Origin of the sequence: Weizmannia sp. WK01 (genome assembly GCF_025905465.1) — a bacterium.
Taxonomy (GTDB): Bacteria; Bacillota; Bacilli; order Bacillales; family Bacillaceae_C; genus Weizmannia; species Weizmannia faecalis.
Genome location: NZ_CP109616.1, coordinates 57672 through 115342 on the forward strand (window position 1 = coordinate 57672; position 57671 = coordinate 115342).

General features: G+C 48.2%; 41 protein-coding genes, 3 tRNA genes, 6 rRNA genes, 1 other RNA gene, 1 pseudogene and 2 other annotated features (1 of these 54 only partly in view). Of the genes and pseudogenes, 48 read left to right on the forward strand and 4 right to left on the reverse strand.

The window, feature by feature from the left end; genetic code table 11:
* The 13 genes from tilS to rrf (OF158_RS00350) all read left to right on the forward strand — a co-directional run.
* Positions 1–584: the end of a tRNA lysidine(34) synthetase TilS gene (gene tilS / locus OF158_RS00290; RefSeq protein WP_035183011.1), read on the forward strand. 853 nt of this gene lie to the left of the window's left edge; 584 of the gene's 1437 nt are visible here — the last part of the coding sequence; its start codon lies beyond the left edge, outside the window; it ends in the stop codon at positions 582–584.
* Positions 568–1116: a hypoxanthine phosphoribosyltransferase gene (hpt, locus tag OF158_RS00295; protein ID WP_014096553.1), complete on the forward strand. Its 549-nt coding sequence runs from the start codon at positions 568–570 to the stop codon at positions 1114–1116. Before tilS ends, hpt begins: the two co-directional genes overlap by 17 nt.
* 166 nt (positions 1117–1282) lie before the next feature.
* The gene (gene ftsH, locus OF158_RS00300; RefSeq protein ID WP_014096552.1) at positions 1283–3295 is read left to right on the forward strand and encodes an ATP-dependent zinc metalloprotease FtsH; all 2013 of its coding nucleotides are present in this window, start codon (positions 1283–1285) and stop codon (positions 3293–3295) included.
* Between the two features lie 151 nt (positions 3296–3446).
* On the forward strand, positions 3447–4217 hold the full coding sequence (locus OF158_RS00305) for a type III pantothenate kinase (RefSeq protein ID WP_017553409.1): 771 nt from the start codon (positions 3447–3449) through the stop codon (positions 4215–4217).
* Between the two features lie 15 nt (positions 4218–4232).
* Positions 4233–5114 (forward strand): Hsp33 family molecular chaperone HslO, encoded by an 882-nt coding sequence (hslO, locus tag OF158_RS00310; protein WP_017550859.1) that lies wholly within the window; start codon positions 4233–4235, stop codon positions 5112–5114.
* Between the two features lie 333 nt (positions 5115–5447).
* Positions 5448–6374, forward strand: a complete 927-nt coding sequence (gene cysK, locus OF158_RS00315; protein ID WP_014096549.1) for a cysteine synthase A — start codon at positions 5448–5450, stop codon at positions 6372–6374.
* A gap of 227 nt (positions 6375–6601) precedes the next feature.
* Positions 6602–7438: a dihydropteroate synthase gene (gene folP, locus OF158_RS00320; protein WP_014096548.1), complete on the forward strand. Its 837-nt coding sequence runs from the start codon at positions 6602–6604 to the stop codon at positions 7436–7438.
* Positions 7416–7784, forward strand: coding sequence for a dihydroneopterin aldolase (gene folB / locus OF158_RS00325; protein ID WP_014096547.1), 369 nt, complete (start codon positions 7416–7418; stop codon positions 7782–7784). Before folP ends, folB begins: the two co-directional genes overlap by 23 nt.
* Entirely contained in the window at positions 7777–8295 is a 519-nt protein-coding gene (gene folK / locus OF158_RS00330) for a 2-amino-4-hydroxy-6-hydroxymethyldihydropteridine diphosphokinase (RefSeq protein ID WP_017550858.1), read from the forward strand. Before folB ends, folK begins: the two co-directional genes overlap by 8 nt.
* Positions 8296–8625: 330 nt before the next feature.
* Positions 8626–10113 carry a lysine--tRNA ligase gene (lysS, locus tag OF158_RS00335; RefSeq protein WP_014096545.1) on the forward strand — a complete coding sequence of 496 codons (1488 nt, stop codon included), beginning with the start codon at positions 8626–8628 and terminating at the stop codon, positions 10111–10113.
* A gap of 395 nt (positions 10114–10508) precedes the next feature.
* Positions 10509–12062: ribosomal RNA gene (locus OF158_RS00340) — 16S ribosomal RNA — on the forward strand.
* A gap of 318 nt (positions 12063–12380) precedes the next feature.
* Positions 12381–15313: ribosomal RNA gene (locus OF158_RS00345) — 23S ribosomal RNA — on the forward strand.
* Positions 15314–15721: 408 nt separating this feature from the next.
* Positions 15722–15837: ribosomal RNA gene (gene rrf, locus OF158_RS00350) — 5S ribosomal RNA — on the forward strand.
* The 16S, 23S and 5S rRNA genes sit together here, the layout of an rRNA operon.
* Before the next feature lie 247 nt (positions 15838–16084).
* On the opposite strand, the gene OF158_RS00355 is transcribed toward rrf (OF158_RS00350), so the two are convergent.
* A complete protein-coding gene (locus tag OF158_RS00355; protein ID WP_035183007.1) occupies positions 16085–17011 on the reverse strand; it encodes a YaaC family protein in 927 nt (308 codons plus the stop codon).
* A gap of 122 nt (positions 17012–17133) precedes the next feature.
* Between OF158_RS00355 and guaB the strand changes: the two genes are divergently transcribed.
* The 6 genes from guaB (at position 17134) to OF158_RS00385 (ending at position 24112) form a co-directional block, all read left to right on the forward strand.
* The gene (guaB, locus tag OF158_RS00360) at positions 17134–18600 is read left to right on the forward strand and encodes an IMP dehydrogenase (protein WP_013858032.1); all 1467 of its coding nucleotides are present in this window, start codon (positions 17134–17136) and stop codon (positions 18598–18600) included.
* A gap of 246 nt (positions 18601–18846) precedes the next feature.
* A complete protein-coding gene (locus OF158_RS00365; protein WP_014096543.1) occupies positions 18847–20166 on the forward strand; it encodes a serine hydrolase in 1320 nt (439 codons plus the stop codon).
* 143 nt (positions 20167–20309) lie between these two features.
* On the forward strand, positions 20310–21191 hold the full coding sequence (gene pdxS, locus OF158_RS00370; RefSeq protein WP_013858035.1) for a pyridoxal 5'-phosphate synthase lyase subunit PdxS: 882 nt from the start codon (positions 20310–20312) through the stop codon (positions 21189–21191).
* Between the two features lie 11 nt (positions 21192–21202).
* On the forward strand, positions 21203–21775 hold the full coding sequence (gene pdxT / locus OF158_RS00375) for a pyridoxal 5'-phosphate synthase glutaminase subunit PdxT (RefSeq protein WP_014096542.1): 573 nt from the start codon (positions 21203–21205) through the stop codon (positions 21773–21775).
* Positions 21776–21826: 51 nt separating this feature from the next.
* Positions 21827–22043: a binding site (T-box leader), on the forward strand.
* 50 nt (positions 22044–22093) lie between these two features.
* Positions 22094–23368: a serine--tRNA ligase gene (gene serS / locus OF158_RS00380; RefSeq protein ID WP_035183004.1), complete on the forward strand. Its 1275-nt coding sequence runs from the start codon at positions 22094–22096 to the stop codon at positions 23366–23368.
* 654 nt (positions 23369–24022) lie between these two features.
* Positions 24023–24112 (forward strand) — tRNA-Ser (locus OF158_RS00385).
* 151 nt (positions 24113–24263) lie between these two features.
* Here the strand turns inward: OF158_RS00385 and OF158_RS00390 are convergent.
* The 3 genes from OF158_RS00390 to OF158_RS00400 form a co-directional block, all read right to left on the reverse strand.
* Positions 24264–24932, reverse strand: a complete 669-nt coding sequence (locus tag OF158_RS00390; RefSeq protein WP_035183002.1) for a deoxynucleoside kinase — start codon at positions 24930–24932, stop codon at positions 24264–24266.
* Entirely contained in the window at positions 24919–25557 is a 639-nt protein-coding gene (locus OF158_RS00395; protein WP_014096539.1) for a deoxynucleoside kinase, read from the reverse strand. The genes OF158_RS00390 and OF158_RS00395 overlap by 14 nt, the downstream gene beginning before the upstream one ends.
* 333 nt (positions 25558–25890) lie before the next feature.
* Complete coding sequence (locus OF158_RS00400) at positions 25891–27180, reverse strand: glycoside hydrolase family 18 protein (protein WP_014096538.1); 1290 nt, start codon at positions 27178–27180, stop codon at positions 25891–25893.
* Between the two features lie 809 nt (positions 27181–27989).
* Between OF158_RS00400 and OF158_RS00405 the strand changes: the two genes are divergently transcribed.
* The 29 genes and pseudogenes from OF158_RS00405 (at position 27990) to OF158_RS00545 (ending at position 57607) form a co-directional block, all read left to right on the forward strand.
* Positions 27990–29165, forward strand: coding sequence for an IS256 family transposase (locus OF158_RS00405; protein ID WP_048339790.1), 1176 nt, complete (start codon positions 27990–27992; stop codon positions 29163–29165).
* A gap of 514 nt (positions 29166–29679) precedes the next feature.
* Positions 29680–31155, forward strand: a pseudogene (locus OF158_RS00410) (IS1182 family transposase); the annotation flags it as partial.
* A 710-nt stretch (positions 31156–31865) separates the two neighbouring features.
* Complete coding sequence (gene tadA, locus OF158_RS00415; RefSeq protein ID WP_014096537.1) at positions 31866–32375, forward strand: tRNA adenosine(34) deaminase TadA; 510 nt, start codon at positions 31866–31868, stop codon at positions 32373–32375.
* A gap of 87 nt (positions 32376–32462) precedes the next feature.
* Positions 32463–32727: signal recognition particle sRNA large type (ffs, locus tag OF158_RS00420), an RNA gene on the forward strand.
* A gap of 155 nt (positions 32728–32882) precedes the next feature.
* Entirely contained in the window at positions 32883–34574 is a 1692-nt protein-coding gene (gene dnaX, locus OF158_RS00425; protein ID WP_014096536.1) for a DNA polymerase III subunit gamma/tau, read from the forward strand.
* Positions 34575–34590: 16 nt separating this feature from the next.
* Positions 34591–34917 carry a YbaB/EbfC family nucleoid-associated protein gene (locus OF158_RS00430; RefSeq protein ID WP_014096535.1) on the forward strand — a complete coding sequence of 109 codons (327 nt, stop codon included), beginning with the start codon at positions 34591–34593 and terminating at the stop codon, positions 34915–34917.
* A gap of 14 nt (positions 34918–34931) precedes the next feature.
* Positions 34932–35528 (forward strand): recombination mediator RecR, encoded by a 597-nt coding sequence (gene recR / locus OF158_RS00435; RefSeq protein ID WP_013858045.1) that lies wholly within the window; start codon positions 34932–34934, stop codon positions 35526–35528.
* Positions 35529–35548: 20 nt separating this feature from the next.
* On the forward strand, positions 35549–35761 hold the full coding sequence (locus OF158_RS00440) for a YaaL family protein (RefSeq protein WP_014096534.1): 213 nt from the start codon (positions 35549–35551) through the stop codon (positions 35759–35761).
* Between the two features lie 76 nt (positions 35762–35837).
* Positions 35838–36104: a pro-sigmaK processing inhibitor BofA family protein gene (locus OF158_RS00445; protein WP_014096533.1), complete on the forward strand. Its 267-nt coding sequence runs from the start codon at positions 35838–35840 to the stop codon at positions 36102–36104.
* A 348-nt stretch (positions 36105–36452) separates the two neighbouring features.
* Positions 36453–38006, forward strand: a 16S ribosomal RNA gene (locus tag OF158_RS00450).
* 102 nt (positions 38007–38108) lie between these two features.
* Positions 38109–38185: transfer RNA gene (locus OF158_RS00455), tRNA-Ile, on the forward strand.
* Between the two features lie 13 nt (positions 38186–38198).
* Positions 38199–38271, forward strand: a tRNA-Ala gene (locus OF158_RS00460).
* 88 nt (positions 38272–38359) lie between these two features.
* Positions 38360–41292, forward strand: a 23S ribosomal RNA gene (locus OF158_RS00465).
* A 373-nt stretch (positions 41293–41665) separates the two neighbouring features.
* Positions 41666–41781 (forward strand): 5S ribosomal RNA (rrf, locus tag OF158_RS00470).
* A gap of 299 nt (positions 41782–42080) precedes the next feature.
* Positions 42081–42371 (forward strand): DUF3969 family protein, encoded by a 291-nt coding sequence (locus OF158_RS00475; protein ID WP_014096532.1) that lies wholly within the window; start codon positions 42081–42083, stop codon positions 42369–42371.
* 289 nt (positions 42372–42660) lie between these two features.
* Positions 42661–43122, forward strand: a complete 462-nt coding sequence (locus OF158_RS00480) for a CtsR family transcriptional regulator (protein WP_013858048.1) — start codon at positions 42661–42663, stop codon at positions 43120–43122.
* A 19-nt stretch (positions 43123–43141) separates the two neighbouring features.
* Entirely contained in the window at positions 43142–43687 is a 546-nt protein-coding gene (locus OF158_RS00485) for a protein-arginine kinase activator protein McsA (protein ID WP_014096530.1), read from the forward strand.
* Complete coding sequence (locus OF158_RS00490; protein WP_014096529.1) at positions 43687–44754, forward strand: protein-arginine kinase McsB; 1068 nt, start codon at positions 43687–43689, stop codon at positions 44752–44754. Before OF158_RS00485 ends, OF158_RS00490 begins: the two co-directional genes overlap by 1 nt.
* A 16-nt stretch (positions 44755–44770) precedes the next feature.
* Positions 44771–47221, forward strand: coding sequence for an ATP-dependent protease ATP-binding subunit ClpC (gene clpC, locus OF158_RS00495; protein WP_014096528.1), 2451 nt, complete (start codon positions 44771–44773; stop codon positions 47219–47221).
* A 232-nt stretch (positions 47222–47453) separates the two neighbouring features.
* Positions 47454–48824, forward strand: a complete 1371-nt coding sequence (gene radA / locus OF158_RS00500; protein WP_035182978.1) for a DNA repair protein RadA — start codon at positions 47454–47456, stop codon at positions 48822–48824.
* A 346-nt stretch (positions 48825–49170) separates the two neighbouring features.
* Positions 49171–50256, forward strand: a complete 1086-nt coding sequence (locus tag OF158_RS00505; RefSeq protein ID WP_014096525.1) for a PIN/TRAM domain-containing protein — start codon at positions 49171–49173, stop codon at positions 50254–50256.
* A gap of 66 nt (positions 50257–50322) precedes the next feature.
* The gene (gene ispD / locus OF158_RS00510; protein ID WP_014096524.1) at positions 50323–51003 is read left to right on the forward strand and encodes a 2-C-methyl-D-erythritol 4-phosphate cytidylyltransferase; all 681 of its coding nucleotides are present in this window, start codon (positions 50323–50325) and stop codon (positions 51001–51003) included.
* A gap of 2 nt (positions 51004–51005) precedes the next feature.
* On the forward strand, positions 51006–51482 hold the full coding sequence (ispF, locus tag OF158_RS00515; protein ID WP_014096523.1) for a 2-C-methyl-D-erythritol 2,4-cyclodiphosphate synthase: 477 nt from the start codon (positions 51006–51008) through the stop codon (positions 51480–51482).
* 552 nt (positions 51483–52034) lie between these two features.
* Complete coding sequence (gltX, locus tag OF158_RS00520) at positions 52035–53495, forward strand: glutamate--tRNA ligase (protein WP_035182972.1); 1461 nt, start codon at positions 52035–52037, stop codon at positions 53493–53495.
* A 44-nt stretch (positions 53496–53539) separates the two neighbouring features.
* Positions 53540–53768: a binding site (T-box leader), on the forward strand.
* A 128-nt stretch (positions 53769–53896) separates the two neighbouring features.
* Positions 53897–54565, forward strand: a complete 669-nt coding sequence (gene cysE, locus OF158_RS00525; RefSeq protein ID WP_035182969.1) for a serine O-acetyltransferase — start codon at positions 53897–53899, stop codon at positions 54563–54565.
* The gene (gene cysS, locus OF158_RS00530) at positions 54546–55943 is read left to right on the forward strand and encodes a cysteine--tRNA ligase (protein ID WP_035182967.1); all 1398 of its coding nucleotides are present in this window, start codon (positions 54546–54548) and stop codon (positions 55941–55943) included. Before cysE ends, cysS begins: the two co-directional genes overlap by 20 nt.
* A complete protein-coding gene (locus OF158_RS00535; RefSeq protein WP_026684124.1) occupies positions 55940–56353 on the forward strand; it encodes a Mini-ribonuclease 3 in 414 nt (137 codons plus the stop codon). The genes cysS and OF158_RS00535 overlap by 4 nt, the downstream gene beginning before the upstream one ends.
* Positions 56353–57096, forward strand: a complete 744-nt coding sequence (gene rlmB, locus OF158_RS00540) for a 23S rRNA (guanosine(2251)-2'-O)-methyltransferase RlmB (protein ID WP_035182964.1) — start codon at positions 56353–56355, stop codon at positions 57094–57096. The genes OF158_RS00535 and rlmB overlap by 1 nt, the downstream gene beginning before the upstream one ends.
* A gap of 1 nt (position 57097) precedes the next feature.
* Positions 57098–57607, forward strand: a complete 510-nt coding sequence (locus tag OF158_RS00545) for an NYN domain-containing protein (protein ID WP_026684122.1) — start codon at positions 57098–57100, stop codon at positions 57605–57607.
* The last annotated feature ends 64 nt before the right edge of the window (positions 57608–57671 follow it).

Here is a 57671-nt window from a genome sequence, read left to right on the forward strand (position 1 = left end):
ATGAAGACATAAAAGACGTCACAGCGATACATACAGATGCCGTTTTAAAACTGGCTTCAGGCTCCAATCCGTCCGGGAGCGCCGATCTCCCCGGCGGCTTAAAGGCTGTAAGGGACTACGGGCGCATGGCCTTTTCTTTTGGGCGCCGCCCCGCCCGTTCTGCATATCAATATGTCTTGGATGAAGGGATGAAGATTGATCTGCCGAACGGGTATACGATAAAGCTTGTAAAAAGCAAAATTTCATATTCATCCCTGCCAAAGAATATGCTATTATTACACATAAACGACACTTCTCTCCCCCTTATTGTCCGTACAAGGAAACCGGGGGACAGAATTGAAGCAAAAGGACTAAATGGTTCAAAAAAGGTAAAAGATATATTTATTGATGAGAAAATTTCAAAGCCGGAGCGGGATTTGTGGCCGGTTGTAACCGATTCAAAAGGGAACATCCTGTGGCTTCCGAATCTGAAAAAAGCAAAGTTTGAATCCGGGCTTATTTTACCTGATGAAACCTACTATGTCGTGCACTATTGTAAGCAAACAACTTCTAGGGGGCAATCGCAAGATGAATCAGGATATTGAAAAAATCCTCATTACAGAAGAGGAAGTCCAGCGAAAAGTAAAGGAATTGGGGGAGCAGCTGACGAAAGAGTATGATGGCAGATTTCCGCTTGCGATCGGGGTATTAAAAGGCGCCATGATGTTTATGGCCGATCTTGTCAAGCATATGGATACATATTTGGAAATGGATTTTATGGACGTATCGAGCTACGGGAATTCTACTGTTTCATCCGGAGAAGTCAAAATCTTAAAAGACTTGGATACCTCGGTGGAAGGGCGCGATGTCCTGATTATCGAAGACATTATTGACAGCGGGATGACGCTCAGTTACCTGGTTGAATTGTTCCGCTACCGGAAAGCAAAATCCATTAAAATCGTCACATTGCTCGACAAACCATCGGGTCGGAAAGCGGACATCCAGGCTGACTATGTCGGATTCATTGTCCCGGATGAATTCGTTGTCGGATACGGCCTTGACTATGCGGAAAAATACCGCAACCTTCCGTATATCGGCATCCTGAAGCCAGCTGTTTATACCCATGAGGGGGAGTAAGAATTCCGAAAAAAGAGGACTATCATTGTGAAATTCAGGCTATATGTATGGAAAAGCAAACGGTCTGTGAAAAAAAGATGAAAAACGGGTGCAAAATATTGTTAAATTAAAAACCACTATAGTACTATTGAATATAGTTTTTTAAGACCGTGGGAGGAGGTAAGGAATGAATCGGATCTTCAGAAATACAATTTTCTACGTATTATTATTTGTCGTCCTGATCGGGATCGTAAGTTTTTTTAACCGCAGCAGCGAAACGACGGAAACGATATCCTATGATCAATTTGTTTCTTATTTGGATAATGGCAGTGTAAAGAGTATAACAACGCAGCCTTCAAGGGGCGTTTATGAGATCCGGGGCCTGCTGAAAGACGGCAATAAACAGTTTATTACGTATGTTATGGATGACCAGGCCATGCTGAACCGGATCGATAAAGCGGCGCACGATCAAAAAGTGAAAGTCGATGTCCTCCAGGCAAAAGAAACGAATGGATGGGTTTCTTTCCTGACATCCATTATTCCGTTTGTGATTATTTTCATTCTGTTCTTCTTCCTGATGAACCAGGCACAGGGCGGGGGCGGCCGTGTCATGAATTTCGGGAAGAGCAAAGCAAGGCTTTACAATGACGACAAAAAGAAAGTCCGTTTCCGTGACGTTGCCGGCGCGGATGAAGAGAAACAGGAACTTGTCGAAGTCGTCGAATTCTTAAAAGATCCACGCAAGTTTTCCGAACTGGGTGCCCGTATCCCGAAAGGCGTACTGCTTGTCGGGCCTCCGGGAACCGGTAAAACATTGCTGGCAAGGGCAGTTGCAGGTGAAGCAGGCGTTCCTTTCTTCTCCATCAGCGGTTCTGATTTTGTCGAAATGTTTGTCGGTGTCGGTGCAAGCCGGGTTCGTGATTTATTTGAAAACGCGAAAAAGAACGCGCCTTGTATTATCTTTATTGATGAAATTGACGCAGTCGGGCGCCAGCGTGGTGCAGGGCTCGGCGGCGGCCATGATGAACGTGAACAGACGTTGAACCAGCTGCTCGTTGAAATGGACGGATTTAGCGCCAATGAAGGAATCATTATTATTGCGGCAACAAACCGCCCGGATATTCTTGATCCTGCGCTTCTGCGGCCGGGACGCTTTGACCGTCAGATTACGGTTGACCGACCGGATGTCCACGGGCGTGAAGCTGTGCTGCGTGTCCATGCGCGCAATAAGCCGCTTGACCCGTCCGTCGATTTAAAAGCGATTGCCCAACGGACACCAGGTTTTTCCGGAGCCGATCTGGAAAACCTGCTTAATGAAGCAGCGTTGATTGCGGCAAGGGCTTCCAAGAAAAAAATTGACATGCAGGATATTGATGAAGCGACAGACCGCGTCATTGCCGGACCGGCGAAAAAGAGCCGGGTCATTTCGGAAAAAGAACGCAATATTGTGGCCTTCCATGAATCCGGGCATACCGTTATCGGGCTTGTGCTCGATGAAGCGGAAATTGTCCAGAAAGTGACCATTGTGCCGCGCGGACAGGCCGGCGGGTACGCGATGATGGTACCGAAAGAAGACCGTTATTTCATGACAAAACCAGAATTGCTCGATAAGATTACGGGGCTTCTCGGCGGCCGTGTATCCGAAGAAATTACGTTCGGTGAAGTGTCAACGGGCGCATCCAACGACTTTGAACGCGCAACCGGCATTGCGAGAAGGATGGTAACTGAATTTGGGATGAGCGATAAGCTTGGCCCTCTCCAGTTCGGGTCTTCGCAAGGCCAGGTATTTTTGGGCAGAGATATTAACAATGACCAAAATTATTCCGATAAAATTGCCTACGAAATTGATACAGAGATTCAAAATATCATTAAAACCTGTTATGAACGGGCACGGCAGATCTTGCTTGAACACCGCGATAAGCTGGAACTGATCGCAAAAACGCTGCTTGAAGTGGAAACATTGGATGCAAAACAAATCAAGCATCTGTTTGAACATGGCACGTTGCCTGAACAGCCTGCGAAATCCCAGGATCCGGCTGAAATCGGTGGAACCGAGCCGCGCGTGAACCTGCAGTCGAAGCAGGGCGGCATCAAAGAAGTGGATCCGGGTGCCGGAAATAATTCGGATACCGGGATGCCAGATGAAAAACGGCCGGGGAAACTGGGACCATCAAGACCGGCAGATGATGATCAACTTTGATAGGTTGCAAATCATTTAAAAAAGCACCGTCTGAAAAAAAAGGCGGTGCTTTTTTATGGCTAGGGAACCAAATGAAAGCATTCTCTAAATCACGGAGATTATGGTATGATGGTTGCATAAAAACTAACAGAAAAACAAAGTGGTGAGCATAATGTTATTGGTGATCGATGTGGGGAATACAAACATTGTATTAGGTGTATACGATAAAGATGAACTAAAATATCATTGGCGCATTCAAACCGTCCGGGATAAAACGGAGGATGAATACGGCATGTCTATGAAAGCCTTGTTCCGCCATGTCGGCATTCACTTTAAAGATATTACCGGCATTATTATTTCTTCTGTGGTGCCCCCGATTATGTACGCACTGGAGCGGATGTGCAGCAAATATTTCCATGTTTCGCCGCTGATTGTCGGTCCTGGGGTTAAAACAGGGCTCGACATAAAATACGATAATCCGCGTGAGGTCGGGGCAGATCGGATTGTTAATGCGGTCGCCGGCATCCACGAATACGGCAGCCCGTTAATTATTGTCGACTTCGGGACAGCAACCACTTACTGTTATATTAACGAGGAAAAGCAGTATATGGGGGGAGCGATTGCACCGGGCATCAGCATTTCGGCGGAAGCCCTGTACTCGAGAGCGGCAAAACTGCCCCGGATAGAAATCGCAAGCCCGGATGATATTATTGGCCGGAACACCGTCAGCGCCATGCAGGCAGGCATTGTTTTCGGCTATGTCGGACAGGTTGAAGGTATCGTGTCCCGGATGAAAGCAAAAAGTAAAAAAGACCCGGTCGTCATTGCAACAGGCGGGCATGCACCCCTCATTGCAAAAGAATCAAAAAGCATTGATATCGTCGACCAATTTTTGACTTTAAAGGGGTTGCACTTGATTTATAACCGAAACTTACAGCATTAAAGGAGGATTTTTCTTTTGGCGGATTATTTAATTAAAGCATTAGCGTATGACGGGCAGGTCCGGGCATACGCTGCGGAAACAACGGAAACCGTTGGAGAAGCGCAACGAAGGCACTACACTTGGCCGACAGCTTCCGCCGCGCTGGGCAGAACTTTGACAGCGGGGGCGATGATGGGGGCCATGCTGAAGGGGGATGAAAAAATTACGATTAAAGTGGAAGGCGGCGGCCCGATCGGTGTCATTCTGGTAGACGCGAATGCACACGGGGAAGTCCGGGGCTATGTTACCAATCCGCAAACCCATTTTGATTTAAACAAAAAAGGAAAGCTGGATGTCAGGCGTGCAGTCGGGACAGATGGGACGCTTACCGTTGTAAAAGATCTCGGGCTTCGTGAGAACTTTTCAGGCCAGGTTCCGCTTGTATCCGGCGAGCTCGGCGAAGATTTTACGTATTATTTTGCCGCTTCCGAACAAGTGCCATCTGCAGTCGGTGTCGGTGTGCTGGTTAATCCCGACAACACGATTTTGGCTTCCGGCGGGTTTATCATCCAGTTGATGCCGGGAACAGACGAGAAAGTCATCTCGGAAATTGAAAATAAAATTTCTGATACCGCCCCGATTTCCGACCTTATCCGTCAGGGGCTTTCGCCGGAAGAAATATTGGCAAACCTGCTCGGCGAAGAAAATGTGCAGATATTGGAGAAAATGGCAGTACGGTTTGAATGCACCTGCTCCAAAGAAAAATTTGCTTCTGCTATGATCGGCCTCGGCAAACAGGAGCTCCGGGACATGATCGAGGAAGACGGGCAAGCTGAAGCCGTCTGCCATTTCTGTCGCGAAAAATACCATTTCAGCCGTGAAGATCTGGAACAAATGCTGGAAGAAGCAAAGGGGTAAGGCGAAAGCCGTGAGGGCAGGATGATTTTCGGCAAAACGGCCTTCCTTTTCAGATGAATGCGGGCCCCTTGAGCGCGAATGGGCAACTTTTAACCAAGTTGTCTAATCGGGGCTGGCCTGTTTGATTGACGGAAGCTTGCCCCGTCCCGTTGCAATAGCCGTCGCTTGATCAAGAAGCCCGGCGCCAGTGGCTAAAAAAGCGATATTGCCGGCTTTGTTTCTTAGGCACTTTGTCATAGAATAGCAAGGCATTTTGGTTGACAATTGCGTAAAAAGATGTTAATTTTTAGATATTAAACCAATAAAAATACTCGGAATATGGGGTGGATGATTTTGGCAAAGTATGTGAACTCTGTTGCTGAATTGGTCGGCAACACACCGGTTGTAAAAGTAAACCGTCTGACAAATGAAAATGATGCAGAAGTGTATTTGAAGCTGGAATATTTCAACCCGGCCAGCAGTGTAAAAGACCGGATTGCTCTCGCGATGATTGAAGACGCTGAACAAAAAGGACGCTTAAAACCGGGCGACACCATTGTTGAACCGACAAGCGGCAACACGGGAATCGGGCTTGCCATGATTGCGGCTGCAAAAGGATACAAAGCTGTCATTGTCATGCCGGAAACAATGAGTATGGAACGTCGCAGCCTACTGCGTGCATACGGGGCAAAGCTTGTTTTAACCCCGGGCTCTGAAGGCATTAAAGGCGCAGTAAATAAAGCGGAACAACTCGTGAAAGAAAACGGCTATTTTATGCCACAGCAATTCAAAAACCCGGCCAACCCGGAAATCCACCGTTTGACAACCGGTAAAGAAATCATTGAACAAATGGGAGATCAGCTCGATGCTTTTGTTGCCGGCGTCGGCACCGGCGGAACGATTACAGGGGCTGGCCAGGCGCTGCGCGAAGCTTATCCAGGTATCAAAATTTATGCTGTTGAACCGGATGACTCCCCGCTGTTGTCTGAAGGCAAACCGGGCCCGCACAAAATTCAAGGTATCGGCACCAACTTTGTCCCTGAAACACTTGATAAAGAAATTTACGATGAAATTATCCGTGTCACAACGGATCAGGCTTTCAAAGCGGCAAAAGATACAGCGGCAAAAGAAGGCATTCTCGGCGGGATTTCTTCCGGTGCTGCCGTTTACGCTGCCCTTGAAGTGGCGAAAAAACTCGGCAAAGGCAAAAAAGTGCTTGCCATCATTCCGGATACCGGCGAACGCTATTTGAGCACCCCGCTTTACCAGTTTGAAGATTAAAAACGATAAAACCCGCGGAGAAACGCCCCGCGGGTTTTTCTTTTCACAGCCTATCTATGCTGGTTTGAAACGCCAGCCTCTAGTTGGCATCCGGCAGCTTTTTTAGTAGGGCGCCCGGGGTGATCCCGGATCTGCTCCAGCGACCCACATCTTTGTATTCCGTATTAATCGATGGCCGCGGATGTGATAGACTATAATTATTGAACTGAAAAAGGGGAGAACAGCAGTTGAAGTGTGGTTCGTTTACGTTCGATTTTACCCGTAAAACCTATGTAATGGGCATATTAAATGTAACGCCCGATTCTTTTTCGGACGGAGGGAATTTTTTTCAGCCTGAGAAAGCGGTGGAACATGCGTATCAGATGGTAGAGGACGGTGCCGATCTGCTCGATATTGGCGGAGAGTCGACAAGGCCGGGGCATCAGCCGGTGTCAGCAGAGGAAGAACTGGAGAGAATCTTGCCGGTCATTCACGCGGTGGCAGGAAAAATCCAGGCGCCGCTTTCTGTCGATACGTATAAAGCGAGAACTGCGGAAGAAGCAATAAAAGCAGGCGCACATATCATCAATGATGTATGGGGGGCAAAACGGGATCCGGAAATCGCCGATGTTGCCGCACAGTACAACGTTCCGATTATTTTAATGCATAACCGCGAAAAGCCGCAGTATGAACATTTTATGCGGGACTGTCTGAACGATCTGTATGAAAGCATCACGATTGCAAAAAAAGCAGGCGTCGAGGACCGGCAAATCATCCTCGATCCGGGTATCGGGTTTGCGAAAGGTTTTCAGGAAGACATGGAAATGATGCGAAACCTCGACAAACTTGTTGGACTCGGCTATCCCGTTCTGCTTGCTGCCTCAAGGAAGCGCATGATCGGAAGCGTGCTCGGGCTGCCGACGGGCGAAAGAATGGAAGGCACTGGGGCGGTATGCTGCTTTGGCATCATGAAAGGCTGCCATATGGTCCGTGTCCACGATGTAAAACCTGTAAGCAGAATGGTGAAAATGATGGACGCCCTCGTCGGAAAAGGGGAACAGGATGGACAAAATTTATATTCATGATATGGAATTTTACGGTTACCACGGCGTATTGCCCGAGGAAAATAAACTGGGCCAGCGCTTCCGTGTATCCATCGTGCTTGGTTTGGACTTAAAGCAGGCGGGCGAAACCGACCGGCTGGAAGAAACCGTCAGTTATGCGGATGTCTATGCATGCGTGAAAAAAATTGTTGAAGGGCAGCCTTTCAAGCTCCTTGAAGCTGTCGCAGAAAAACTGGCTGCTTCCATTCTCGCTTTATACGAAAAAGTTGCGGAAGTCACAGTCAAAGTAACCAAACCGGACCCGCCCATTCCCGGCCATTACAAGTCCGTTGCGGTCGAAATTACAAGGAGAAGAAAGAATGGATAATCTCGCTTATTTGGCACTCGGATCCAATATTGAACCGCGATTTGATTATCTTCAGCACGCCATCCGGTTACTTAGAAACAACCCGGACATAAAGGTTTGCAAAGTTTCATCCATTTATGAAACCAATCCTGTCGGTTACACCGAGCAGGGACAGTTTTTAAATATGGCTGTTCAAATTGAAACGCGGTTATCCCCTTTTGACCTGCTCGCTGCCTGCCTTGAGATTGAAAAAAAGTTACGGAGAAAAAGGGAAATTCATTGGGGACCGCGGACAATAGACCTTGACATTTTGTTGTATAATCAGGAAAATATGAAAACAGAGAATCTTACCATTCCGCACCCGCGCATGCATGAACGGGCATTTGTTTTGGTTCCCCTCGCGGAATTGGACCATGCACTTTGCGACCCTGTAACCAAAACCCCGTATGCGGAACTGCTGAAAAAGTGCACAGACAAAGATGGTGTCCGGCTGTGGAAACAGATCACAGGGGATACTGCTTTCTTGCCATAAAGGGTACCCCCGGGCATTTTAAACAACCCGGCGGCGGCTTTATACTGAAATACGGATTGGTGTATAACCGGTACGGAAACAACGACAGGCCATGTAACGGAGTACTGCCGGAGGAATCCCGGCAGTACTTGCTTGTATACATACAAAGAAAAAACCTGGTGAAAGGATGTCTGAACGCGAAAGATTGTGTACAATAATAGAGGTATACGTCTATAATGGCTAATGTTGGGCGGCAGAACCTTTCATACTTGAAGAGGGCGGAAAATAAGGAAAGGCGTCTTTCCTTTTCTATCATATTGGCCGGCATTTTTAACGATTGGAGGAAAAAAGATGAGTGGCGAAAATATAAATGAACAGTATCTGGTCCGGAAAGAAAAAATGGAGGCGCTCCGCGAAAAAGGGGTGGACCCGTTCGGCAAGCGTTTTGAACGGACAACCGACACGGAAGAATTAAAACAAAAATACGGCGAATGCACGGAAGAACAACTGGAAGAAAAAGAGATTCCAGTTGCCATTGCCGGGCGGATCATGACAAAACGGCGGAAAGGAAGGGCCGGGTTTGCCCATATCCAGGACTTGAAAGGGCAAATCCAGTTTTATATTCGCCAGGACGCAGTCGGCGAAGAACAGTACGAGTTATTCAAAAGCACGGACCTTGGCGACATTGTCGGGCTTAAAGGCACGGTTTTCCGGACAAAAGTGGGCGAATTGTCCGTCAAAGTCAAAGAATTTATTCTGTTAACAAAAGCGCTGCGCCCGTTGCCGGATAAATTCCACGGCCTGCGGGACATCGAGCAGCGGTACCGTCAGCGTTATCTCGACCTGATTATGAGTGAAGAAAGTAAAAACACGTTCATTACAAGAAGCCGCATTATCCAGTCCATCCGCAATTATTTGGACAAGAACGGCTATTTGGAAGTCGAAACGCCGATGATGCATGCCATTGCAGGTGGGGCGGCTGCACGGCCGTTTATCACCCATCACAATGCGCTCGATATCGACCTTTATATGCGGATTGCGATTGAACTTCATCTGAAACGGCTGATTGTCGGCGGGTTGGAAAAAGTCTATGAAATCGGCCGCGTCTTCCGCAATGAAGGAATCGATACCCGCCATAACCCGGAATTCACGATGCTTGAGCTGTACGAAGCATATGCGGATTTTAACGATATTATGCAGCTGACTGAAAACATGATTGTCCACACAGCAAAAGAAGTACTTGGCACAACCACCATCCGGTACGGCGAACACGAAGTAAATCTTGAACCGGAGTGGCGCCGCCTGCATATGGTCGATGCGATTAAAGAATATACGGGCGTCGACTTCTGGAATGTGACAAGCACGGAAGAAGCAAGGGCACTTGCAAAAGAACACCATATTGAAATCACGGAACATATGGAATACGGGCATATCGTCAATGAATTTTTCGAGCAAAGGGTAGAAGAAAAACTGATCCAGCCGACTTTCGTTTACGGGCACCCGGTCGAAATCTCGCCGCTTGCTAGAAAAAATGAAAAAGACCCGCGGTTTACAGACCGGTTCGAACTGTTCATTGTCGGCCGTGAACATGCCAATGCCTTCACCGAACTGAATGACCCGATCGACCAGCGCGAACGTTTCGTGAACCAGCTGAAAGAGCGCGAGCAGGGGAATGACGAAGCGCACCAAATGGATGAAGACTTTATTGAAGCATTGGAATACGGCATGCCGCCAACAGGAGGACTCGGCATCGGCGTTGACCGGCTTGTCATGTTGCTGACCAATGCCCCGTCTATCCGGGACGTGCTGCTCTTCCCATTAATGAAAAGCAGGGATTAAGCAAAGCAAAACTTACAAAAAGCAGCGGGGCAGGAACCGCTGCTTTTTGAAAACATTATTTTAATATAATATTAACGTTCAAGTGGCCAGTTTCTTGGGAATGGATGTTTGTTATGGCCAACCGTAAGCTTTTTTCCTGCTTTGGTGAAAGGAAGCAGGCTTCAGCTTGTTTGAAAAATAAATGGCGAAAAACTATTGCATTCGTGCCAAATGCATGGTATAGTAATATTCGTTGGCTAATTAAATGCCTACTGAAATACAGATTTGAAAAAGTTGTTGACAATAGTATTCGTTTGTAGTAGAATATTAAAGTCGCTTAGAAAGCAACACAGATTGTTCCTTGAAAACTGGACAAAACGAAACGTCAAATTCTTTTTGAGCTTTTATCAAACATCTTTACTGAGAGTTTGATCCTGGCTCAGGACGAACGCTGGCGGCGTGCCTAATACATGCAAGTCGTGCGGACCTTTTAAAAGCTTGCTTTTAAAAGGTTAGCGGCGGACGGGTGAGTAACACGTGGGCAACCTGCCTGTAAGATCGGGATAACGCCGGGAAACCGGGGCTAATACCGGATAGTTTTTTCCTCCGCATGGAGGAAAAAGGAAAGACGGCTTCGGCTGTCACTTACAGATGGGCCCGCGGCGCATTAGCTTGTTGGTGGGGTAACGGCTCACCAAGGCAACGATGCGTAGCCGACCTGAGAGGGTGATCGGCCACATTGGGACTGAGACACGGCCCAAACTCCTACGGGAGGCAGCAGTAGGGAATCTTCCGCAATGGACGAAAGTCTGACGGAGCAACGCCGCGTGAGTGAAGAAGGCCTTCGGGTCGTAAAACTCTGTTGCCGGGGAAGAACAAGTGCCGTTCGAACAGGGCGGCGCCTTGACGGTACCCGGCCAGAAAGCCACGGCTAACTACGTGCCAGCAGCCGCGGTAATACGTAGGTGGCAAGCGTTGTCCGGAATTATTGGGCGTAAAGCGCGCGCAGGCGGCTTCTTAAGTCTGATGTGAAATCTTGCGGCTCAACCGCAAGCGGTCATTGGAAACTGGGAGGCTTGAGTGCAGAAGAGGAGAGTGGAATTCCACGTGTAGCGGTGAAATGCGTAGAGATGTGGAGGAACACCAGTGGCGAAGGCGGCTCTCTGGTCTGTAACTGACGCTGAGGCGCGAAAGCGTGGGGAGCAAACAGGATTAGATACCCTGGTAGTCCACGCCGTAAACGATGAGTGCTAAGTGTTAGAGGGTTTCCGCCCTTTAGTGCTGCAGCTAACGCATTAAGCACTCCGCCTGGGGAGTACGGCCGCAAGGCTGAAACTCAAAGGAATTGACGGGGGCCCGCACAAGCGGTGGAGCATGTGGTTTAATTCGAAGCAACGCGAAGAACCTTACCAGGTCTTGACATCCTCTGACCTCCCTGGAGACAGGGCCTTCCCCTTCGGGGGACAGAGTGACAGGTGGTGCATGGTTGTCGTCAGCTCGTGTCGTGAGATGTTGGGTTAAGTCCCGCAACGAGCGCAACCCTTGACCTTAGTTGCCAGCATTCAGTTGGGCACTCTAAGGTGACTGCCGGTGACAAACCGGAGGAAGGTGGGGATGACGTCAAATCATCATGCCCCTTATGACCTGGGCTACACACGTGCTACAATGGATGGTACAAAGGGCTGCGAGACCGCGAGGTTAAGCCAATCCCAGAAAACCATTCCCAGTTCGGATTGCAGGCTGCAACCCGCCTGCATGAAGCCGGAATCGCTAGTAATCGCGGATCAGCATGCCGCGGTGAATACGTTCCCGGGCCTTGTACACACCGCCCGTCACACCACGAGAGTTTGTAACACCCGAAGTCGGTGAGGTAACCTTTACGGAGCCAGCCGCCGAAGGTGGGACAGATGATTGGGGTGAAGTCGTAACAAGGTAGCCGTATCGGAAGGTGCGGCTGGATCACCTCCTTTCTAAGGGGAAAAGCGTAGGGCGCTCGTTCATCGGCGTACGGATTTCGTAGTCTTCGACTGAGATAAAGGAAACACGATGAGCCTTAAAGGCGAATCGATGTTGACTTATCGTAGGGAGAAGACGTAGAAATACGCTAGCCGATAGCGCCCGGAGCTAGACAGAAAAGGAAAACTTCGTTTTCCAAAATCAAGTTTGACGTTTCCGTTTTGTTCAGTTTTGAAGGTTCAATCCTTCAACATGTGTTCTTTGAAAACCGGATAGGAGAAACAAACCAAGTAAACCGAGAATCGCTTATTTTTGGATTTAAACCTTTTTATGGTTAAGTTAGAAAGGGCGCACGGCGGATGCCTTGGCACTAGGAGCCGATGAAGGACGGTACAAACACCGATATGCTCCGGGGAGCTGTACGTAAGCTTTGATCCGGAGATTTCCGAATGGGGAAACCCCCTGTCTTTAATCGGACAGGATTCCTGCCTGAATCCATAGGGCAGGAAGGGCACACCCGGGGAACTGAAACATCTCAGTACCCGGAGGAAGAGAAAGCAATTGCGATTTCCCAAGTAGCGGCGAGCGAACAGGAAACAGCCCAAACCGGAAGGCTTGCCTTCCGGGGTTGTAGGACACTCATATGGGAGTTACAAAAGAACGGGGTAAGTGAAGCGGCCTGGAAAGGCCTGCCGGAGAAGGTAAAAGCCCTGTAACTGAAACTTCGTTCTCTCCCGAGTGGATCCTGAGTACGGCGGGACACGAGGAATCCCGCCGGAATCCGGGAGGACCATCTCCCAAGGCTAAATACTCCCTAGTGACCGATAGTGAACCAGTACCGTGAGGGAAAGGTGAAAAGCACCCCGGGAGGGGAGTGAAAGAGATCCTGAAACCGTGTGCCTACAAGTAGTCAGAGCCCGTTAACGGGTGATGGCGTGCCTTTTGTAGAATGAACCGGCGAGTTACGGTCTCATGCAAGGTTAAGCTGAAGAAGCGGAGCCGCAGCGAAAGCGAGTCTGAACAGGGCGAAAGAGTATGAGGCCGCAGACCCGAAACCAGGTGATCTACCCATGTCCAGGGTGAAGGCAAGGTAACACTTGCTGGAGGCCCGAACCCACGCACGTTGAAAAGTGCGGGGATGAGGTGTGGGTAGCGGAGAAATTCCAATCGAACTTGGAGATAGCTGGTTCTCTCCGAAATAGCTTTAGGGCTAGCCTCAAGCGAAGAGTTTTGGAGGTAGAGCACTGTTTGGACGAGGGGCCCTCATCGGGTTACCGAATTCAGACAAACTCCGAATGCCAAAAACTTATGCTTGGGAGTCAGACTGTGAGTGATAAGATCCATGGTCGAAAGGGAAACAGCCCAGACCGCCAGCTAAGGTCCCAAAGTATACGTTAAGTGGAAAAGGATGTGGCGTTGCTTAGACAACCAGGATGTTGGCTTAGAAGCAGCCATCATTCAAAGAGTGCGTAATAGCTCACTGGTCGAGTGACGCTGCGCCGAAAATGTACCGGGGCTAAACGTATCACCGAAGCTGCGGATGGACACCGTATGGTGTCCGTGGTAGGAGAGCGTTCTAAGGGCGTTGAAGCCGGACCGGAAGGACCGGTGGAGCGCTTAGAAGTGAGAATGCCGGTATGAGTAGCGAAAGAAGGGTGAGAATCCCTTCCACCGAATGCCTAAGGTTTCCTGAGGAAGGCTCGTCCGCTCAGGGTTAGTCGGGGCCTAAGCCGAGGCCGAAAGGCGTAGGCGATGGACAACAGGTTGATATTCCTGTACCGCCTCTTCACCGTTTGAACGATGGGGGGACGCAGGAGGATAGGGCGAGCGCGACACTGGTTGATCGCGTCCAAGCAGTTAGGCCGGTGCGGAGGCAAATCCTTCGCGCCAAGGCGGAGCTGTGATGGCGAGGGAAATTTGAGTACCGAAGTTCCTGATTCCACACTGCCAAGAAAAGCCTCTAGTGAGGTGAAAGGCGCCCGTACCGCAAACCGACACAGGTAGGCGAGGAGAGAATCCTAAGGTGAGCGAGAGAACTCTCGTTAAGGAACTCGGCAAAATGACCCCGTAACTTCGGGAGAAGGGGTGCTTTTTGGGGTGTATGCCCCGGGAAGCCGCAGTGAATAGGCCCAGGCGACTGTTTAGCAAAAACACAGGTCTCTGCGAAGCCGCAAGGCGAAGTATAGGGGCTGACACCTGCCCGGTGCTGGAAGGTTAAGGAGAGGGGTTAGCCGTAAGGCGAAGCTCTGAACTGAAGCCCCAGTAAACGGCGGCCGTAACTATAACGGTCCTAAGGTAGCGAAATTCCTTGTCAGGTAAGTTCTGACCCGCACGAAAGGTGTAACGATCTGGGCACTGTCTCAACGAGAGACTCGGTGAAATTATAGTACCTGTGAAGATGCAGGTTACCCGCGACAGGACGGAAAGACCCCATGGAGCTTTACTGCAGCCTGATATTGAATTTTGGTACAGCTTGTACAGGATAGGTAGGAGCCTTGGAAACCGGAGCGCCAGCTTCGGCGGAGGCATCGGTGGGATACTACCCTGGCTGTATTGAAATTCTAACCCGCACCCCTTACCGGGGTGGGAGACAGTGTCAGGCAGGCAGTTTGACTGGGGCGGTCGCCTCCTAAAAGGTAACGGAGGCGCCCAAAGGTTCCCTCAGAATGGTTGGAAATCATTCGCAGAGTGTAAAGGCATAAGGGAGCTTGACTGCGAGACTTACAAGTCGGGCAGGGACGAAAGTCGGGCTTAGTGATCCGGTGGTTCCGCATGGAAGGGCCATCGCTCAACGGATAAAAGCTACCCTGGGGATAACAGGCTGATCTCCCCCAAGAGTCCACATCGACGGGGAGGTTTGGCACCTCGATGTCGGCTCATCGCATCCTGGGGCTGTAGTCGGTCCCAAGGGTTGGGCTGTTCGCCCATTAAAGCGGTACGCGAGCTGGGTTCAGAACGTCGTGAGACAGTTCGGTCCCTATCCGTCGCGGGCGCAGGAAATTTGAGAGGAGCTGTCCTTAGTACGAGAGGACCGGGATGGACGCACCGCTGGTGTACCAGTTGTCTTGCCAAAGGCATCGCTGGGTAGCTATGTGCGGAAGGGATAAGTGCTGAAAGCATCTAAGCATGAAGCCCCCCTCAAGATGAGATTTCCCACAGTTTATACTGGTAAGATCCCTGAAAGATGATCAGGTTGATAGGTCCGGGGTGGAAGCGCGGCGACGCGTGGAGCTGACGGATACTAATCGATCGAGGACTTAACCACGAAAAGCGGAAGCGCCTTGGTCATCGGCGTACGGATTTCGGAGCTTTCGACTGAGATAAAGGAAACACGGCGAGGTATCGAGCCGATGTTGACTTATCGTAGGGAGAAAGCGTAGAAATACGCTAGCCGATAGGCGCTGGAGCTGGACAACAGAAAAGCGGAGGTGCCTTGTTTAGCCCCGACAAGCGAATGTTCTGACCGGCATGGAGCCGTCTTTTGGCTCCGTGACGGGCAGGTTATTCGACCTCGAGGGGCTAGGCACCGGAGCTGGACAATAGAAAAGCGGAGGTGCCTTGCCAAAGGCGCTGGAGCTAGACAATTCTCAAAGTTAGAAACCAAAGCTATTCTCCGTTTACAGTTTTTTCTCCCATTCGGTTTTCAGGGAACACATCCCAAAAATTATACAGGTCCGGTGATGATGGCGGAAAGGTCACACCCGTTCCCATCCCGAACACGGAAGTTAAGCTTTCCAGCGCCGATGGTAGTTGGGGGTTTCCCCCTGCGAGAGTAGGACGTTGCCGGGCCAAATCAAAACCGCAGACGATTTGTCTGCGGTTTTTGCGTGTTAATGTACTCGGCTCATTGCTTTTTTTCGGAATGCAGGGCCGTTTTGCTTAAAGTTATTATATGAAGCGACAGAAAGGGATTTTTTAACTTTCGTGGTCTTCTTGATGACAGAAATCAGCCGAAAAGCACAGATAGCCGGTGAATCGTTCCATTTTGCTCTTGTCCATAAGCATCGGTTTCACCCTGACATTTGCATAGCTTGTTTTACTGCCTGCCGTTAAGAAACTGTAGGCAGAGGAACGGGCCTTTTTCGATTGCTGTCTGGAGAAAAAGGCGGATGGCCGGAAAGTCAATTGTTTCCCGGTTTTTAAGCAGCTCTGCCCACCATTCTGTTTCGTAGCGGGAAATCATGCTCAAATTATACAAAAGCAGGTAATGGACCAATATATCGGGAAGGTCGTTTTCCGGTTGTAATTTATACGGAAAGTAAATTTGATTTGTAAAGAAATGATAACGGAATGGCGGAGGGAGACAGCCGCGGGCGGAAAACGAGAAGGCGTCTTCTTCCGCTTCCATTTCCAAAAGTCTGTCCTGAAGTTTTTCGGACAAATATTGTGAAAACCTGCCCGCTGTCATATGATAGCCATCAAGGACCGCAAAAGGAAGCCGGTACTTCCCGTTCTTTTCTTCTACCGGCAAAAAATATTTCCGGCGGGGGAAGGCCGTTTCAAGTTCTGGGATTTGCCGAAGCAGGCTCTGCATGGTGTATTTATTGCCTTCGAGCGGGCCGAGTCCGAACATTTTATGGGCGAAATGGCCGCATAAACCGGTTTTTTGAATTTTAACCTCGTCTTCGCCAAACCGGTAGTTTTGTTTTTTCTTTTTTCGCGATGTCACCCCATGGGCAAGGACGGAAGTGGTTTCAGGATATAGCGGGTCGCATGACAGCAGGCAGGCTTTTAATAAATGAATGAAGCCGTAAAAAATCAAAACAGGCTGAATCGAAACGGGCGCCTGCACAGCCTGGCGGTAATAAGCTTCACCGTGTTCGAGATAATACATAAAAGCATAACAGTTCTCATAGCTTTTGGCGGCGCTTTGGCTAAAATCCGAAGCCTCATAGCGGGCTTTCAAATAGCGCTGCGTATATTCTGCGGATTGAAATAAAATCAAGTGATCCCATTGGTCCATAAAAGACAATATTTCGCCCTCCGAATTAACTGAATAGTATTATATGTTTTGGAGACCTTGACAGTATTATGTCCAATTGATAACCTACAAATAATATTTTTATCAATCCAGGAGGGGTTTGCATGTGGGAAACGAAGTTCGTAAAAGAAGGTCTTACGTTTGATGATGTATTACTGATTCCGGCAGAGTCGGAAGTGCTGCCGAAAGATGTCGATACAAGTGTCGCCCTAACGGAAACCTTGAAGTTGAACATTCCGATCATCAGCGCCGGCATGGATACGGTAACCGAAGCGGAAATGGCGATCGCCATGGCAAGGCAGGGCGGCCTCGGGATTATCCACAAAAACATGAGCATTGAACAACAGGCGGAGCAGGTGGATCGTGTCAAACGGTCGGAAAACGGCGTTATCACCAATCCGTTTTTCTTAACACCTGATGAGCAGGTGTTTGCAGCGGAACATTTAATGGGCAAATACCGGATTTCCGGCGTGCCGATCGTGAATAACCGTGACGAGCAGAAACTGGTCGGGATTTTGACCAACCGCGACATGCGTTTTATTGAAGATTACTCCACCCGGATTTCAGATGTGATGACGAAAGAGAATCTTGTGACGGCGCCTGTCGGTACGACGTTGAAAGAGGCGGAACAGCTTTTGCACCGGCATAAAATTGAAAAGCTGCCGCTTGTCGATGAGAACGGCGTATTAAAAGGGCTTATTACGATTAAAGATATCGAAAAGGTTATTGAGTTCCCAAATGCAGCCAAAGATGACCAGGGCCGCCTTCTTGTTGGTGCGGCAGTCGGCGTGACAAGCGACGTAATGAAACGGGTGGAATTGCTCGTTGAAGCGGGAGTGGATGCGGTTGTTATCGATACGGCGCACGGCCACTCAAAAGGGGTGCTGGAAACCGTCGCAAACATCCGCAAATCTTACCCTTCCTTAAATATTATCGCCGGAAATGTTGCGACGGCAGAAGGTACGAAAGCGCTGATAGACGCGGGCGCGGATATTGTAAAAGTCGGTATCGGGCCGGGCTCCATCTGTACGACAAGAGTGGTTGCCGGGGTTGGTGTACCGCAAATTACAGCGGTTTATGATTGTGCGACAGAAGCAAGGAAGTACGGAAAAGCGATTATTGCAGACGGTGGCATTAAATTCTCAGGCGATATTGTAAAGGCGCTGGCTGCCGGTGGACATGCTGTAATGCTCGGCAGCCTGCTTGCAGGGACCTCGGAAAGCCCAGGCGAAATGGAAATCTATCAAGGGCGGCAATATAAAGTTTACCGCGGCATGGGGTCCATCAGCGCAATGGAAAGCGGATCGAGGGATCGTTACTTCCAGGAAGGCGCGAAAAAACTGGTGCCAGAAGGAATCGAAGGACGCGTGCCGTTTAAAGGGAGCCTTCAGGATGTCATCTACCAATTAATCGGCGGGCTCCGGTCCGGCATGGGTTATTGCGGCGCGAAAGATATGATTTCATTGCGTGAAGAAGCGCAGTTTATCCGCATGACAGGGGCAGGCCTGCGGGAGAGCCATCCGCATGATATCCAGATTACAAAAGAAGCTCCGAATTATTCTTTGTCTTAACATCGATTTTGAATGGGAAAAAATGGCAGGCATAGGTTTCCTGCCATTTTTTTCTGCCATTTAATAGATTTGCAACTCTATATCTGGCTTGTCGGACTCGGAAAAATCGCCGCCATTCAGTACCCCCGGCTGCCCTGCATTTTCGGAAAAAGTTGACAAATGCGGCAAACACTATGCATCTACTTTTTCAACCGGAACTATGTTAAAATAGGCAAAGTGTATACATATCTTGATGGAGGGTTGAAAGTGAAAAAAAGCTTGCAAAAAATGGCGTTTGCGTTTCTGGCGCTGCTGCTAACGGCAGGGGTTGTGCAGCAGGTGCCGAAAACAGTCCATGCGCAGGATCAGTTGGATATTCATGCAAAAGCAGCCATCATTGTCGATGCGGATAACGGACAGATTTTGTATGAAAAAAATGCCAATCAGGCACTGGGCATTGCTTCCATGAGCAAAATGATGACGGAGTACTTGTTGCTTAAAGCCATTCATGAGAAAAAGGTTTCGTGGAACCAGAAAGTGACAATCAGCGATTATGCGTATCGCATTTCCCAAAACAGGGCACTTTCAAACGTGCCGTTAAGAAAAGGCGAAAAGTACACGGTTAAAGAGCTCTTCCAAGCGATGGCGATCTATTCGGCAAATGGCGCAACGATTGCGATTGCAGAAACGCTCGGCGGAACGGAAAAAAACTATCTGAACATGATGAACAAACAGGCGAAAGCATTCGGCCTCACCGATTATAAATTTGTGAACGCAACCGGGCTGAACAATGAGGATTTGCAAGGCATGCAGCCGGAAGGAACAGGCAGGACGGAAGAAAACCTTGTCTCAGCAAAATCCGTTGCAAAAATCGCCTACCATTTGATCCACGACTATCCGGAGATTTTACAAACAACAAGCACGGCCAAAATGAAATTCCGGGCCGGGACAGATGATGAAATTGCGATGCAGAACTGGAACTGGATGCTTCCGTCCCTTGTTTACGGGCGGCAGGGCGTTGACGGCTTGAAAACCGGGAACACCGACAATGCGGGATACTGCTTTACAGGCACGGCCAAGCAAAACGGCATGCGCATCATTACCGTTGTTCTTCATGCAGAGGATGCGAACGGGAACAGCACCATCAAGTCCCGGTTTGATGTCACAAACAAATTAATGGACTATGCTTTTAGTAATTTCACGGAAAAAACCCTTTACCCGAAAGGCTATCAGGTGAAAAAGACGGTAACGGTGAAGTCCGGCAAAGAAAAACAGGCTTCCGTTGTCACGAAGGCGCCGCTTAAAGTGGCTGTGAAAAACGGTGAAGGCAAAATGTATACCCCTGTTGTGAAATTTGATTCGAAGCAAATCAAGGCTCCGGTGAAAAAAGGGACAAAGGTTGGCACATTGTATGCCCGGCATAAAGACGGGCAGGAACTTGGCTATTTGTACGGCCCGAATACAGCGCATACCGCCTTGGTCACCAAAACTGATATTGAAAAAGCCAACTGGTTTGTGCGCATGATGCGCGGAATTGGCGGATTTTTCGGGGGCATTTGGGATCATACAGTCGGCAAATTATTTTAAGTAAAACAGGACAAGGGCGCTTGTCCTGTTTTTCACTTTAACGTGGAAAAATTAGTGTCTTGACAAGCATTCGTTTTTGGTGTTAATTTAAATTATTATACATATAATAAGAATTTTTAATTTTATAAAGGGGCGTACAAAAAATGAAAACAGGAACAGATCTAGTGAAACGCGGGATGGCGGAAATGCAAAAGGGCGGCGTCATCATGGACGTGGTCAATGCCGAGCAGGCAAAACTCGCTGAAGAAGCAGGCGCTGTTGCCGTCATGGCATTGGAACGTGTTCCGTCTGATATCCGGAAAGCCGGAGGGGTTGCCCGTATGGCGGATCCTTCCATTGTGGAAGAAGTTATGAACGCCGTCAGCATTCCGGTAATGGCAAAAGCAAGGATCGGCCATATTGTTGAAGCGCGGGTGCTCGAAGCGATGGGCGTCGATTATATTGACGAAAGCGAAGTTTTAACGCCGGCCGACGATGAGTTCCATATCAATAAAAAAGAATTCACAGTGCCGTTTGTGTGCGGCTGCCGTGATTTGGGGGAAGCGGCTCGAAGAATCGGGGAAGGCGCCTCGATGCTCAGGACAAAAGGCGAGCCGGGAACCGGGAATATCGTTGAAGCGGTAAGGCATATGCGGAAAGTGAATGCGCAGGTCCGCAAAGTGGTCAACATGAACGAAGATGAACTGATGACGGAAGCTAAACAGCTCGGTGCCCCGTATGAAGTGCTGTTGCAAATTAAAAAAGAAGGCCGGCTGCCGGTTGTGAACTTTGCTGCAGGCGGTGTTGCAACGCCGGCGGATGCGGCGTTGATGATGCAGCTCGGTGCGGACGGCGTTTTTGTCGGATCGGGGATTTTCAAATCAGAAAACCCGGCGAAATTTGCGAAAGCGATTGTTGAAGCAACGACCCATTACCAAGATTACAAACTGATTGCCGAATTGTCGAAAGACCTTGGGACAGCAATGAAAGGCTTGGAAATTTCAACATTGCCGGCTGAAGCAAGAATGCAGGAGCGCGGCTGGTAAGGAGAATCAGCATGAAAAAAATTGGCGTACTTGGCCTCCAGGGGGCTGTGGAGGAACATATCCGCGCAGTGGAAGCCTGCGGGGCGGAAGGTGTTGTCATTAAGAAAAAAGAGCAGTTGGACGAAATCGGCGGGCTCATCCTGCCGGGCGGAGAAAGCACGGCAATGCGGCGGCTCATTGACCGCTACGGTTTTATGGCGGAACTGAGACAGTTTGCCGAAAGCAAGCCAGTCTTTGGCACATGCGCAGGACTGATCCTGCTTGCAAAGCATATTGAAGGCCAGGAAGATGCGCATATCGGCGCAATGGATATTACGGTGGCGCGCAATTCTTTCGGCCGCCAGCGGGAAAGTTTTGAAGAAACCATCCGTGTGAACGGCATCGCGGAAGATTTTCCAGCTGTTTTTATTCGCGCGCCCCATATCGTTTCCGTTTCAGATCATGTTGAAGTGCTGGCCGAGTGCCGCGGACGGATTGTTGCGGTTCGCCAAGGAAATTTGCTCGGTTGCTCCTTCCATCCGGAGTTAACGGATGACCTGCGTATGACCGAATATTTTTTAAGTATGGCACGGATTCCGGTATAGTCTGTTGCAAAACGGATAAAATTGTAGTACATTAAGGTGTACGTGAAGACTGAAAAAGCAATGACAGGAACCAGTAGCAGAACGCTTTTCCTAAAGAGAGCCGGTGGGTGGTGGAAACCGGCGGAAAGCTTCTGTGAATCCATCCTTGAGCGGGTTGCTGAAAGCCGGGCGAGTAGGCATCCACGGGATAAAAACCCGTTATCCTTACAAAGCGGAAAACTCTTGTTTTCAATTTGGGTGGCAACGCGGGTTCACTCTCGTCCCTGTTTTCGGGGCGGGAGTTTTTTATTTGAATTTCGATAAAAGGAGAAGGATAGCATGTTGGACATCAAATTTTTGCGTGCGCATTTTGATGAAGTCAAAGAACGAATGCAGCACCGCGGAGAAGATTTGACCGATTTTGAGAAGTTCAGCGGGCTGGACCAAAGACGGCGCGAACTGATCATGGAAAGCGAAGCGTTGAAAAACAGACGGAATGAAGTCACGCAGCAAGTTGCGGCACTGAAACGCGAAAAGAAAGATGCAACAAAGCTGATCGAGGAAATGCGCGGCGTCGGTGAAAAAATTAAAGCACTGGATGCCGAGTTGAAACAAGTCGAATCAGAACTTGAAATGCTGATGCTTTCTATCCCGAACATTCCGCATGAAAGTGTGCCGGTGGGAGATAGCGAAGAGGACAATGTCGAAATCCGGAAATGGGGTGAAGTGCCGGCATTTGGATTTGAACCGAAACCGCATTGGGATATTGCCACTGACCTCGGCATCCTTGATTTTGAAAGGGCAGCCAAAGTGACCGGCAGCCGGTTCGTCTTTTACAAAGGGCTCGGCGCCCGCCTTGAACGTGCGCTTTATAATTTTATGCTTGATCTGCACGTCGAAGAACACGGCTATGAAGAGGTATTGCCGCCGTATATGGTGAACCGCGCCAGCATGACAGGAACGGGGCAGCTGCCGAAATTTGAAGAAGACGCTTTTCTTGTCAATGAAAAAGACTATTTTCTGATTCCGACTGCCGAAGTGCCGGTGACAAATTATCACCGTGATGAAATTTTAAACGGTGACGACCTGCCGATCAATTATGTGGCGTTCAGTGCCTGTTTTCGTTCGGAAGCGGGTTCTGCCGGGCGTGATACACGCGGGCTGATCCGCCAGCACCAGTTTAACAAAGTGGAACTTGTGAAATTTGTCAAACCGGAAGATTCCTATAATGAACTCGAAAAACTGACCGGCCATGCGGAAAAAGTGCTGCAGCTTCTGGGCCTGCCTTATCATGTGATGAGCATGTGCACGGCGGACCTCGGGTTTACGGCAGCGAAAAAATATGATATTGAAGTATGGATGCCAAGCCAGCACGTATACCGCGAGATTTCTTCGTGCAGCAACTTCGAAGCCTTCCAGGCAAGGCGTGCGAACATCCGCTTCCGCAGGGAACCCAATGCGAAACCGGAACATGTCCATACACTGAACGGGTCCGGACTTGCCATCGGGCGTACCGTCGCAGCCATCCTCGAAAATTACCAGCAGGCTGACGGCAGTGTGGTGGTGCCTGAAGTGCTCCGCCCGTACATGCGTACTGATATCATCAAACCGTAAAAAAATCCCCGGCTTTTTACATGAAAAGCCGGGGATTTTTTGAAACATGTTTCCCGGAAGCTTCCGCATTTTTTAGGTGCGCAGGATTTCACTCGAAAACACGGCTATATCTAGAGGTTGCTAAATCGGTAAAAATTCTAGATTTGGCAAGCTGCTGACAGCTTTGACAACCATTAAAATGCAAGGATTTTACAACAGATCCAGGGAGATGCTTGCACTCGAAACTCGATTCAACGTATGGAGAAGATAAAATCTTCCATTTCCGCAAAAGGATCTTCTATATTTTGAGACAGAACTTGCAGACAAACTCAGAATCGGATTCGTTCAGCAAATCCTATCTAGCTGAATAAGCGAGATTCTCAGAATTGGCATGGATTCTAAAGAATTTGCCGATCTTTGCGCTCGAAAGCCGTTTCAACGGTGAGAAGAGGACAAAATCACCCCCTTTTTGCAGGTGGTGGCAACCATTAAAGCCGGGCTTGCTGGGAGAATCGGATAAATTGCCAAAATCCGATTTGTTCAGCTTCAGCTAGACCTATCTAAATATGCGCTTAGGCCTTCCCCCTGGCTAAAGTTCAGATGCTTTTCTGCAGTAGAACCTTGGTGTGCTTGACTTGTTTCAATCATGTGGGTTATAATCTTTTTTGTCAAAATGGAGGAATACCCAAGTCTGGCTGAAGGGATCGGTCTTGAAAACCGACAGGCGGGTTACACCGCGCGGGGGTTCGAATCCCTCTTCCTCCGCTTGAAAAATGAAAGCCCGCGGGCCCCTGAGGCGTAAGCTGCGGGCTTTTTTCGTAGAGTAAAAAAGATACAATACTTTTGCATACCCGTGATCTCTCCGTAAATCATGAAAAAGCCCGTTACGCGATTGTAACGGGCTTTTTAGCCGCCATTATTTTTTTACGGATGCTGCCTGTGCGAGCATGTAGCCGATCCGCTCGACAATCGGTTCGACGGCATCTTCATGTTCAAACAGGTCGTATTCGTCAATGTTTAGCCTGAGAACCGGGCAGGCATGGAAAGAGTCGATCCACTGTTCGTACCGTCTCTGCATTTCAATCCAGTATTCAACAGGGGTATCTTGTTCCATCGACCGGCCGCGTTTTTTGATCCGTTCCAAAATGTTTTCCAGTTTACCTTCCAAATAAATCATCAGGTCGGGATGCGGAAAATACGGCGTCATCACCATGGCATCGAACAAGTTTGTATAGGTTTCAAAATCAACGGCAGACATATTGCCTTTTTCGTAATGCATCTGGGCAAAAATGCCGGTATCCTCGTAAATGGAACGGTCCTGGATAAACCCGCCGCCGTATTCAAACATTTTTTTTTGCTCCTTGAACCTTTCCGCCAGAAAATAAATTTGAAGATGGAAACTCCACCGTTTAAAATCGCTATAAAATTTTTCCAAATACGGATTGGTGTCGACTTTTTCAAAGGACGCCCGGAAATGGAGCGCCTTCGCGAGCGCACGGGTTAAAGTCGATTTTCCGACGCCGACGGTACCTGCAATGGTGATCACAGCGTGGTTCGGAATTTGATATTTCTCACGAAGTTCCATGGGTATGTACTCCTTTTTGTAAGGTTAGCGCGATTTCTTGAAGCATGGATTTCAGGTCATGTTCATGCCGGATAAAATCAAGTGTATCACAGTCGAACTTTAATACCGGGATATTCGGATGTTCGGCTTCGAAGCGGCTCATAAACCGTCCGTAGTCTGCGGATAGTTTTTGCAAATACGTTTCCTGCATATTTTTTTCAAATGCCCGTCCTCTTATTTCAATTCTCTTAAGGAGCGTTTCCAGGCTTGCATGCAGGTAAATGATGACATTTGGCTGCGGCATATCCGCTGTTAAAATGTCGTAAATTTTTGAAAATTTTTCAAACTCATCTGTTTTTAGCGTCCGCCGGGCAAAAATCAGGCTTTTAAAAATATGGTAATCTGCAACAGCAGGCTGTCTATGCTGCTTCAGGTCTTCCAGTTGTTTGTAGCGGTTGCAGAGGAAAAACATCTCGGTTTGGAAGCTCCATTCTTCTTTATTGGTATAAAATTTTCCAAGAAAAGGATTTTCATCCACAATTTCTTTCAAAAGCTCAAATGAAAAGTATGCTGAAATGGCTTTTGCCAATGACGTCTTGCCAACGCCGATCGGTCCCTCGATTGCAATAAACGGTACCCTTTCCATAACGGCCCTCCCGCTGAAGCGATAGTTCATTGATGCACACTGTTGCTATTTTAGCACATGTCGCCGCCAGTTGGCATGCGGGAAATAAAAGCGGTATGTGTCCTGGCGTTTTGTTTCCGGATATTTCCTACGCGCACAAGGTTGCTGAAGCCGCAACGTTGGCTTTGACTTGCATTTTTTTGGAAAAATGGCGCCCTGGGTCTTTGTATCGGATCAGGTTCCCATCCGGCCGTTCAGTTGCGCTAGCATAAATGCGGGGGAAAGGACCTCGCAATCATGTCCGCGTGCGCATCGGTTCCGGGGCAAAAGAAAAAAGCAACGGAACCCGCTGCTTCAGGAAGGGCGTTTGACGACATCAAAGCGATCGGTGATTAACAGCCAGTTTTGCGGAAAAGAGAGGCCGAGTTTCCAGTAGCTCATGCCCCTTAACCCGAGTTCAGTGAGCAAATTAAATTTTGCCTCGATGGAACGGGCATCTTCGAACCAGACGGTGTGCCGCCGGTTGTTTTCATCTGTATAGTCAAAATGCGGGGCCTGGGACGTTGTGTTGTACAGGATCGGCACATTGTGCGCACCCGCGAGCCGGATGGCCTGCTGCGGGCTGACGGCTCTTGCTGTTGTGCCGGTTTGATACGGCAATGTCCAGTCATAGCCATACAGATTTTGCCCCATCAAAATCTTATTGGGCGGCATTTCTGTGATGGCATAGCGAAGCACATCCCGGACCGGCCCGATCGGGGATACCGGCATGGGCGGGCCGCCGCTATAGCCCCATTCGTAAGTCATAATGACAACAAAATCGGCAATTTCGCCGTGCGCCCTGTAATCGTGTGCCTCGTACCAGCGTCCGGCCTGGGTGGCACTCGTTTTCGGGGCGAGCGCGGTGGACATGAGCCAACCTTCCCGGCTGAAGCGCGTTTTTGCTTTTCTTAAAAACCGGTTGTAAGCTTCCCTGTCCTGCGGGCGCAAATACTCAAAGTCAAAATGAATATCACGGAAACCGAGCCGGCTTGCAGTTTGAACAATTTCATTTAAAAACCGGTTCTGGACGGTTTCGTCGTTCAAAAGGATCCGCCCAAGTTCATCGCTGAACTGGCCGTTTTCCTGATTGCAGATCACCATCATCAAAATGGCGTTTTGGACATCGGCAATCGCCCGCAAATTTCCAAGCGGCGGAGCAACAAGTGTGCCATCGCGGTTTACCCGGAATGCAAACGGGGCAAGATACGTCAAATACGGGGCTGCTTTTCGCGCACTTGTTTCAAGAGACGCTGAGACCGTGTTCCCGAATGGTTCTACATATGCATTAAATTTTGCTCTTTTTTTCGGAAAAGGCGGCAGATAAAGGCGCAACCCGGGCCGGAGCTGCTGATGGATAGAAATGCCGTTGATGCGGGCAAGCTCCTGGTAAGATATCCCTGCTTGCTGTGCAATGGAATATAAGCTGTCCCCCGGCCGGACCCAATAAAACCTCCCGGTGATCGGGATGACAATCGCCTGTCCGATGACAAGCCGATCCGGATTTGGAAGTTCATTTGCCGAAATGATTTCTGAAGCCGGAACACTGTATCTTTGCGCAAGATTTGAGACCGTGTCATTTCTTTCGACAACATGAATTTGCAAACGAGTCCCCCCTCATGTCAGCCATCGCTATTGTTATCTTTATGCCCCGTTTTTTTAAAACATGCCCGCTTTTTATGTGCGGATTTTTTTGCGGAATCATTCAGCAAACCATTTTTGCGGCATTTCTTAACGTAGCAGCCTGCTAAATGAAGGAAGGGCATGATTTTTGTAGTATTGCTTAACGTAGAAGGGTTCTAAGTAAAGGAAGGGCATGATTTTTGTGGCGCTTCTTAACATAGAGGAGCTCTAGATTAAGGAAGCGGAAATTTTTTGTGGTGTTGCTTAACAAAAAGACCATTTTGGACCCAGTCGCGACTCCTTTTGGCAGGTTCAAAGGGACATTTCGAGCCCGGATACAGCTTGTTTTGTCCTTTTGGCAGGTTCAAAAAGACATTTCGGACCCGGATGCAGCTTGTTTTGTCTTTTTGACAGGTTCAAAAAGACATTTTGGGGCCAGGTGCGGCATGTTTTGTCTTTTTGACGGCTTCAAAAGGACATTTCGAACCCGGATGCAACGTGTTTTGTCCTTTTGACGGCTTCAAAAGGACATTTCGGGCCAGGATGCAACGTGTTTTGTCCTTTTGGCAGGTTCAAAAGGACATTTCGAGCCCGGATACAGCATGTTTTGTCTTTTTGACAGGTTCAAAAAGACATTTCGAACCCGGATGCAGCTTGTTTTGTCTTTTTGACGGCTTCAAAAGGACATTTCGGATTAAGTCCGTATAATTGTGTAAAAAGAAGGAGTCATTTTATCAACTCTTGGCAACACTGTTTTCAACGACGATAAACTAATGAAAAGAGGAGATAAAATGACTCACTTACAGTTTAACTTAAATTTGGATGTTTTAAAAGAAGCCATCATGACTTCCGATCTTGACGCGGTAATTAAATCAGCGGTTGTCCTCGTGTTAAACGAGTTTATGGAAAAGGAAAGGGATGACTATTTAAAAACGATCCCTTATGAACGCGCTGTTGAACGCCGGGATTACCGGAACGGTTACTATGAACGCGAGCTGTTGATGAGCATCGGCAATGTTACATTAAAAGTTCCCCGGACACGTAATGGCGAATTCTCAACTACCTTATTTGAAAAGTATGCCAGATGTGACCAAGCTTTCGTCCTTTCTATGTTGGAGATGGTCATCAATGGCGTCTCTACCCGTAAGGTCACAAATGTCGTAGAACAGCTTTGCGGTAAGAATGTATCCAAGTCGTTTGTCTCTTCCCTTACGCAAAAACTGGATCCCATTGTGAATGCTTGGGCCGAGAGACCGTTGAATACAACCTACTACCCTTATGTGTTTGTGGACGCCATGTATATAAAAGTACGGGAGCACCATAAGGTCATATCAAAGGCTGTTTATATTGCGACTGCCATTACAGAGAAGAATACACGTGAAATACTGGGTTTAAGCGTTGACCATGCAGAAAGTTTGGAGAGTTGGAGTTCATTTTTTAAACAACTTAAATCACGTGGACTCCAATCACCAAAACTCGTTATTTCCGATGCTCACATGGGCCTTCAGAAAGCAATACAACGGGAATTCATTGGCACTGCTTGGAAAAGGTGCAATGTTCATTTTAAACGCAATATCATTGAAAAACTGCCCAAAAAAGATACTGCAGAAATCCGGGTGATGATTAAGCGCGTGTTTGAGGCCGTTACGATTGAGGACATACGCAAGTTTAAAGATGAATTAATAAACAAATTTGGTACAGAAGCAAGATTTGAAAAAGCCTTGGCCATTTTAGATGAAGGTTTTGAAGATACTATCCAATACATGAACTTTCCTGAGAATATTCGTATGCACATACGGAGTACTAATTCCCTCGAGCGGCTTAACCAAGAGGTTCGTAGAAGGGAAAGGGTCATTCGCATTTTTCCTAATACCCAATCTGCTTTTCGTTTGGTTGGTGCCGTTTTAATGCAGTATCAAGATACAGAATACTCGAAGAGGAAGTCACTTATGGGAAAGAATAGTTAGCAGCATTTTCAGCTTAACTTCCATCATGGATGATTTCATCTCCGGGAAGGGATGTCAAATTGAAAGGCATTTGACATCCCTTCCCGGAGATGAAGAAAAAAATCCATGGAAGTTAAGCCGAAAAAATGAAGGGGTGGTTGAAAACATTTGCCCATAAATTTACACAATAACCTGGACTTGACTACATTTCGAACCCGGATGCAACTTATTTTGTCTTTTTGACGGCTTCAAAAGGACATTTCGAGCCCGGATACAGCATGTTTTGTCTTTTTGACGGCTTCAAAAAGACATTTCGGACCCGGATGCAACGTATTTTGTCCTTTTGGCGGTTTCAAAAGGACATTTTGGGCCCGAATGCAACGTGTTTTGTCCTTTTGACAGGTTCGGGACCACTGAAAAAGTCAATCTGAAAATTCAAAATAATTATATGTACAATAAATTGAAAAAAAATACCCCCAGTATTTGGTATAATAAAGTTATACTACAAACCAAAACCAAACTGGGGGTATCTATCATGCTTAAAGAAAAAGATAATCAATTAAGCATCTATTCCATATTATACGATAAAATTCCTGAAAATCATACACTTAAATTATTAAGAGATGAAGTGGATTTTAGTTTTATCAATAAAATGCTTGAAAAAACTTACTGTAAAGAATATGGAAGGCCAGCAAAAGAGCCCGAACTTATGGTTAAAATCTTGGTGTTACAAAAACTCTATGACTTATCTGATGAGAAAGTTATAGAAAATTGCTCATTAAACCTTGCATATATGTATTTTTTAGGAATCAATCCGGAAGACGACCTCCCTCACCCAAGTCTTTTGGCAAAATTTCGTAAAAGTAGATTAGAAGGCAATCTCACTATAGATGAAATTATTATTGAAATCATAAACCAATGCATTGAAAAAGGAATTTTACAAAAGGTTTCTGGTATAACGATTGATTCCACTCATACAGAAGCCAACACCAAAAAATATAGACCGGAACGAGTCATGAAACAATTAGCGAAAAAAATCTTTAAAACCGTTAAAGAAGAAAACGGAGAAATACCAAGTGAAATCAACCAAGAAATCCCTGATTATAAAGAAATAGAAAACCATGATGAAGCTAGAAAAACAATGAAGTCCTATCTTGAAGAAACGGTATCAAAGGTAGAAGAACTAGTTGAACTGGAGAAAGCACCTGAAACAAAAGCACTCGTTAATAATGCGAAAGAAATTTTAGCAGACCCGAAGTTTATGGAGCAAAAAGGGGTACGATCGATTGTCGACCAAGAAGCGAGAATAGGGTATAAAAGCAAAAATGATCCTTTCTTTGGTTATAAAACGGAATTTATGATGACAACAGAAGATCGAATGATTACAGCTGTTCATACTGGTAATGGAGCTTATGTGGATGGAACGAAGTTTGATGAATTATTAGAGTTAACCAAGAAAACGAGAATAAAAATACCAGAAGTATATGGTGATAAAGCCTATTTTAAAAAGCCAATCTTAGACAAAATCTCTGAACTTAAAGCAAAGGCATACATCCCTGTAAGTGAAGCTGCATATCGCATAGACGAAGAAAGATTCAGTTATAACAAAGATTCTGACTAGTGGTTCTGTAGTCAAGGAAACAAAACAATCAAAAAGAAACACTATATAAGAAAATGTGGAAAAGAAACGTATAATTACTATTTTGACAGAGAACAATGTAGAAATTGCCCAATGCGAGAAGTTTGCATAACCGGAAAAACAGTCGGAAAAGTATTAGGGATCGGAATCAACACCCCAGAATTTTATGAGTATAGTCAACAACAGAAATCGGAGGGATTTAAAGAGAAGTATAAAAAAAGAGCATGCCAAGAAGGGAAAAATGGCGAAATGAAGAATTTCCACGGGTTAGATCGTGCCAAATGGTACGGTCTAAAAAGCATGGGCTTACAAGCCAAGCTAACAGCCTTGGCAGTAAATTTAAAGAGGATAGCCGCCATACTATCCTCTAAAAAGGCGAATTATAGCCAAACATTTGTCATTTTTACTAATTTCTATGGTAAAGAGTACCATTTACAGAAAATTTCTTACACTACACAGCAAATTTTACATAAAAAAATGGCTTTTTTCAGTGGTCACGACAGGTTCAAAAAGACATTTCGGACCCGGATGCAACATATTTTGTCTTTTTGGCGGTTTCAAAAGACCATTTCGAGCCCAGGTGCGTCTTGTTTTGTCCTTTTGACGGCTTCAAAAAGACATCTCGAGCCCGGATGCAACGTGTTTTGTCTTTTTGACGGCTTCAAAAAGACATTTCGAACCCACTCGCGACTCCTTAAAGGCGCTCTAGATTAAGGAAGCGGAAATTTTTTGCAGTGTTTCTTAACGTAGAAGGGTTCTAAGTAAAGGAAGGGCACCCATTTGTGCATCTTTCTTAACGTAGCCGTCCGCTAAATGAAGGAAGCAAGCATGTTTTTCAGTGTTTCTTAACATAGAGCCCCTCTAAGTGAAGGAAGCGAACGTTTTTTGTGATGTTCCTTAACATATAAGTGCTCTCAGTAACGAAAGAGCATCCAACTTTTCCTTTTCCTAACACAGGAGCCTTCTACCTGAAGAAAGCCAGCGCAAAACGGCAGGAAAATCCATACTGATGACCGAACCCAGTGTGATTTTTTTCAAGGCTGTGTTACGATAAGGCTACGATACCTTTCGGAGGAGTTAGGATGGAAAATCGCGATGAATATTATATGCGCCTTGCCATTCAGGAAGCCGTAAAAGCACAGCGTCTCCGAGAAGTGCCAATCGGGGCGGTGATTGTGCTCGATGAAAAAGTGATTGCTGCAGCCCATAATCTGCGTGAAACCACTCAGCGTGCTGCCGCCCATGCGGAACTTCTGGCCATCGAAAAAGCATGTGAAGTGACCGGATCATGGCGCCTTGAAAATGCCGAGCTGTATGTCACACTGGAACCGTGCCCGATGTGTAGCGGTGCCGTTTTACAATCGCGGATCAAGCGGGTCGTTTACGGGGCAAAAGATCCGAAGGCGGGCTGTGCGGGAAGTTTGATGAACCTGCTTGAGGACGGCCGTTTTAACCACCGGAGTGAAGTCGTAAGCGGCGTGCTTGAAACGGAATGCGGAGAATTATTGCGGTCCTTCTTCCGGTCTTTAAGGGAGAAAAAAAAGAAGGAAAAACTTGCGGCAGAGGAAGATGGAAAAAGCTCCACCAATTAACAGGCGGGAGAGATTGCTTTTTTTTAAAAAGGCATGTATACTTAGTTATGCGTTAGTTTTTAACGCTTAAAACTGGTATCAATTTTGCCGCGCTAGGTGGGGAGGCAGCGGTGCCCTGTACCCGCAATCCGCTCTAGCGGGACTGAATCCCTTTCCGAGGCCGGCTGCTTGTAGGGCCAGCCTTAAGTAAGTGGTGTTGACACCCGGGTCCTGCGCAATGGAACCCCGCGAACCATGTCAGGTCCGGAAGGAAGCAGCATTAAGCGGGTCATTCCATGTGCCGCAGGGCAGCCTGGGTCGAGCTAACTGCTTAAGTAACGCTTATGAGGGTCGGTCGAAGAAAGGTGCGCGGCAGTTTCATTACATAAAAAACAAAACTCATCCTGATCCAGGATGGGTTTTTTCCATATTTAAATGCTTTTTAATTCAGGATGTAAAATCGCTTTTCCTAAGGTATAATAAAAGAAATGTATGAATCGGAAGCAAATCTGGCCGGGAGGATTGAACATGGCTTATCAGGCGTTATACCGCACATGGCGGCCGCAGCGGTTTGCGGATGTCGTCGGGCAGGAGCATGTGACAAAAACATTGCAGCACGCCCTCCTGCAACAGAAAACAACGCATGCTTATCTTTTCTCGGGCCCACGGGGTACAGGAAAAACAAGTGCCGCTAAAATTTTGGCAAAGGCGGTGAACTGCGAACATGCTCCGACTGGGGAACCGTGTAACGAGTGCGCTGTTTGCCGGGGGATTACAGACGGCACGATTCCAGATGTCATCGAAATTGACGCGGCGTCGAATACAGGCGTGGATGACATCCGCGATATCCGCGACAAAGTCAAATACGCGCCAAGTGTTGTAAAATATAAAGTATATATTATCGACGAAGTCCATATGCTGTCGATTGGCGCATTTAACGCGCTTTTGAAAACCCTAGAGGAGCCCCCGAAACACGTCATTTTTATTCTGGCAACAACCGAGCCCCATAAAATTCCGCTTACGATCGTTTCCAGATGCCAGCGGTTTGATTTTAAACGCATCACATCCCGTGATATTTTTAAACGCCTGGCTTATATTGCAGGCGAAACCGGTATTGCATATGATGAACAGGCGCTCAATATTATCGCCCATGCTGCGGAAGGTGGGATGCGGGACGCGCTCAGCCTGCTTGACCAGGCCGTCTCGTTTAGCGAGGGGAAAGTCAGAGTGGAAGATGCGCTCACGGTAACGGGTTCCATTTCTCAGAATGATTTTACCCGCCTTGCCCAGGCCATTCAAAAGAAGGATGCCGCAGAGTGCCTTGACCTTGTCGGTTCTCTTCTCCAGCAGGGAAAAGATCCCTCAAGGCTTGTGGAAGACTTCATTCTTTATTTCCGCGATCTGCTTTTGTATAAAACTGCCCCGCAGATGGAGGAAGCGGTTCAAAGGGTATATTTAGATGAGGCATTTAAAGAAATGAGCCGCTCGCTTCAAACGCAGGAAATTTACCGTTTTATTGACATCCTGAACCAAACGCAGCAGGATATGCGTTTTTCCAATATGGCCCGCGTTTATTTGGAAGTGGCTTTTATCAAACTGTGTGAAGAAAAAGCGCCGGATCCCGGGGAAAATGATCTCGTCCGGAAGCTTGCCGAAAAAATCGAACGGCTCGAATCAGAACTCGAGTCTCTCAAGCAAAACGGGGTTCCGGAGGCCGATGAAACGGAACCTGCGCCAAAACGGCAGGCTCAGAGAAAAATTCCGCGCACTTCGAAAGGTTTTAAGGTACAAGTCGGAAGGATTCATGATATATTAAAAGAAGCGACAAAAGAGGACCTCAAACGGATTAAAAACAGCTGGAACGATATGATTGAGACGCTCAACAGCAGGCAGATGCGGTCGCAGGCAGCACTTTTAAATGAAGCAGAACCGGTGGCGGCATCGCCGAACGCTTTTGTCATCAAATTCAAGTATGAGATCCATTGCCAAATGGCGATGGAAAACGAGAAATTTTTACAAGCGATTTCGAGCGTACTTGGTGAATTAACCGGAACCGGGTATCAGGCGGCAGGTGTTCCGGAAAATGAATGGAATACGATCAGGGAAAATTATATCCATCACCATAAAGAAGAAGCAGAGGAAGAAAAACCGCAGGAAGATCCGGTTGTAACCGAAGCAATCAAATTGTTTGGGCCTGAATTAATTGAAATAAAAGACTAAAACTGGAGGGTTTCATATGCGAGGAATGGGCAATATGGGCAATATGCAAAAAATGATGAAACAAATGCAAAAGATGCAAAAAGAAATGATGGAGGCACAGGAACAGCTTGGCGAACAGAAAGTGGAGGGTACGGCAGGCGGCGGCATGGTAACCGTTGTCGTCTCCGGCCATAAAAAAGTGCTTGAAGTGCGCATCAACGAAGAAGCCGTTGATCCGGACGATGTTGAAATGCTGCAGGACATGATCCTTGTCGCCACCAATGACGCCCTGGATAAAGCCGAACAGCTGACAGAGCAGACAATGGGCAAGTACACGAAAGGCTTCAATATTCCGGGATTTTAAAGGTGTGATCAACAATGCAATACCCTGAACCAATCACAAAATTAATGGAAAGCTTCATGAAACTGCCAGGCATTGGGCCGAAAACCGCGGCCCGGCTGGCATTTTTTGTTCTTGATATGAAGGAAGACAGCGTCCTTGCATTTGCCAAGGCGCTTGTCGATGCGAAACGGGACCTGACGTACTGTTCTGTTTGCGGGCATATCACCGATACAGATCCGTGCTATATTTGTGCCGATCCGCGCCGCGACAGAAGCGTGATCTGCGTTGTCGAGGAGCCGAAAGACGTCATTGCCATGGAAAAAATGAAAGAATACAACGGCCTTTACCATGTTCTGCATGGTGCCATTTCTCCAATGGACGGAATCGGCCCTGAAGACATCAGTGTGCCGGATCTGCTCAAACGCCTGCGCGATGAAACCGTCCAAGAAGTGATTCTTGCAACCAATCCAAATATCGAAGGCGAAGCAACAGCCATGTATATTTCGCGGCTTTTAAAACCGTCCGGCATTAAAGTGACACGGATTGCACACGGGTTGCCAGTGGGCGGAGATCTCGAGTACGCCGACGAAGTCACCTTATCAAAAGCACTGGAAGGCCGAAGAGAAATTTAACCTGACACGGGGTGGATACAATGTTCAGCAAGAAGCAAAAACTCAGGAAAGAATACGATGCGCTTCTTCTCGATTTGGTCACAAACGTAAAAAATGAATGGGTACAGCAAAACGCCCTCCAGCATCTAAGTTTTGAATTTAACGAAGAACTTTACTACCGCACCAAAGTGGCCGAAGCGAAGTATGTGTTTCTTTTTCGGGAAGTGAAAAGAAGAAACATCCGCCTCCAGTAAGGGTAGCACGGCTCAAGTTCTTTTTTGGACAACTCCTTCATAAAAATAAAGCAGCTGGAAAAAAGGGGTGATTCACTTGAGCTCAACCATCATCATTATTGCGATTGTCGGCCTGATCCTTTTGCTGCTGTTTTCCGCAGCTTTAACCAAACCGCTGCGATGGGCGGGAAAGTTATGCATCAAAGCCATCATCGGGGCTATACTCCTTTTCTTTTTAAACCAAGTGGGCGGCCGGTACGGACTGCATGTCCCAATCAATGCAGCCACCGTATCCGTTTCCGGGCTGCTCGGCATACCCGGGGTGATCGGCCTGACTGTCATCCAGACATGGATTCTGTCTTGACAAAAGCAGCGCTCGAACCGCCATCAGCAGACAACCAGCGCCAAAGAAATGATCCATCATTTCTTTGGCGTATTTTTTATGTTCATTCGAAGAAACTAGAAGCTTAGGCTGAAAGAAGCATGGGCGCCCACGAAAAAGCAGGCATATAAAAAAAGGGATTGACTACACTTCGTTATACTAGTATAATAGTTTTCGTCGCCGCATCCGGCATCAAACTTCTTAAAAAAGTAGTTGACATGTTGGTTGCGTCGTGGTATGATATAAAAGTCGCTGAAAAACAAAGCGATTGTTCCTTGAAAACTGGACAAAACGAAACGTCAAATTCTTTTTGAGCTTTTATCAAACATCTTTACTGAGAGTTTGATCCTGGCTCAGGACGAACGCTGGCGGCGTGCCTAATACATGCAAGTCGTGCGGACCTTTTAAAAGCTTGCTTTTAAAAGGTTAGCGGCGGACGGGTGAGTAACACGTGGGCAACCTGCCTGTAAGATCGGGATAACGCCGGGAAACCGGGGCTAATACCGGATAGTTTTTTCCTCCGCATGGAGGAAAAAGGAAAGACGGCTTTTGCTGTCACTTACAGATGGGCCCGCGGCGCATTAGCTAGTTGGTGGGGTAACGGCTCACCAAGGCAACGATGCGTAGCCGACCTGAGAGGGTGATCGGCCACATTGGGACTGAGACACGGCCCAAACTCCTACGGGAGGCAGCAGTAGGGAATCTTCCGCAATGGACGAAAGTCTGACGGAGCAACGCCGCGTGAGTGAAGAAGGCCTTCGGGTCGTAAAACTCTGTTGCCGGGGAAGAACAAGTGCCGTTCGAACAGGGCGGTGCCTTGACGGTACCCGGCCAGAAAGCCACGGCTAACTACGTGCCAGCAGCCGCGGTAATACGTAGGTGGCAAGCGTTGTCCGGAATTATTGGGCGTAAAGCGCGCGCAGGCGGCTTCTTAAGTCTGATGTGAAATCTTGCGGCTCAACCGCAAGCGGTCATTGGAAACTGGGAGGCTTGAGTGCAGAAGAGGAGAGTGGAATTCCACGTGTAGCGGTGAAATGCGTAGAGATGTGGAGGAACACCAGTGGCGAAGGCGGCTCTCTGGTCTGTAACTGACGCTGAGGCGCGAAAGCGTGGGGAGCAAACAGGATTAGATACCCTGGTAGTCCACGCCGTAAACGATGAGTGCTAAGTGTTAGAGGGTTTCCGCCCTTTAGTGCTGCAGCTAACGCATTAAGCACTCCGCCTGGGGAGTACGGCCGCAAGGCTGAAACTCAAAGGAATTGACGGGGGCCCGCACAAGCGGTGGAGCATGTGGTTTAATTCGAAGCAACGCGAAGAACCTTACCAGGTCTTGACATCCTCTGACCTCCCTGGAGACAGGGCCTTCCCCTTCGGGGGACAGAGTGACAGGTGGTGCATGGTTGTCGTCAGCTCGTGTCGTGAGATGTTGGGTTAAGTCCCGCAACGAGCGCAACCCTTGACCTTAGTTGCCAGCATTCAGTTGGGCACTCTAAGGTGACTGCCGGTGACAAACCGGAGGAAGGTGGGGATGACGTCAAATCATCATGCCCCTTATGACCTGGGCTACACACGTGCTACAATGGATGGTACAAAGGGCTGCAAGACCGCGAGGTTAAGCCAATCCCAAAAAACCATTCCCAGTTCGGATTGCAGGCTGCAACCCGCCTGCATGAAGCCGGAATCGCTAGTAATCGCGGATCAGCATGCCGCGGTGAATACGTTCCCGGGCCTTGTACACACCGCCCGTCACACCACGAGAGTTTGTAACACCCGAAGTCGGTGAGGTAACCTTTACGGAGCCAGCCGCCGAAGGTGGGACAGATGATTGGGGTGAAGTCGTAACAAGGTAGCCGTATCGGAAGGTGCGGCTGGATCACCTCCTTTCTAAGGAAATTAAGGAAAACTTCGTTTTCCAACATTAAGTTTGACGTTTCCGTTTTGTTCAGTTTTGAAGGTTCAATCCTTCCTTATATTTCCTTTCATTAAGGGCCTGTAGCTCAGCTGGTTAGAGCGCACGCCTGATAAGCGTGAGGTCGATGGTTCAAGTCCATTCAGGCCCACCATTCCTTAATGATTGGGGCCTTAGCTCAGCTGGGAGAGCGCCTGCTTTGCACGCAGGAGGTCAGCGGTTCGATCCCGCTAGGCTCCACCTTTATAAATGTGTTCTTTGAAAACCGGATAGGAGAAACAAACCAAGTAAACCGAGAATCGCTTATTTTTGGATTTAATCTTTTTATGGTTAAGTTAGAAAGGGCGCACGGTGAATGCCTTGGCACTAGGAGCCGATGAAGGACGGTACAAACACCGATATGCTCCGGGGAGCTGTACGTAAGCTTTGATCCGGAGATTTCCGAATGGGGAAACCCCCTGTCTTTAATCGGACAGGATTCCTGCCTGAATCCATAGGGCAGGAAGGGCACACCCGGGGAACTGAAACATCTCAGTACCCGGAGGAAGAGAAAGCAATTGCGATTTCCCAAGTAGCGGCGAGCGAACAGGAAACAGCCCAAACCGGAAGGCTTGCCTTCCGGGGTTGTAGGACACTCATATGGGAGTTACAAAAGAACAGGTTAAGTGAAGCGGCCTGGAAAGGCCTGCCGGAGAAGGTAAAAGCCCTGTAACTGACACTTCGTTCTCTCCCGAGTGGATCCTGAGTACGGCGGGACACGAGGAATCCCGCCGGAATCCGGGAGGACCATCTCCCAAGGCTAAATACTCCCTAGTGACCGATAGTGAACCAGTACCGTGAGGGAAAGGTGAAAAGCACCCCGGGAGGGGAGTGAAAGAGATCCTGAAACCGTGTGCCTACAAGTAGTCAGAGCCCGTTAACGGGTGATGGCGTGCCTTTTGTAGAATGAACCGGCGAGTTACGGTCTCATGCAAGGTTAAGCTGAAGAAGCGGAGCCGCAGCGAAAGCGAGTCTGAACAGGGCGAAAGAGTATGAGGCCGCAGACCCGAAACCAGGTGATCTACCCATGTCCAGGGTGAAGGCAAGGTAACACTTGCTGGAGGCCCGAACCCACGCACGTTGAAAAGTGCGGGGATGAGGTGTGGGTAGCGGAGAAATTCCAATCGAACTTGGAGATAGCTGGTTCTCTCCGAAATAGCTTTAGGGCTAGCCTCAAGCGAAGAGTTTTGGAGGTAGAGCACTGTTTGGACGAGGGGCCCTCATCGGGTTACCGAATTCAGACAAACTCCGAATGCCAAAAACTTATGCTTGGGAGTCAGACTGTGAGTGATAAGATCCATGGTCGAAAGGGAAACAGCCCGGACCGCCAGCTAAGGTCCCAAAGTATACGTTAAGTGGAAAAGGATGTGGCGTTGCTTAGACAACCAGGATGTTGGCTTAGAAGCAGCCATCATTTAAAGAGTGCGTAATAGCTCACTGGTCGAGTGACGCTGCGCCGAAAATGTACCGGGGCTAAACGTATCACCGAAGCTGCGGATGGACACCGTATGGTGTCCGTGGTAGGAGAGCGTTCTAAGGGCGTTGAAGCCGGACCGGAAGGACCGGTGGAGCGCTTAGAAGTGAGAATGCCGGTATGAGTAGCGAAAGAAGGGTGAGAATCCCTTCCACCGAATGCCTAAGGTTTCCTGAGGAAGGCTCGTCCGCTCAGGGTTAGTCGGGGCCTAAGCCGAGGCCGAAAGGCGTAGGCGATGGACAACAGGTTGATATTCCTGTACCGCCTCTTCACCGTTTGAACGATGGGGGGACGCAGGAGGATAGGGCAAGCGCGACACTGGTTGATCGCGTCCAAGCAGTTAGGCCGGTGCGGAGGCAAATCCTTCGCGCCAAGGCGGAGCTGTGATGGCGAGGGAAATTTTAGTACCGAAGTTCCTGATTCCACACTGCCAAGAAAAGCCTCTAGTGAGGTGAAAGGCGCCCGTACCGCAAACCGACACAGGTAGGCGAGGAGAGAATCCTAAGGTGAGCGAGAGAACTCTCGTTAAGGAACTCGGCAAAATGACCCCGTAACTTCGGGAGAAGGGGTGCTTTTTGGGGTGTATGCCCCGGGAAGCCGCAGTGAATAGGCCCAGGCGACTGTTTAGCAAAAACACAGGTCTCTGCGAAGCCGCAAGGCGAAGTATAGGGGCTGACACCTGCCCGGTGCTGGAAGGTTAAGGAGAGGGGTTAGCCGTAAGGCGAAGCTCTGAACTGAAGCCCCAGTAAACGGCGGCCGTAACTATAACGGTCCTAAGGTAGCGAAATTCCTTGTCAGGTAAGTTCTGACCCGCACGAAAGGTGTAACGATCTGGGCACTGTCTCAACGAGAGACTCGGTGAAATTATAGTACCTGTGAAGATGCAGGTTACCCGCGACAGGACGGAAAGACCCCATGGAGCTTTACTGCAGCCTGATATTGAATTTTGGTACAGCTTGTACAGGATAGGTAGGAGCCTTGGAAACCGGAGCGCCAGCTTCGGCGGAGGCATCGGTGGGATACTACCCTGGCTGTATTGAAATTCTAACCCGCACCCCTTACCGGGGTGGGAGACAGTGTCAGGCAGGCAGTTTGACTGGGGCGGTCGCCTCCTAAAAGGTAACGGAGGCGCCCAAAGGTTCCCTCAGAATGGTTGGAAATCATTCGCAGAGTGTAAAGGCATAAGGGAGCTTGACTGCGAGACTTACAAGTCGGGCAGGGACGAAAGTCGGGCTTAGTGATCCGGTGGTTCCGCATGGAAGGGCCATCGCTCAACGGATAAAAGCTACCCTGGGGATAACAGGCTGATCTCCCCCAAGAGTCCACATCGACGGGGAGGTTTGGCACCTCGATGTCGGCTCATCGCATCCTGGGGCTGTAGTCGGTCCCAAGGGTTGGGCTGTTCGCCCATTAAAGCGGTACGCGAGCTGGGTTCAGAACGTCGTGAGACAGTTCGGTCCCTATCCGTCGCGGGCGCAGGAAATTTGAGAGGAGCTGTCCTTAGTACGAGAGGACCGGGATGGACGCACCGCTGGTGTACCAGTTGTCTTGCCAAAGGCATCGCTGGGTAGCTATGTGCGGAAGGGATAAGTGCTGAAAGCATCTAAGCATGAAGCCCCCCTCAAGATGAGATTTCCCACAGTTTATACTGGTAAGATCCCTGAAAGATGATCAGGTTGATAGGTCCGGGGTGGAAGCGCGGCGACGCGTGGAGCTGACGGATACTAATCGATCGAGGACTTAACCAAACAGAAAAGCGGAGGTGCCTTGTTTAGCCCCGACAAGCGAATGTTCTGACCGGCATGGAGCCGTCTTTTGGCTCCGTGACGGGCAGGTTATTCGACCTCGAGGGGCTAGGCACCGGAGCTGGACAATAGAAAAGCGGAAGCGCCTTGGTCATCGGCGTATGGATTTCGGAGCTTTCGACTGAGATAAAGGAAACACGGCGAGCCCCTAAAGGCGAGCCGATGCCCGCTTATCGTAGGGAGAAAGCGCAGAAATACGCTAGCCGATAGGCGCTGGAGCTAGACAATTTTTAAAGTTAGAAACCAAAGCTATTCTCCGTTTACAGTTTTTTCTCCCATCCGGTTTTCAGGGAACACATCCCAAAAATTATACAGGTCCGGTGATGATGGCGGAAAGGTCACACCCGTTCCCATCCCGAACACGGAAGTTAAGCTTTCCAGCGCCGATGGTAGTTGGGGGTTTCCCCCTGCGAGAGTAGGACGTTGCCGGGCAAACAGAAGGCCAGCTGAATCAGCTGGCCTTTTTGAATGTGTAAATAAGGGAGATATAAAAATTTCCATAAGAAAAACGACAAAGATTTACCTTTTGAATCTGATTATATTACTAACCTGATAATAATTTTTTAAAAATTTTAAAAATATATTGACGGCGGTAATAAAATTGTGCATAATTAGGGCTTGCTGAATAAGCAAAATTCCTAGATTTGGCAAGGATGCTAACAGGTTCGGAAAAAATTAAATGCAAGGATTTTATAAAATGTTAAAACTAAGAAAGGCTGGAGTGTTAAAAAATGATTAATAAAAATACCGAAGAAAAAGATATATTGTTGAATGTTTTAGGTATAATCGAGGCTGTATATAATAAGAAAATTTCGATAGAAGAAGCTGAGAAAAGATATTTTAATTACCGTATCATTGATTCTTTGAAGGAAAAAAATTACTCAAATGAATTAATAGAAATTTTGGAACTGGGTACAGAAATTGATGGTATTAATGATTTACTACCTGACAAGTTAGATGAAAACATAATTGATTTAAAAAATAGAGTTCTTCTTTTGTTAGATAGAGAAATAAAAGCATAAAAATAGTCCCCGCAGACGCGAGGGCTTTTTGATTTGTCCTGCCGTAGCAGTAAAAGCTTTTCAAAGGGCTCGACCTCCTATGAACCCGCACCCCCAATCTGTCTGGGTTAATCTTTACCGCTCGCTGCGCACGCAGTCCCATCGGGTGGTCCGTGAACATCCGGTTGTCTCCCCAAACAGAAATGCTGAAAAAGGGGCAGTTTTCCTAGTTGCATTTTCTGTAGGGAATCATGTATAATTAAAGTCAAATATAGTCAAAGTCAAAAGACGGTGTCAGGAGGTGGCTTTGATGAAAAATATATCGGATATCATAGAGGAATATTTAAAACGGATTCTGGAACTGAATGAAAAAGAAATTCTTGAAATAAAACGCAATGAGATTGCCGATAAGTTCCAATGTGTCCCTTCGCAAATCAATTATGTCATCAATACGCGGTTTACGATTGAAAGAGGGTATATTGTTGAAAGTAAAAGGGGCGGCGGCGGCTATATCCGGATCATGAAAGTGCGGCCTGAAAGCGATGCGGAACTGATTGACCAGCTGCTTGTGCATATCGGCAATGTCATCTCCCAGTCGAATGCGGAAGCCATCATTCTCCGCCTCGTTGAAGAAGAGGTGATTTCAAGGCGGGAGGCAAAAATCATGCTCAGCGTGATGGACCGCTCCGTGCTCTACATCCAGTTGCCGGAACGGGATGAACTGCGTGCCAGAATGTTGAAATCGATGTTAACGACCTTAAAATACAAGTAACAATAGAGGTGAGTATGCCGTGATTTGCCAGGAATGCAATGAAAGGCCGGCAACGATGCATTTTACTAAAATTATAAACGGTGTGAAAACGGAATTCCATCTTTGCGAGAAGTGCGCGCAGGAGAAGGGGGAAAAGTTTTCATCGGATTGGGGGAAAACCTTTTCCTTCGATAATCTGCTCGCGGGCCTTTTTAATTTTGATCCGGCCATCCAACTTTTCAAACAGGAAACAGCACCTGACCCGGATGTGCTTCGCTGCAACCATTGCGGGATGACATTGAACCAGTTTTTAAACACAAGCCGGTTAGGCTGCCCGCATTGCTATGAGACGTTTCAGCACCAGCTTGTTCCGATTTTGCAGCGCCTTCATGGCGGCAACGTTGCGCATGAAGGAAAAATACCTGCACGGATTGGCGGTGCCATTTATACAAAGAAAAAATTGCAGGAATTAAAGGCGGCGTTGCAGGAAGCCATCAGCCAGGAAGAATTTGAAAAAGCAGCAGAACTCCGCGATCAAATTCGCGCACTTGAAGGTTCTTCTCAAGCAAAAGGAGGGGAACAATAATGTCTTTAGAACATTTTTTGCACAAAGCGTCCAGCTCCTGGATGAACGAGCAAGGGCCTGAATCGGAAATTGTGCTGACGACACGGGTTCGTCTGGCAAGAAATTTAAAAAATTACCGGTTCCCGTCCTTGTTTACCAGCGAGGAAGCAAGGGAAATTATGAAAACAATCCAGGATATCGCCCGAAATCATTTTCCGGCTGAAATGCAGGCTGAATTTTTAAAAATGGACGAATTAAAACCGCTCGAAAAAAGGGTGCTTGTGGAGAAACACCTGATTAGCCCGCAACTTGCCGAAGAAGCGGGTGACGGGGCAGTTATTTTGTCAAGCGGCGAAGATATTAGTATTATGATAAATGAGGAAGATCATTTACGCATACAATGTCTTTCTCCAGGGCTTCAATTGCATGAAACGCTTCAGAAAGCCAATCAGCTTGATGACCTGCTTGAAAATTGGGTCGATTATGCTTTTGATGAAACGCTCGGTTACTTAACCAGCTGCCCGACAAATGTCGGAACGGGCATCCGCGCATCGGCCATGATGCATTTGCCGGGACTTGTGCTGACACAGCAAATTAAACAAATCATTCCGGCGATTCATCAGCTTGGTTTGGTGGTAAGAGGAATATATGGCGAAGGAAGCGAAGCCATCGGAAATATTTTTCAAATTTCCAACCAGGTGACACTCGGAACATCGGAAGACAATATTGTCTCGGATTTAACCAGTGTCATCCGGCAGATCATTACACAGGAAAGATCGGCAAGGGAAGCATTGGTGCAGACTTCAAACATACAATTAGAAGACAGGGTTTACCGTTCGCTCGGTGTCCTGCAAAACAGCAGGATCATTGAAACAAAAGAAGCGGCCCGTTGTTTGTCCGATGTCCGGCTGGGAATTGATCTGGGCTATATTCAAAACATTTCGAAACAAATTTTAAATGAATTGATGATTTTAATGCAGCCGGGATTTTTACAGCTTTATGCCGGAAGAGCGCTCAGCCCGTATGAAAGGGATATCCGGAGGGCTACACTGATAAGAGAACGTTTGAGGCTTGAGGAGACCAAATGAACAGGAGGAATGACAGATGATGTTTGGAAGATTTACAGAGAGAGCCCAGAAAGTGCTGGCCCTTTCCCAGGAAGAAGCAATCCGCCTGAAACATAACAATATCGGAACGGAACATATTTTGCTCGGACTTGTCCGCGAAGGGGAAGGCATCGCGGCAAAAGCGCTGTACGGCCTGGGTTTAAGCGCCGAAAAAATCCAGGAAGAAGTGGAAACCCTGATCGGGAACGGCCAGGAAATTTCCCAAACGATCCACTACACGCCAAGGGCCAAAAAAGTGATTGAACTGTCAATGGATGAAGCGAGAAAACTCGGGCACTCCTATGTTGGAACGGAACATATCCTCCTCGGGCTGATCCGTGAAGGTGAAGGCGTGGCGGCACGCGTGCTGACAAATCTCGGCGTTAGCTTAAATAAAGCAAGGCAACAGGTGCTCCAATTATTGGGCAACAGTGAAGCGTCCGTACAGGGCGGTTCGGCGGCCAGCGTCAGCACACCGACACTGGACAGTCTGGCCCGCGATTTAACAGCGATCGCACGGGAAGATTCCCTTGATCCTGTAATCGGGCGCAGCAAAGAAATTCAACGCGTCATTGAAGTACTGAGCCGGAGGACAAAAAACAACCCTGTCCTTATCGGGGAACCGGGCGTTGGGAAAACGGCCATTGCAGAAGGCCTTGCCCAGCAAATTGTGCATAATGAAGTGCCGGAAACGCTGCGTGACAAACGGGTTATGACGCTTGATATGGGTACGGTTGTGGCCGGTACAAAATACCGTGGCGAATTTGAAGACCGCCTGAAAAAAGTCATGGATGAAATCCGCCAGGCCGGTAATATCATTCTTTTCATCGATGAATTGCATACCTTAATTGGGGCCGGCGGTGCGGAAGGAGCCATTGATGCTTCCAATATTTTAAAACCGTCGCTTGCCCGCGGCGAACTGCAGTGCATCGGGGCAACAACACTGGATGAATACCGGAAATATATTGAAAAAGATGCTGCACTGGAAAGAAGGTTCCAGCCGATCCAGGTCGATGAGCCGACGATTGATGAGTCGATCCAGATTTTAAAAGGGCTGCGCGATCGCTATGAAGCACACCATCGCGTCTCGATTACCGATGAGGCGATCGAAGCCGCTGTAAAACTTTCGGACCGCTATATCGCAGACCGGTTCCTGCCGGATAAAGCGATTGACTTAATCGATGAAGCCGGATCGAAAGTGCGTCTTCGTTCCTTTACAACGCCGCCGAATTTGAAAGAACTGGAATTGAAACTGGAAGAGGTACGCAAGGAAAAAGATGCGGCCGTCCAGAGCCAGGAATTTGAAAAAGCGGCTGCGTTAAGGGATACCGAACAGAAACTGCGCGAACAGCTGGAGGAAACGAAGAAAAACTGGAAGGCAAAACAAGGACAGGAAAACAGTGAAGTCACAGTCGATGATATTGCGCTTGTTGTTTCGAGCTGGACGGGAGTTCCGGTGACGAAACTGGCACAAACCGAAACGGAAAGGCTTCTGCACCTTGAAGAGATCCTTCACTCCCGGGTGATCGGGCAGGAAGAAGCGGTACTTGCAGTGGCGAAAGCAGTCCGCCGTGCACGGGCAGGATTAAAAGATCCGAAACGCCCGATCGGTTCCTTCATTTTCCTCGGGCCAACAGGGGTCGGAAAAACAGAACTGGCGCGGGCGCTTGCGGAAGCGATGTTCGGCGATGAGGATGCCATGATCCGGATCGACATGTCCGAATACATGGAGAAACATTCGACTTCCCGCCTCGTAGGTTCGCCGCCTGGATATGTCGGTTTTGAAGAAGGCGGGCAGCTGACGGAAAAGGTACGGAGAAAACCGTATTCGGTTGTGCTGCTTGATGAAATTGAAAAAGCGCACCCGGATGTGTTCAACATTTTGCTCCAGGTACTGGATGACGGCCGGCTGACCGATTCCAAGGGCCGCACGGTTGATTTTAGCAATACGATTGTCATCATGACATCGAATGTCGGCGCAGATGCTTTAAAACGCAACAAGAGCGTCGGGTTCACCATTCAGGATACCGTCGAGGCCGATTATAAAGACATGAAGGACAAAGTGCTCGAGGAACTGAAAAAAGCGTTCCGGCCTGAGTTTTTGAACCGTGTTGATGAAACCATTGTGTTCCATTCGCTCGAGAAGAAACAGTTGAACGAAATTGTCACGTTGATGGCGAAAGAATTGTCGGACCGGTTAAAAGAGCATCATATCGAACTTGTGCTGACGGATGCCGCAAAAGAAAAAGTGGCGGAAAAAGGCTACGATCCGGAATACGGCGCGCGGCCGCTGCGCAGATCGATTCAGAAAAACATCGAAGACCGCCTTTCGGAAGAAATGCTGAAAGGCAATATAAAAGAAGGGCAAAAGGTATTGGTCGATGTAAAAGACGGCGAATTTACTTTTGCCAGTGTGGCAGAGTCGGAAGCTGTATCGTCCAATTCTTAATGCCGAAAGCAGGAAAGGGTACAATGGTTTTGGCGATTGTACCCTTTTTTTCACATATATAAAATTTCGCGCCAAAATCAATGGCGATTAGGATAACATTGCTTCTGGCAACACATAAAGAAGGAGTACTGTTTCGTTCAACCTATGTGGCGGTTTCTTATACGATTTTAATTCAATTTCAAGATACTTTGTATACACTTATACACATAGATATGAGGGAAAGGGGTTTAAGATGGCAAAAAAAACCGTAAAGTTTGTTTGCCAGAACTGCGGCTACGAGTCGCCAAAATGGATGGGAAAGTGCCCGCAATGCAGCCAGTGGAACCAGATGGTGGAGGAAGCGGAGACGCCAAAACGGAGGGGCTTTTTTTTACATCCGGAGCCTGGAAATGAAACCAAAGCGGCACCTATTACGTCTATAGAGTCTAAAGAAGAAAAAAGGACAAAGGTGGATTTTGGAGAGCTGAACCGTGTCCTCGGCGGCGGCATTGTTGCCGGATCACTTGTTTTGATCGGCGGGGATCCCGGGATCGGCAAATCAACGCTGCTTTTGCAAGTGTCATCACAACTGGCAAAGCACGGGTTAAATGTACTGTATATTTCCGGGGAGGAATCGGCGAAACAGACGAAGTTAAGGGCGGATCGGTTAAACATCCATACCGACCATCTTTATGTGCTGCCGGAAACGGACCTTTCCGTGATCCAGCAGGCGATAGATGAACTGAATCCCGGCTTTGTTGTCATTGATTCCATCCAGACGATTTACCATCCGGAAATCCAGTCTGCGCCGGGCAGTGTGTCGCAAGTGAGGGAAACGACTGCACAGCTGATGCGGACGGCAAAAACAAAAAACGTGGCCATCTTCATTGTCGGCCACGTGACAAAAGAAGGCTCCATTGCCGGTCCGCGCGTGCTTGAACATATGGTGGATACGGTCCTGTATTTTGAAGGTGAACGCCATAACGCCTACCGGATATTAAGGGCGGTCAAAAACCGCTTTGGTTCGACGAATGAAATTGCGATTTTGGAAATGAAAGAATCCGGTTTGGAAGAAGTCCAGAACCCTTCCGAAATTTTTCTGGAAGAACGGACAAAAGGTGCAGCCGGTTCTACCGTGGTGGCTTCCATTGAGGGGACGCGCCCGGTCCTTGTCGAGATCCAGGCGCTGTTGGCCCCGACGTTTTTCAATATGCCGCGGCGGATGGCATCCGGGATTGACTATAACCGTGTCACGCTGATTATGGCGGTGCTTGAAAAACGGGCCGGTCTTTTGATTCAGAACCAGGATGCTTATTTAAAAGTCGCCGGCGGCCTGAAAGTGGATGAACCGGCAGTGGATTTGGCAGTTGCTGTCAGCGTGGCATCCAGTTTTCGCGACAAGCCGACAAATGCGGATGACTGCATTATCGGAGAGGTCGGGCTGACGGGGGAAGTCAGGCGGGTGTCCAGGATTGAGCAGCGCGTCCAGGAAGCGGCAAAACTTGGTTTCCGGCGGGCGATCATCCCGAAAAATAATATGGGCGGGTGGACGCCGCCAAAAGAGATTCAAGTGATCGGCGTCTCCACAATCCAGGAAGCTTTGCAAGCGGCACTCGGCGGATGAGAAAGGGAACAAATTTCCGTGCCTTCTATGTGTTCTTTGGATCAGTGCGTGAGGGTACCGGAGGAAGCGGAAGGCACTGGGAAGTGAAGGAAAGCGTGGAAAAAAACGGAACCCACTTGATAAGCAAATAACTGCCGCAAATCTGCGTTTACAGGATCCGTTATGATGTAAAGACAGAAAAGACAGCGGCTGGCAGGATACAAATTTTAAAAGAAAGCAGGGGATGTGCATGAAGCCTGAAAATGCCCGGAGAAAACCGCGGCGATTAACTGGCTCGGTAGGGAAAAATACGAAGGCAAACGTTTTAAACCCTATTTTTTGTTTATAATGTATAAAGGAGGTGAACATGTTGTTAAGACGGCTTATACAAATTTGTTTGGTACTGATTGGCGGCACGCTCGGTGTTTTCCTGCTGCCTGATTTTTACAAGCTTGTGAAAGTGGATTATGTGTTAATCAACAACCCGTATGTTTCAGCGCTGTTGGGGGCTATTATCTTTTATCTTATTACTTTCTGGTCCATTCATTATATCGTTGATTTTGTCGATTGGTTTGAGGATTCACTGGTAAAAGTCCCGATGACGGAAATTTTTTCCGGCACCTTTGGCCTTGTGCTCGGCCTGATTATTGCTTATCTGGCAAGCATTCCGGTGCGGGGAATTCCGATTGTCAATACAATTGTGTCGATTACACTTACAGTATTGCTCGGTTATATCGGATTTCAGGTCGGTTTTAAGAAAAGAGAGGAAATTTTCAATTTGTTTTTCAACCGGCAGCATAGACGGAAAGGCGGGACAGAGCAAGAAGGGCATCCGCAGCCTGGAAAACAGGTGAAGATTCTTGATACAAGCGTTGTCATCGACGGACGGATTGCGGATATTTGCCAGACCGGTTTTCTTGACGGGCCGATTGTGATTCCGCTCTTTGTGCTTGAAGAATTGCAGCATATTGCCGATTCTTCGGATGCTTTGAAAAGAAACCGGGGCCGGCGTGGGCTTGATATCTTGAACCGGATACAGAATGAACTGCCGATCGAAGTGCAAATGTATGAAGGCGATTTTGAAGATATCCAGGAAGTTGACAGCAAGCTCATTAAACTGGCAAAATTGATGAACGGGATTGTCGTGACGAATGATTATAATTTAAATAAAGTATGTGAATTCCAGAAAGTCAAGGTGCTCAATATCAATGACCTTGCCAACGCCGTAAAACCGGTTGTGCTCCCCGGCGAAGAGCTCAATGTGCAACTCATTAAAGACGGGAAAGAGCATCACCAGGGGATTGCCTATTTGGATGACGGCACGATGATTGTTGTCGAAGAAGGCAAAAATTACATTGGCAAACGCATTGATGTGCTCGTGACAAGCGTCCTGCAGACTTCGGCGGGCCGGATGATTTTTGCCAAGCCGAAACTGCTTGAAAAAGCGTTATAATGCAGCCTGGAACACCCGCGGCGCCGGACGCGGGAAGTTCATACAGGATGCCGGGGGAGATTGGATTTGACAGATTATGAGGTGATTATACCGGCAGCCGGATCGGGGAAGCGGATGGGCGCAGGGTTCAACAAATTATTTCTTGAACTGAACAAGCGCCCGGTCATTGCGGTTACAGCAGAAGTTTTTTTGGCCGATCCGTCCTGCAAAAAGTTGATACTTCCCGTGCAGCCGCATGATAGGGAAGAGATGAAGCGTATTTTGCCCCGCTCGGAAAAAATAGTATTTGCCCGCGGCGGTTCTGAACGGCAATATAGCGTACGGAACGGGCTGGAACTTGCCGGAAGCTGCAGTGTCATTCTTGTGCATGACGGTGCAAGGCCGTTTATCAGCGCCGGATCCATTGCAGCGCTGGCGGCAATGGCCGGGGAAAAAGGGGCGGCGATAGCGGCTGTTCCGGTAAAAGACACGATCAAAAGAGCAAAAGACCAGATTGTAACCGAGACGATTGAGCGGAGCAGCTTGTGGCAGATCCAAACGCCACAAGCTTTTCGCACGTCTGTCTTGAAAAAAGCGCATGAAGCGGCGGAACGGGACGGCTTTCTCGGAACGGATGAAGCCTCACTGGTCGAACGGATCGGCCATCCTGTACATATTGTGCCGGGAAGTTATGATAATATTAAAATTACGACACCGGAAGATCTTTATTTCGCAGAAGCGATTTTAAAAAAGCAGGGGGGAGGATGAAGATGTTCAGGATCGGACAAGGCTTTGACGTGCACCGGTTCGGGGAGGGACGTCCCTTGATGATCGGGGGAGTTGAAATTCCATATGAAAAAGGTTTGCTCGGCCACTCCGACGCGGATGTGTTGCTTCATGCCGTAGCGGATGCCTGTCTCGGGGCCATTGGGGAAGGGGATATCGGCCGGCATTTTCCGGATACAGATGCGGCATTTAAAGATGCGGATTCTGCGGCGCTTTTGGCGCATGTTTTTCAGCTTGTGAAACAAAAAGGATACAAGCTCGGCAATCTTGATTGCACGATTATTGCCCAAAAGCCGAAAATGGCGCCCTATATCGGGAAAATGCGGGAAACGATCGCGCGCATTTTGGAAGCGGAGATCGGGCAGGTCAATGTCAAGGCGACCACGACGGAAAAACTCGGCTTTGCCGGGCGCGAAGAGGGCATTGCGGCGCAGGCGGCGGTACTGCTGGAGCAGGCTTAACCGGCGTGGCTGCAAGGGTGCTGAAACAACGGGCAGTTTAAGGCACGTACTGCCTGCTGGACATTTTAACGGTGTATGGCAACAGAAGTTTCGTCAAAAATGGTGCAACGGAGCCGGGCAGCTGTTAACGGAAACCTTTCTTTTGCTGGAACAAACATAACCGGTGTATCGCTGCAAAATCGGGACAAGCCGTGCGGTTTAGGACCCGCACTGCTGCTGGAACCATTTTAACCGGTGTATGGCCTGGAGATGTTTTGCCGAAAATGGTGTAATGGAGCAGTGCGCCCGGTTATCGGAAACCCGTCTTTTGCTGGAACAAGCATAGCCTGGCGGGGGCACTCGTGGTACAGTGGCAATTCCATTATCCCGTCTTTTGCTGGAACAAGCATAATAGCAGATATTTTACCTGCAAGATGTGCGATGGCATCCATCCGCCGGTTCACGTCAATCCATCTTTCGTCCGCCGAACCGGACACACCACCGGTTTACGGCTTTTTCAGACGGTGATACAATAAAACAAGACAAAAAGCGACAGTTTAAAGGAGAATCGACATGGCAAACGAAATCAGAGTACGGTACGCTCCGAGCCCGACCGGTTTTTTGCATATCGGGAATGCCCGTACCGCATTATTCAATTATTTATTTGCACGCAGCAAGGGTGGAAAGTTCATTATCCGGATTGAAGATACTGACCAGAAGCGGAATGTGGAAGGCGGTGTGGAAAGCCAGCTGAAATATTTGAAATGGCTCGGCATCGACTGGGACGAAAGCATTGATGTCGGCGGCGAATACGGCCCTTACCGCCAGTCGGAACGCCTTGATATCTATAAAAAATATTATGAAGACCTGCTTGACCGTGGGCTGGCTTATAAATGCTATTGTACGGAAGAAGAACTGGAAGCAGAACGCGAAGCCCAGCTTGCACGCGGGGAAATGCCGCGTTATTCCGGGAAATGCCGCCATCTGACAGAAGAAGACAGGAAACGGCTTGAAGCGGAAGGGCGGAAACCGAGCCTCCGTTTCCATGTTCCGGAAGGCAAAGTGTATACGTTCAACGATATCGTAAAAGGCGAAGTGTCTTTTGAATCGGACGGGATCGGCGACTTTGTCATCGTTAAAAAAGACGGCATGCCGACTTACAATTTTGCGGTTACGATCGATGATCATTTAATGAAAATTTCCCACGTGCTCCGGGGGGACGACCATATTTCCAACACGCCGAAACAGCTGATGATTTATGAAGCATTCGGGTTTGAACCGCCGGTATTCGGCCATATGACGCTGATTGTCAATGAACACCGGAAAAAATTGAGCAAACGCGACGGTAGCATTATCCAGTTTATTGAGCAGTATGCGGAACTCGGTTATTTGCCGGAAGCACTATTTAATTTTATTGCCATGCTCGGCTGGTCACCGAAGGGCGAGGAAGAAATTTTTTCGCGGGAAGAATTTATCCAAATTTTTGACCCGGAACGGCTGTCGAAATCGCCTGCTTTGTTTGACCGCCAAAAACTGGCATGGATGAACAACCAGTATATGAAAAAGCTCGATTTGGATAAAGTTGTGGAGCTTTCGTTGCCGCATCTTGTAAAAGCAGGGCTCGTTCCGGAAAACCGGACACCTGAAGAAGAACAATGGGTGCGCAAACTCATCTCTCTCTATCAGGAACAAATGAGCTACGGCGCGGAAATTGTCGAATTGTCGAAACCGCTCTTCTTTACGGATGAAATCACGTATGACGAAGAAGCAAAGGAGATTTTGTCGGGAGAGCACGTTCCGGAAGTGCTCCGTGCATTCCTTGAAGAACTGGACAGAATCGAACCATTTGAAGCAGGCGAAATCAAAAAAGCGATCAAAGCAGTGCAAAAAGCAACCGGACAAAAGGGGAAAAAGCTGTTTATGCCGATCCGTGTTGCCGTTAGCGGCCAGACACACGGCCCGGAACTGCAAAGCCTGATCGAACTGCTCGGCAGGGAAAAAGTAAAGAAACGCCTTGAAAGAATCACGGGTTAACATTTTTTCGAAAATAGGATATGATATGGTTAAAATAGATGTATGAAAAAGCGTTGAGAAGGAGAAGTAGGAAGAGGACGCTTCAAAGAGAGAACCATCGCCGGCTGAAAGTGGTTTAAGCCCCTCCTTTTCTGAAATGCACCTTCGAGCCTGTATCTGAACGCGTTTGCCAGTAGGATGCAGCGGGGCCGCCCGTTAACAGGGAAAGTTGGGCAGCGGGCAAGGCCTGCCGCCAAACAGAGTGGAACCGCGCGATCAAGAAGCGTCTCTGTCCGTTGCAGAGGCGCTTCTTTTTTAAATTGCAGGTCCGATGACAAATCCGGCTGATGGAAATGCAAAGCGGAAGAAATTTTATAAACGGACGGGGAATGGGAAAAAAACAAGCGAAAGGGGAGTAGCACATGTTTAAGCGGTTGAAGGAAGACATTGAAGTGGTTTTTGATCAGGATCCGGCAGCACGGACGTATTTTGAAGTGATCTTGACTTACTCCGGTCTTCATGCCATCTGGGCACACCGGATTGCGCACTTTTTTTATAAAAAGAAAATGTTTTTTATCGCCCGGGTGATTTCGCAGCTCAGCCGCTTCTTTACCGGAATTGAAATCCACCCCGGTGCACAAATCGGCAGGCGGTTTTTCATCGACCACGGCATGGGGGTTGTGATCGGGGAAACGTGCGAAATCGGCGATAACGTGACGGTTTACCAAGGCGTTACGCTCGGCGGCACCGGGAAGGAAAAGGGCAAGCGCCATCCGACAATTAAAGACAATGCGTTAATCGCAAGCGGAGCGAAAGTTTTAGGTTCGATTACGATTGGGGAAAATGCAAAAATAGGGGCAGGTTCTGTCGTATTAAAGGATGTCCCCCCCAATTCGACAGTGGTCGGCATTCCTGGCAGGGTCGTCGTCCAGGACGGCGTCAAAATCAAAAAAGATTTAAAACATAATGAGCTGCCTGACCCTGTTGCGGACCGCCTGAACAGCATGCAGCAGGAAATCGATGCTTTGCGGTCGGAAGTGGAACAACTGAGAAAGGAAGGGGCAAGAATGTATGAGCATTCAGATATATAATACATTAACAAGAAAGAAGGAGCCGTTTATCCCGCTTGAAGAGGGGAAAGTGAAAATGTATGTATGCGGCCCAACTGTCTATAACTATATCCATATCGGAAATGCACGGCCGGCGATCGTGTTTGACACGGTCCGGCGCTATTTGGAGTTTCGGGGTTATGATGTAAACTATGTGTCGAATTTCACCGACGTGGACGATAAACTCATTAAAGCAGCAAAAGAACGCGGAGAAGAAGTGCCGGCTTTAAGCGAACGGTTTATCAAGTCTTATTTTGAAGATATTGATGCGCTCGGTTGCTGCCATGCAGACGCCCATCCGCGCGTGACGGAAAATATGGATACCATCATCGCGTTTATTGAAAAATTAATTGAAAAGGGCCATGCCTATGAATCAGGTGGTGACGTTTACTACCGGACGAGAAGTTTTCCGGACTACGGTAAATTGTCTCATCAATCGATTGACGAATTGAAATCGGGTGCGAGAATTGAAATAGGGGAAAAGAAAGAAGACGCCCTTGATTTTGCCCTTTGGAAAGCGGCAAAAGAGGGAGAAATTTCGTGGGATAGTCCGTGGGGGAAAGGCCGGCCGGGATGGCATATTGAATGCTCAGCAATGGCGAAGAAATACCTTGGCGATACGATCGACATCCACGCGGGCGGGCAGGACCTGACTTTTCCACACCACGAAAATGAAATCGCCCAGTCAGAAGCGTTAACAGATAAACCGTTTGCCCGTTACTGGATGCATAACGGCTATATCAATATTGATAACGAGAAAATGTCGAAGTCGCTCGGAAACATTGTGCTTGTCCATGACATCATCGAGCGGCACGATCCGCAAGTTTTACGCTTTTTCATGCTGTCGGTGCATTACCGCCATCCGATCAACTACAGCGAGGAACTGCTTGCCAATGCGAAGGCAGGGCTTGAACGGATCAAAACGTCGTACCAAAATGTAAAGCACCGGCTTGAATCCAGTGCAAATCTGGCAGAAGATGATGAAAAATGGCTGGAACAGGTCCGTTCGCTCCATCGCCAGTTTATCGAGGCAATGGATGATGATTTCAATACGGCAAACGGTATTTCTGTTTTGTTCGAACTGTCGAAGCAGGCCAATTATTACTTGCGGGGAAAAAATACGACAGAAACTGTTCTCCGGGCATTTATGAAAGAGTTTGAAACGATTTCCGGCGTTCTCGGCCTGAAGCTCGAGGAAGAAGTGCTTTTGGACGAAGAAATTGAAGCGCTGATTGAAAAACGGAATGAAGCAAGAAAGGCACGCAATTTCCAACTGGCTGACGAAATCCGTGACAAGTTGAAAAGCATGAATATCATTCTTGAAGATACGCCTCAAGGGGTGAGATGGAGACGCTTATGACGGTCACCCTTGATCCGAAACAACTGAACAGCCTTGCGCTTGCTTATATGGGAGATGCGGTATATGAAGAATATATCCGGCACCATGTCCTTTTGCAGGGAAAAACGAAGCCGAACCGCCTTCACCGGGAAGCGATCCGCTTTGTTTCCGCGAAGGCGCAGGCTCAAGTTTTAAAACAGATGATGAACGAAGATCTTTTAACGGAAGAAGAAACCGCTGTTGTCCGGCGTGGCAGAAATGCAAAATCGGGCACGGTTCCGAAAAATACGGATGTCCAGACATACCGGCACAGCACTGCATTTGAAGCGCTGATCGGCTATCACTATTTATCCGGCAGCCGGGAGCGGATGGAGGCGCTGATTGAAAAAGCAATAGGCATTGTCGAAGACCAGAAAGGAGGGGCGCGCTGATGGACCAGGAATACATTGCTGGCAAAAACCCGGTGCTGGAAGCGTTAAGAGCGGGCCGGGAAATCAACAAAATCTGGGTTGCGGAAGGTTCACAAAAAGGCGCCATGAAGCAGGTGATGGAGCTTGCAAGGGAAAGAAAAGTGACCGTCCAATTTGTCCCGAAAAAAAAGATTGACCAGGTGGCTGACGGGGCGCATCAGGGTGTACTGGCGCTCGTTGCCGCTTACCGGTATGCAGAAACAGGCGATATGTTCAAACTTGCCAAAGAGCGGAATGAACACCCGTTTATCCTGATCCTCGATGAATTGGAGGATCCGCATAATCTCGGCTCGATTTTACGGACGGCTGATGCGGTCGGCGCACACGGCGTCATTATCCCGAAAAGGCGCTCGGTCGCATTAACAGCAACGGTGGCGAAAGCTTCAACCGGCGCGATTGAACATATCCCGGTGGCGCGGGTAACAAACCTTTCGCAAACGATTGCCGGCTTAAAGCAGCAAGGGCTGTGGATTGCGGGAACCGATGCTTCCGGGACGACCGATTACCGGCAAATGGATGCCGATCTGCCGCTATGTCTTGTCATCGGCAGTGAAGGGAAGGGGATGAGCAGGATCGTAAAAGAAGCATGCGACTTTCTGATCCGCCTTCCGATGGCAGGGCATGTGACTTCGCTCAACGCGTCCGTTGCTGCCGGCCTGCTCATGTATGAGGTTTACAGGAAGCGCCATCCGCTTGGTGAATAAAATGAATATTTTGCTGGTGGACGGCTATAACATCATTGGCGCTTGGCCGGAACTGCAAAAATTGAAACAAAAAGACCTTGGCGCCGCCAGAGACCGGCTTGTTGAGATCATGGCGGAATACCAAGGCTATACGGATGACAAAGTCATCGTCGTTTTTGATGCTTACGGGGTGAAAGGCCTGGAAAAAAAGTACCGCTATCACAAAGTGGAAGTCATTTTTACAAAAGAAAATGAAACGGCAGATGAACGCATTGAAAAAATGGCCATTAAACTGAACAACATCCGCACGCAGATTTATGTGGCCACATCTGATTTCACTGAGCAGTGGCAAATATTCGGCCAAGGCGCTTTAAGAATTTCAGCACGCGAACTGTTGACCAAAGTGGAAATGATTGAACAAAAGATTAAAAAGAATGTAAAATCAATTCAAGAGGAAAAGCCGGCAACAAGAATACCGTTAAGCCAAGAGGTCATGGAAATTTTCGAAAAATTACGCAGGGGAAAACGATGAGCGGTTGACGATTGAAAATTCTGTACTGTATAATAGCTTTTATCGAATGCTCATGGGGGGATAC

What these genes read in the sequence shown, in the direction of transcription:
- pdxT (WP_014096542.1), top strand. Translation starts at nt 21,203, where the DNA reads ATGAAAAAAATTGGCGTACTTGGCCTCCAGGGGGCTGTGGAGGAACAT.
- lysS (WP_014096545.1), top strand. Translation starts at nt 8,626, where the DNA reads ATGAGTGGCGAAAATATAAATGAACAGTATCTGGTCCGGAAAGAAAAA.
- OF158_RS00390 (WP_035183002.1), bottom strand. Translation starts at nt 24,932, where the DNA reads ATGGAACTTCGTGAGAAATATCAAATTCCGAACCACGCTGTGATCACC.
- OF158_RS00535 (WP_026684124.1), top strand. Translation starts at nt 55,940, where the DNA reads ATGACGGTCACCCTTGATCCGAAACAACTGAACAGCCTTGCGCTTGCT.
- cysE (WP_035182969.1), top strand. Translation starts at nt 53,897, where the DNA reads ATGTTTAAGCGGTTGAAGGAAGACATTGAAGTGGTTTTTGATCAGGAT.
- OF158_RS00430 (WP_014096535.1), top strand. Translation starts at nt 34,591, where the DNA reads ATGCGAGGAATGGGCAATATGGGCAATATGCAAAAAATGATGAAACAA.
- serS (WP_035183004.1), top strand. Translation starts at nt 22,094, where the DNA reads ATGTTGGACATCAAATTTTTGCGTGCGCATTTTGATGAAGTCAAAGAA.
- OF158_RS00355 (WP_035183007.1), bottom strand. Translation starts at nt 17,011, where the DNA reads ATGGACCAATGGGATCACTTGATTTTATTTCAATCCGCAGAATATACG.
- ispF (WP_014096523.1), top strand. Translation starts at nt 51,006, where the DNA reads ATGTTCAGGATCGGACAAGGCTTTGACGTGCACCGGTTCGGGGAGGGA.
- hpt (WP_014096553.1), top strand. Translation starts at nt 568, where the DNA reads ATGAATCAGGATATTGAAAAAATCCTCATTACAGAAGAGGAAGTCCAG.
- guaB (WP_013858032.1), top strand. Translation starts at nt 17,134, where the DNA reads ATGTGGGAAACGAAGTTCGTAAAAGAAGGTCTTACGTTTGATGATGTA.
- OF158_RS00475 (WP_014096532.1), top strand. Translation starts at nt 42,081, where the DNA reads ATGATTAATAAAAATACCGAAGAAAAAGATATATTGTTGAATGTTTTA.
- recR (WP_013858045.1), top strand. Translation starts at nt 34,932, where the DNA reads ATGCAATACCCTGAACCAATCACAAAATTAATGGAAAGCTTCATGAAA.
- folB (WP_014096547.1), top strand. Translation starts at nt 7,416, where the DNA reads ATGGACAAAATTTATATTCATGATATGGAATTTTACGGTTACCACGGC.
- OF158_RS00440 (WP_014096534.1), top strand. Translation starts at nt 35,549, where the DNA reads ATGTTCAGCAAGAAGCAAAAACTCAGGAAAGAATACGATGCGCTTCTT.
- cysS (WP_035182967.1), top strand. Translation starts at nt 54,546, where the DNA reads ATGAGCATTCAGATATATAATACATTAACAAGAAAGAAGGAGCCGTTT.
- radA (WP_035182978.1), top strand. Translation starts at nt 47,454, where the DNA reads ATGGCAAAAAAAACCGTAAAGTTTGTTTGCCAGAACTGCGGCTACGAG.
- gltX (WP_035182972.1), top strand. Translation starts at nt 52,035, where the DNA reads ATGGCAAACGAAATCAGAGTACGGTACGCTCCGAGCCCGACCGGTTTT.
- tadA (WP_014096537.1), top strand. Translation starts at nt 31,866, where the DNA reads ATGGAAAATCGCGATGAATATTATATGCGCCTTGCCATTCAGGAAGCC.
- OF158_RS00405 (WP_048339790.1), top strand. Translation starts at nt 27,990, where the DNA reads ATGACTCACTTACAGTTTAACTTAAATTTGGATGTTTTAAAAGAAGCC.
- pdxS (WP_013858035.1), top strand. Translation starts at nt 20,310, where the DNA reads ATGAAAACAGGAACAGATCTAGTGAAACGCGGGATGGCGGAAATGCAA.
- OF158_RS00305 (WP_017553409.1), top strand. Translation starts at nt 3,447, where the DNA reads ATGTTATTGGTGATCGATGTGGGGAATACAAACATTGTATTAGGTGTA.
- OF158_RS00480 (WP_013858048.1), top strand. Translation starts at nt 42,661, where the DNA reads ATGAAAAATATATCGGATATCATAGAGGAATATTTAAAACGGATTCTG.
- folK (WP_017550858.1), top strand. Translation starts at nt 7,777, where the DNA reads ATGGATAATCTCGCTTATTTGGCACTCGGATCCAATATTGAACCGCGA.
- dnaX (WP_014096536.1), top strand. Translation starts at nt 32,883, where the DNA reads ATGGCTTATCAGGCGTTATACCGCACATGGCGGCCGCAGCGGTTTGCG.
- OF158_RS00545 (WP_026684122.1), top strand. Translation starts at nt 57,098, where the DNA reads ATGAATATTTTGCTGGTGGACGGCTATAACATCATTGGCGCTTGGCCG.
- OF158_RS00395 (WP_014096539.1), bottom strand. Translation starts at nt 25,557, where the DNA reads ATGGAAAGGGTACCGTTTATTGCAATCGAGGGACCGATCGGCGTTGGC.
- OF158_RS00490 (WP_014096529.1), top strand. Translation starts at nt 43,687, where the DNA reads ATGTCTTTAGAACATTTTTTGCACAAAGCGTCCAGCTCCTGGATGAAC.
- clpC (WP_014096528.1), top strand. Translation starts at nt 44,771, where the DNA reads ATGATGTTTGGAAGATTTACAGAGAGAGCCCAGAAAGTGCTGGCCCTT.
- rlmB (WP_035182964.1), top strand. Translation starts at nt 56,353, where the DNA reads ATGGACCAGGAATACATTGCTGGCAAAAACCCGGTGCTGGAAGCGTTA.
- ftsH (WP_014096552.1), top strand. Translation starts at nt 1,283, where the DNA reads ATGAATCGGATCTTCAGAAATACAATTTTCTACGTATTATTATTTGTC.
- OF158_RS00505 (WP_014096525.1), top strand. Translation starts at nt 49,171, where the DNA reads ATGTTGTTAAGACGGCTTATACAAATTTGTTTGGTACTGATTGGCGGC.